Raw genomic sequence first — 56,159 nt, forward strand, 5'->3', positions numbered from 1 at the left:
GGACTTGGCTTCGGCTCACAAGGGTCTGGCTGTGGCTTCGGCTCACAGCGGTCTGGACTTGGCCTGGGCTCCTCAGGCTTTGGCTCCTTCGGTTTGGGCTCAGGCTTGGTTTTGGGCTCGTCGAATTGAGGCCGCGGCGCAGGCTTGGGGTCTTTCGGTTCAGGGTTTGGCGTAGGGGTATCGCCGTGTGCCACGACATCACCCGCGTTTATCCGGCCGATGCTTTTTACGAACAGGTCAGCCTTGCCGTTGCCCGTCAGGTCCAAGGCCAGACTTCCCTCATTACTGCCCTCGCTGTAACTCATCACAGCCTGGCCGGGTTGACCCGTTAAGCGATCAACGAATTTAAGCGCACTGAGATTGGCCCTTTTCAAAGCCCCGGAGACGTCAATTGTGTCTGCACCACTTTCAAAATCCAGAATTACATCGGGGTTATCCGGCGTGGAATCATTGGCATGGTCATAGATAAAAGTGTCTGCCCCCCCTCCCCCTGACAACCGGTCTGCTCCACCGCCCCCTTTGAGACGATTGGCGACCTGGTTACCTATGAGAGCGTCATCTCCCTTGCCGCCCACCGCGTTTTCCAGTGTGACGCCCTTGGCTATGGAGACATTACCCTTCAACGCACCGACATCCGAAAAAGACTCGGCATTGAGATTGATTTTCTGAGGCTGTGAATACCCAGAGAAATCCAACGTGTCTTTCCCACCACCATCCCACACACAAAAAACAGGGTTGTCATTTGGCGACTTCAAACTAAGCGCTTCACGGTTCGTATTGGAATTAAACCCATAGGTTGTATCGGTATTGCGCGTATTGGTATTCGGCCCATACAGTTTCTGGACAGCCGAGATGTCATCCATCATCGGCGCAGAAGGGTTCAACAATTTGAAGTCGTGGCCTGGCTGGTTTTTTTCTGAATAGTAACTCATCACCGAACGCGCTCGAGTATCCCCCGCATAGACTGCGTCACGCCCATAGTTACCAAAACCATCATAACGCCCCGGGTGTTCCAGGCCGATTGAATGACCTATTTCATGGATAAGCACTCCGCGAAAATAATGACCCAGTGGAGGGTTCGCCCCCGCATTCGCCGTTCCAATATTTACGAAGGTTCGAGTCATGAACTTATCAGGCAGTGAGGCCACTCCCCCCGGTGTTCCGGGCATTTCACTGATATCAACATGACCGTCTGAATGTTGCGGTTTTTCAGTAAATGTAACGTTAGCGACATCCTGCCAGGATTGCAGTGCCTGCCTGACCTGCTCTGCCTGCTGCGGGGTAAAGCCCTTGGAGACGCGAACGGACAAGGTAATTTTGCCGTCACCATTATTATCATGAACCTTGAAACCGTTGCGGGTGATGTGTTTTCCCGCCTGTTCCGTAGTAAACATCGGCTTTTTACTATTGCGTGTATAGGCCCCGGCAGGGCTTTCTGGGCTGATACTGCTATTAAGAGCTGGTTCCTTGGGTATAACAATATTAGGTGTGGATGGTCCTGGCACTCTCATAAACCAACGTCCTCATAAAAATCAGACTCGAGGCTGTAACATCAGCACGTTCGAGATACCGATTCCCGCCCACCAAGAGCAGCAGTAGTTATCGGCACAGCGTTAAATTCGCACACTCCCCTGCCGTACACCAGCGGTGAAATAATTCAACTCGACACACTCTAAAATTTAAAAACACTTTAATCTTATACTTGAAAACTTCCGAAACTCCAGAACAGATAGCACTTTAACCGCAAACATGATAACTCTTTGTTTTGCATGAACATTAAACCTCACAAACACACTTTACATAATTTTTATTGCAAAGCGTTATTCACAATCAGACAACACGCCAATCGCCCAAAAACCTATACCCGACTGGCAACTTTTAACCCGTCCTACACAACAACCCAATGCACAGACGAATAGCAGAGTTCGTATTGAAAGAAAAAACCTGCAGTGCTCATACAACGGCTTTAGTCTGGCCGAGGACGGTCATTGAATGTACTGCAACAACCGATCCGGCTGACGCTCCAAAACTGAAACATGAAAACACACTGCAATACGGCCAGTGTGTGCCTCAACGGGAGTGTTCGACGGTTGAGCAGAGCCTTGCAGGCGCCCTATGAAGCGACGAAGCAGAACGATCACCGAGCGCTGATAGCCCGCTGCAAAGGACACGGCTGAAGGGAGAAAACGTACGGCAGGCAGGCTTGAACGCGGTGATGCGCGCGTCCAAGCCTGGACAGAGGTAACCGGGAGAGCGGCGCTACGGCACAAAGGTGCAAGCGCAATCGTTGGGTTGCAGGGGCTGGCATTCCCAGGCAATCACCGTCAGGAAAAGCTGCAAGCTCAAGGCGGTGAAAGGTACGCGTGTTGTTGGTCAGACGCTGCGATGGCATGCTCTGGGCTGATCAAGGGACTAGCCAATAGCCACCGGACTCACCGGAATATCGACCGCACCTTATTTACAAACCCCTTGAACGATGAAAAAACTTTCTGGATAAACCTTCTCCCCGGCCGGGGCGCCGGGCCGGGGCTTGGCCTCGGCTCTGGCTGTGGGTCAGGGTCAGGGTCAGGGTCAGGGTCAGGCTTGGGATCAGGCTTGGAGTCAGTCGGCTCCGAAATGGGACTGGGAACGGGACTCGGAACGGGTTCCGACACAGGGACAACAGTGGGCCCAGGCGTCGGTGTGACAGTCGGCGCCTCACCGTTCCAGATCACATCCGTCTGCTTGATCTGGCTTTGGCTGGCGATCATCAGATCCGCCGTGCCGTTCCCCGTTGTATCCACAGCCAACGTGGAACGGCCAGTCTTCGAGTCATGACCGAGCACGGCATCTCCCGCTTTTGTGCCGAATTTATCAACGAAATTCAACGACTTGATCCCTGCCTCCTGGAGAACGCCGGTGAGGTCGATCTTGTCGAGCCCGCTTTGGAAGTCCTGAATAACGTCTGGGTTCTGCGGTGTCGAATCGCCGATGCGGTGATACACAAACGTGTCTGCCCCTGCACCGCCGTGCAACTTATCGGCACCCTTGCCGCCCGTAAGGCGATTGTTGCCCTCGTTTCCCGTCAAGGTATCGTTGCCGGCACCGCCGATGGCATTTTCGACAATGACGCCCTTGGCAATCGATACGTTCCCGCGCAAGCCTCCCACGTCCGAAAACGCCTCAGCCTTGAGGTTGATGGTTTGGTTCTGGGTAAACCCGGAGAAATCGAGCGTATCGTTACCGCCGCCATCCCAGACGGTAAAAATCGGCTTGTCACTCCCCTGCTTGAGGCTGTAGACCTCGCGACCGGCATTGGAATTGAAGCCATAGGTAGTGTCGGTATTGCGGGTCTTCGTATTGGCGCCATAGAGCCGCTGTGCTGCCGCGACATCGTCCATCATCGGTGCCGCCGGGCTGCGGCCGGCAAACTTGTGCCCCGGTTGATGGGTCTCGGCCCAATAGCTCATGACACTGCGTGCCTTGGTGTCCTGTGCATATTCGGCACTGCGCTCGTAGTTGAAGCCTTGGCCATTGTATTCACCTGGATGACTGAGCCCCAGGGTATGCCCCAGTTCATGGATCAACAAACCCAGAAAGTGGCTGCCCATGGTCGGGTTCTGCCCACCCGAAGTGCCTATATTGGCCTGGACTTTTGCATGCTGACCGAACGGAAAGGTTGCCCAGCCTCCCGATCCGCCAGTCCCCTTGATAGTGATCTTGCCATCGGTGTTTGAGCCATTTTCAACAAATTCGATATTGGCGATATCCGCCCAGTATTGAAGGGCTTGCCTGGCTCGCTCTTTCTGCGCCGCATTGAACCCCCCGAAAAAGTTAAACCCCACCACAACTTTTCCATCTCTATTACTGTCCTTAAACTTCGCATTACTGCGCGTAATATGTTTCGCCGCCTGGTCCGTGGTGAAAGATTTTTTATTATTGGCCCAACGAATAACTTGCTTTTCATCAGGTGAAAAATTGGAGTTCAATGTCTCAGGGGGATGCGACTGGAAAGACTGTCTAACTGGGATATGCATGGCATTTTACTACTCTGAACAGTGAAATGAATCGTCCATGTACAGGAGTTATCGATGCCGACTGTTCCGTAGTCAGCCCGATAAAGCTCCCATATTGAAAACGCCTTCACCATCGCTAATTCTTTGCAAGAAAACCCTATAAACACGACCGCAAAAAATCCGCACACAGTTTATTCAGCGCAGCACAGCCGCCCCTTATCAATCACGCTAAAACCCTGATACTACAGACGTAAAAACGCGCAAAGCGTTAATTTAATCGGGTCGACAGTTAAACTTCAAACATTCAGCAACCCACTCAAACACATCAGAAAAAAATAAGCTCAGTGCCAGGGTTTTATCTGAGACCTGGCCTCGTCAAGCACTACATGACGGGGTTGTCCTAACCTACCGGGACTTGGGTCAGGCTCATACGCAATGCCGGTGGTCCAGGCAGCACAGCAAGCGTTCAACGGTGTGCGCCAATGGGCCGGAATTATCCAACACGAATAAACCCGCGCCGTGACCTGCGATCAATTCGGCAGTGAACCGCGCATTGCGCGCCAGGCGTTGCTCGATATCCGCCAACGACTCCCGCCCACGCGCAATCAGACGTTGGCGCAACACCGCTTGGTCCACCGTCAGCAGCAATACCAGCAAGGTCGGATAACGCTCGCGGGTCTGCGCCAGGTGGGCACGGGAGCCGTTGACCAAAACATCGTCGCCGGCGGCCAGCCAATCGTCGATGTCCTTGGAGATGCCGTAGGACAAGCCATTAGCCTGCCAGCTCAAGGCAAATGCACCCTCGGCCTCCATCACCGCAAACTGCTCGGGGCTCACGCCTTGCGCCGCTTCGCCCACCGCCTCCGCTGAACGTGTGATTACCCGCCGCACCAGGCGACACCCACGCTCGACCAGGCGTGGGCGCGCGGCGTCCAGCAGGCTGTCCTTGCCCGACCCCGATGGCCCGATGAGATAGATCAACCTGCCCGCCATCAAAACACCCTCTTCGCTTGTCTCCAGACCTGTACCGGCGCCCCGGTGTCAGCATTCGGCGCGTCAAGCCATCGTCAGGGCTGGAAAGTATTTCCAGCCAACCTGCCCTTGCAGGCCGGCGGCGGCCACATTACCCGAGTGTGACCTACCGCGCACCACGCTCGGCACGTGCACCAGGCTTTCCGGGCTTACTTGAGTGAGTATGTAAATTTGTAACAACGATACAACATGAAACAAATGCTCGATGGTCGCCCCTACTCACAATCTATAGAAAGCTCAGCACGTTCCTACATGGGAATGTTTTTCATCCTACAGCTGACAGTTTAAACAAGGATCTAGAACATAGCGTTCGACGTAATTGTAGTAGGCGCGTGCCGTTCAGGGAGTGTGCATGTGCCGAATGAATTGATGGCCCTGTGTCAGGCATTGCCCCATGCAGCCATTCTCGGCTTCGGCATGGCCTTGGCCCAATCTTCGGTAGACCTGGACATCGTGGCGGAGGTCATGCCGCCGCCCATGCTGGCAGGATTGCTCATTTCCATGGGTAGCCTGGGGGATCGCAAAGGCCATCGCAAACTCCTGCTGATCGGCTCACTGGGGTTTACCCTGGTGTCGGTGATGACCGCTTATTCCAGCACCGCCACGCAGCTGGTCGTGGGACGCGCATGCATGGGGGTTTTCGGGGCGATGTTGATGCCGTCAACGCTGGCGCTGATTCGCTCAGTGTTCGAGGACCGGGAAGAGCGTCGCCTGGCCGTGGCGATCTGGGCAACCACCTTGACCGTCGGTTCTGCGCTTGGGCCGTTGGTCGGCGGCATATTGCTGGAGCTCTTCAGTTGGGGGTCGATTTTTCTCCTGGCCGTACCGGTGCTGGTGCCTCTGTTGATCCTCGGCCTCTGGCTGCTGCCTGAGTCCGAGCCGGACGCGTCGGGGCCGATGGATGTCATCAGCATTGCGCTCTCGATGGTCGCCCTCAGTGCGCTGGTGTACAGCATCAAGCATGTCGCCAGTGAAGGGCCGGACGCCTGGGCACTGGCGGTATTGGCCGTTGCAATCGTGAGCGGCTGGCAATTCGTACGCCGTCAGTTGCGCCTCCCTACCCCCTTGATGGACCTGAGCCTGTTTCGCAACAAGACGTTCAGCGGCTCGGTGACCATTAACCTGATGAGCCTGGCCTTCATGATCGGCTTCGTGTTCTTTGCCACTCAGTTGCTGCAAATCGTCCTGGGCATGTCGCCCTTGAACGCCAGCCTGGCGTTGATACCGGGCCAGCTCATGGCGATTGTGGTGGGGATCCTGATCGTCCCGGTCGCCCAGCGCGTCTCGGTCAATGTCCTGATTCCCATCCTGCTGGCCTTCACCGCCGGCGCGTTTTTGCTGGTGGCCAGCCTCGGTAGCAGTTTGACGGTGATCGTGGTTGCGTTTGCCTTGTTGAACATTGGCGTCGGCGCCCTTGCTACCGTCTCTAACGACGTGATCCTGTCGGCCGCCCCAGCCAACAAAGCCGGCGCCGCGTCAGCCATCAGCGAGACGGCCTATGAAGTCGGCGTAGTACTCGGCACCACCGTGCTCGGTGGCCTGGTAACGGCGTACTACCGTGGCACGCTGCACCTACCGGACTTCTTGAGCCCTATGCAAATGCACCTGGCAAGCGAAACCTTGGCAGGCGCCCACGCAATCTCGGCCACCCTGGCGCACGACCAGGCCAGTGAAGTCATGGGCAACGCTATACAGGCATTTGTAGGAGGGACTCAACTGATGGCCTGGGCCACCTTCAGCTTGGCGGTGCTGGCCATTGTCATCGCCAGGCGCATATTGAAAGCCCAGGAGACTGCGCCGGTGTGAAGTGGGTGCGGGCGGACGAACCAAGTACATCTTGAGTGCGGGGGGTAACCCGACAGGACGCCGGGTTAGATCCAACATCCCGATCGACTGTCAGGCCGCCTTCGCGAGCAAGCCCGCTCCCACACTTGGATTGCGGGGCGTCAGGTAGATAGGTATCGGCTGGCAGGCCGTCATCGCAGGCAAGCCAGCTCCCACAATTGGTCAGGTGTCGGCTGTCAGGCAAGCTGCCGCCCACCTATAGGGCGATGCGAGGGAGCTTGCTCCCGTGACGGCTTGACAGCCGACGCTGGGCCAACTGAAGCGCTGCGATCCAAATGTGGGAGCTGGCTTGCCTGCGAAGGCGGCTTGGCAGCCGACCAATATGTTGGATCCAGACCGAGTACATATCCGTTATTGAGGTAACAGCCACTTAGGGTTCCGCCCAACGGCGGCTACAATCTACAAAGTTGTGTAGATACCTATAGTCATCGCAGGCAAGCCCGCTCCCACAGTGGAGAGCATTTCAAATCGGAAATAAAAAAGGCGACCTGAACACGGTCGCCTTTTGTCATTGCGCGTACTGCTTGCTTAGCCCCGGCGGCACGCCCTGCACGTTGGTTTCTTCCCATGGCCCGTTGGGGCTGATGGACCGGCTCCAGCCGTTGCTCCACCGGTAGTAGGTGCGCTGGCGGTAGAAGGTGTCAGGCTGGTCATCCAGCACGTACACCTGCATCTTGCCGTCCCAGTGGCTGGCGGCGCCCGGCGGTGGGGCGAAGGTCGGCGATTTGCTTGGCAGAGGCTTGGGCGGCGGCGTCACCGGGCCAGATGGTTTGGTGCTCGGCTGGGTCGAGGGGCCAGACGGTGGAATAGTCGGGCCGGTCGGCGCCGCAGGTGGGCGGTGGACCGCACAGGCGCTCAGGCCCAGTACCAGGCTGAGCAGGGTGATGCGTGCAAATGCGGTCATGGGTGTGTCCTCAGAATTACTGGTCCGGAGTGTCGATAGTCAATTGCTGCAGCGCAGTGGTGCTGCTGGCCAACGGTTGGCTGCGGCCGATCCATTCGCCAGCGGTCGGTTGGCCGGCCCGGGATATGCGCGCAACCAGTTGGACTTCGGGGAAGTTGGACAGTTTCAACTGCGGCATCATCGCGTCGGCATCGCCCAGTTCGACGGTGACCGGCAATGCGTCGACGGTTACACGCTTGGCCGCCAAGGGCGCCGGGGGGCCGTTTACGGCACGGGCGAAGATGAACACGCTGTCGCCTGGCAGGGCCTTGGCTTTCACCTCGGCAGATACGTCCACCCGCACGGTCAGCAGCGCCTTGGGCGCCTGAGCCAGGCTGCCACCGCTCTCCTTGAGCTTCTCTGCTGCGCGGTCAATTCCGCCTTGCAAGGCGACACGGGAATTGTCCTCTGGCGGCAGTTGCGCGAGCAGGCGGTTCCAGTAGTCGATGGCTTCCTGATAACGCTGGCCCTCAAAGGCAGCGATACCCAACAGGCCAAGGCTGGTGACTTCCTTGGGGTCGAGCTTCAAGGCTTCGTCGGTCAGCGCCTGAACCTGAGGCGACCATTGTTTGTTGTCGGCAAAGTACTGCGCCTGGGCCCATTGGCCGAGCAGTTCCGGTTGGCGCCCGGCCAACGCAACCGTACGTTCAAAGACTTTGGCGGCATCGGCGGCACGGTCCTGGGCCATATAGGCGCGCCCAAGGAAGTACAAACCTTCTGCCGAATCCGGTTGTGCGGCGGCGGCGCGTTCCAGGCGGCGGGTCATGTCGGCCATGGACACCGGCGGTTGGGAAAACTCACGGGTCAGTTCAACCTTGTCGCTCGCCCCATAATGCAGGTACAGCGCCACGCCCAGCACAGGCACCAGAAACGCCGCCAAAAACGGCAGCGGTTTGCCTAACCGCGATTCGCGGGGTTTTTCCACACCTTCGGTGTCGGCCAGCAACTCGCGGGCCGCTTCGGCGCGGCCGGTGTCGAGTTGCGCGGTATTCAACACACCTTCGTCCTGCTGCGCTTGCAGCTCGGCGACGCGTTCCTGGTACAGCGCCACGTTCAACGCGGTGCGATCCTCTTCACGCTGGGCACGACGGCCACGCAACACAGGGATCAACAGGAAACTCAGGGCAATCAGTAGCAGCAAACCGGCTGCGAGCCAGAAATCAATCATCAGTCTTGGTGTCCAGCAATTGGTCGAGGCGTTTACGCTCTTCAGGGGACAGCGCATCGGCGCCATCAATCGGTGCGACACGGCGCCGACGCACGATCACGGCCATCACCACCACGCCGGCCAGCAGCAGCCCGGCCGGGCCAAACCACAGCAGCGCGGTCTTGCCGGTGAGTGCCGGTTTGTAGCGTACGAAATCACCGTAGCGGTCGACCATGAAGTCGATGATCTGCTGGTCGTCCTTGCCCTCCCCCAGCATGCGGAAAATCTCTCTGCGCAGGTCGGTGGCGATCGGGGCGTTGGAGTCGGCGATGTCCTGGTTCTGGCATTTGGGGCAGCGCAGTTCCTTGGTCAGGTCGCGGAAACGCTCGCGCTCGGCGTCGTTGGCAAATTCGTAGGTGTCGATGGCGGCGTGGGCCACGCCGGCCAGGCCCAGGGTTAAAACGGCAGCGGTCAACCAACGCTTCATGGCTTGGCCTCATCGACCAGGGCCTGGTACTTGGCGGCCAGTTGCTCGCGCCACACCGTTTCGTCGATCACGCCGACGAACTTGTCACGAATCACACCCTTGGCATCGATGAAGAAGGTTTCCGGCGCGCCGTACACGCCCAGGTTCAACCCCAGGTTGCCGTCTTCGTCGCGGATATCCAGCTGGTACGGGTTATGAAATTCCGCCAACCACTTCACGGCCGCCGCATTGTCGTCCTTGTAGTTGATGCCGTAGATCACCACGCCCTTCTCGGCCAGCTTGTTCAGCACCGGGTGTTCGACGCGGCAAGAGATGCACCAGGTGGCCCACACGTTGACCAGCGCCGGCTTGCCCTGCAAATCTGCCTGGGTCAGGGTCTTGTCACCCTGCACCGTTGGCAGGTTGAAGGCGGGGAACGGCTTGCCGATCATCGCCGAAGGCAGCTCGGCCGGGTCCAGGTACAACCCGCGATACAGGAACACCGCCACCAGCAGGAACATCGCCAGCGGCACAACCATCAACCAACGCTTCATACCGCAGCTCCCGAAAGGCCAAGCGCTTCACGCACCCGGCTCTTGACCTTGACCCGATAGCGCCGGTCCAGCGCTGCGAGCAACCCGCCGAACCCGGTGAGCAACCCGCCGAACCAGATCCAGCGCACGAACGGTTTGACATGCACGCGCACGGCCCAGGCGCCATCGCCCAGAGGTTCACCGAGGGCCACATACAGGTCACGGGTGAAACCTGCGTCAATGCCAGCCTCGGTCATCATCGAACTTTGCACGGTGTACAGGCGTTTCTCCGGGTGCAGCACGGCGATTTCCTTGCCCTTGCGCACCACGCGCACCGTGCCTTTGTCGGAGGTGAAGTTCGGCCCTTCAAAGTGCTTGGCACCTTCGAAGATGAAGTGGTAACCGGCCAGGTCCATGGACTCGCCCGGCGCCAGGCGCAGGTCGCGCTCGGCGCTGTTCTGGCTGGACAGCACCACCCCAAGGGCGCACACCGCAATACCAATGTGGGCGATCTGCATGCCCCAATAGCTGCGGGTCAGAGTGGGCAGGCCTTTGATCAGGCCTTTGTGGCGCGTCTTGTCGACGATGTCCCGCGCCCCCGCCAGCAACACCCAGGCCGCCAGCAGGAAGGTGGCGAGTACCGCCCAATTGAAGTCGCCGTAGGCAAACCCGGCGATCACCGCCAGGGCCACGCTGCCGAGCAGCACCGGCATCAGCATGCCCGCCAGCCATTTCACCGGGGTGTCTTTCCAGCGCACCAGCACGCCGACCGCCATCACTACCATCAACAGGCCCATCAACGGGATGAACAACGCATTGAAGTACGGCGGCCCCACGGACAGCTTGGCGCCGCTCAAGGCATCCAGTACCAGCGGGTAGAGGGTGCCGAGCAGGATCATCGATGCAGCCACCACCAGTACCAGGTTATTGCCCAGCAACAGGGTCTCCCGCGACCACAGGTTGAAACCGACGTGGCTCTTGACCACCGGAGCACGCAGGGCGAACAGGGTCAGGGAACCGCCGACCACAAACAGCAGGAAGATCAGGATGAACACGCCGCGCTCAGGGTCTGAGGCAAACGCATGCACCGAGGTCAGCACGCCCGAGCGCACCAGGAAAGTGCCGAGCAGGCTGAGGGAAAACGCCGCGATGGCGAGCAGTACCGTCCAGCTCTTGAACACGCCACGCTTTTCGGTGACGGCCAGGGAGTGAATCAGCGCGGTACCCACCAGCCACGGCATGAAGGAGGCGTTTTCCACTGGGTCCCAGAACCACCAGCCGCCCCAGCCGAGTTCGTAATAGGCCCACCACGAGCCCAGGGTGATACCGATACCGAGGAAGGCCCAGGCGACGATGGTCCATGGCCGTGACCAGCGCGCCCAGGCGGCGTCGAGACGCCCGCCGAGCAGGGCGGCGATGGCGAACGCGAAGGCCACAGAAAAGCCCACATAGCCCATGTAGAGCATCGGCGGGTGCACGATCAGGCCGATATCCTGCAGCAACGGGTTGAGGTCGTGACCGTCCACCGGGATCTGCGGCAGGATGCGGGTGAACGGGTTGGAGGTCATGATCAAAAACAGCAGGAAGCCGATGCTGATCATGCCCATCACCGCCAGCACCCGCGCCAGCATCACTTGCGGCAATTGGCGCGACAACACCGATACAGCGAAGGTCCAGCCGCCGAGGATCAAGGCCCACAACAGCAATGAACCTTCGTGGGCGCCCCACACGGCGCTGAACTTGTAGTACCAGGGCAAAGCGCTGTTGGAATTGTTGGCGACGTAGGCGACGGAAAAATCGTCGGTCATGAAGGCGTAGGTCAGGCAACCAAAGGCGAACAGCAAGAAGGCAAACTGGCCCCAGGCGGCAGGCTGCGCCAGGCTCATCCACAGGCGGTCGCCGCGCCAGGCACCGAGCAAGGGCACCACGGCCTGGACCACGGCAAAGCACAGCGCGAGGATCATCGCCAACTGGCCCAGCTCCGGAATAAACAGTGCGGACGTCATGGCTCAGCCCTCCTTGACTGGGGTGGCGGGCGCGGTTTGGCCGCTGTCTTTCAAGGCTTTGGTGACCTCGGGCGGCATGTATTTTTCATCGTGCTTGGCCAGCACTTCGTCAGCCACCACCACGCCGTCGGCGTTGAGCTTGCCCAGGGCGACAATGCCCTGGCCTTCACGGAACAGGTCCGGGAGGATGCCGCGATAGGTGATGGTCACGGCCTTGTTGAAATCGGTGACCACGAAGGTCACGTCCAACGAATCGCCGGAACGCTTCAACGAGCCCTGCTCCACCATGCCGCCAGCGCGGATGCGCGTATCGACCGGTGCCTCGCCATTGGCGATCTGGGTGGGCGTGTAGAACAGGTTGATGTTCTGCTGCAGGGCGCTCAGGGCCAGGGTCACGGCAATGCCGACGCCGGCCAGGATGGCAAGGATGATCAACAGACGCTTTCTACGCAGCGGATTCACTTTTCGGTCTCCCGGCGCAGACGTCGCGCCTCTTGTTGCAGGTAACGCTTGCGGGCCAGGATCGGCGCGGCGACGTTGAGGGCCAGCACCGCCAGGCAGATGCCATAGGCCGTCCAGACATACAGGCCGTGGTGGCCCATGGCGAGAAAATCACTGAAAGAAGCAAAACTCATCCACGTGCTCCCAGGCAGCTTTGCACTTCGGCCTTTACCCAACTGGTACGGGCTTCACGCTTGAGCACTTCAAGGCGCATGCGCAGCAGCAGTACGGCGCCGAAGAAACAGTAGAAACCCAGCACCATCAGCAGCAACGGCGCCCACATTTCCACGGGCATCGCCGGTTTCTCGGTGAGGGTGAAGGTGGCGCCCTGGTGCAGGGTGTTCCACCACTCCACCGAGTACTTGATGATCGGGATGTTGATCACGCCGACAATCGCCAGCACCGCGCAGGCCTTGGCGGCGCTGTCACGGTTGCTGATGGCGTTGCCCAGGGCAATCAGGCCGAAATACAGGAACAGCAGGATCAGCATCGAGGTCAGGCGCGCATCCCACACCCACCATGAGCCCCAGGTCGGCTTGCCCCAGATCGCACCGGTCACCAGCGCCACGGCGGTCATCCACGCACCGATGGGCGCGGCGCATTGCAGGGCTACATCGGCCAGCTTCATCTTCCATACCAGGCCGACGATGCCGCACACCGCCAGCATCACGTAGCAGGACTGGGCCAGCATCGCGGCAGGCACGTGGATATAGATGATGCGAAAGCTGTTGCCTTGCTGATAGTCCGGCGGCGCAAAGGCCAGGCCCCAGACCAGGCCGATGCCGATCAGCAGGATGGCTGCGATACTTAACCACGGCAGCAGCTTGCCGCTGATGCCATAAAACCATTTGGGCGAGCCGAGCTTGTGAAACAAGGTCCAGTTCATTGCTGTTTCCATCACGGTGCTTTTCGTCGTGGCGAAAAGCTCAGGGTCTTTACTGACTCAGCGTTATTGACGCCGGGTCAGACCTCATTATTCACCGACGCTGATTTTCAGGCCGGCGGCTATAGCAAAGGGTGTCAGGGTTACCGCCAGGGCGGTCAGGCTACCCAGCCACAAGAGGTAACCGGTCGCCGGCATCCCCATAAGCGCGGCTTGCAAAGCGCCGCTGCCCAGGATCAACACCGGGATATACAAAGGCAGAATCAACAGGGCCAGCAACAGGCCGCCCCGTTTCAAGCCGACGGTCAACGCTGCGCCCACCGCCCCCAACAGGCTGAGCACCGGCGTGCCGAGTAACAAGGACAGGAGCAACACCGGCAGGCATTCAACGGGCAACCCGAGCATCATGGCAAGCAGTGGCGAGAGCAAGACTAGCGCCAAGCCGGAAAAAACCCAGTGTGCCAGCACCTTGGCCAGTACCAGAAGTGGCAAAGGGTGCGACGAAAGGACCCACTGTTCCAGGGAACCGTCTTCGAAATCACTGCGAAACAGCCCGTCCAGCGAGAGCAGAACCGATAAAAGTGCGGCGACCCACACCAGTCCTGGGGACAAGGTTTGCAACAGTTTAGTCTCCGGGCCAACCGCCAGCGGGAACAGCGCGATCACGATGGCAAAGAACACCAGCGGGTTGGCCAGTTCGGCGGGGCGACGGCACAACAGCCGGGCTTCGCGGGCGACCAACAGGGCGAACACACTCATAGCGACCACCGCCCCAGGTCCAGCTCACGGTAACCAGCGGGCATACGCACCAAGGTGTGGTGGGTGGTGAGCACCACCAGGCCACCTTGCTCGCAGTGCTGGGCCAGATGTGCTTCGAGTTGAGCCACGCCTTGTTTGTCGAGGGCCGTGAAAGGTTCGTCGAGAATCCACAACGGCGGGCCGGGCAAGTACAAGCGGGCCAGGGCCACGCGGCGCTGCTGGCCGGCGGACAGGGTGTGGCAGGGGACGTCCTCAAAGCCCTTGAGGCCCACCGCGGCCAGGGCCTGCCAGATGGCGTCACGGGAAGCAGGATGATGCAGGGCGCTGAGCCAACTGAGGTTTTCTTCAGCGGTGAGTACGTCCTTGATGCCAGCGGCGTGGCCGATCCAGACCAGGTTGCGCGCAAGCTCGCTACGCTGCTCGTTCAACGGTTTGCCGTTGAGCTGCACCACGCCGGCCGTCGGCTGCATCAACCCGGCCAGCAGGCGCAGCAGGCTGGTCTTGCCGCTGCCATTGGGGCCACTGATTTGCACCATGTCGCCCCCCGAAAGCCGCAGGTCGAGTTGCTCGAACAGCAGGCGCAGGTCGCGTTCACAGGCAAGCGCTACGGCTTCAAGAAGAGGGCTGGTCAAGAGATCGCGGGCCTTTACGGTTCAAGTCGGCGGTGCAGCGGCCGTTATAGTGAGATGCACAATAACGGCTTTGGCGACCGATTTTAGAGAGCTGGATCAAATAGTTGTGAGGTTTTTACCGCTCTCTTTGCAGACGGACGGCATTATACATGCGATGTCCTACTCTAAAGAGGGCAATTTCCCCAGAGACGATGCGCACGATGACCGGCGAGATCAACCTTCCTCCACTGCCGCCAACCTCCGCACCCGGGCCCACTCCGCTGCCTGGGGCCGGCGCGTTGCTCAAACTGCTGGAGCCGCAGGCCGGGTTGATCGACCCGGGGAAAACCGTGAACGCCGAGGTCATCGCGCTTAAACAAGGCGGCGAGGCCTTTCAGTTATTGCTCAAACTGACCCTCGCCGGCGGTCGCCAGACGCTGGTGCAAGCCAGCAGCGCCCAGCCCTTGCCCCTGGGCAGCAATGTGGCGGTGAGCCAGACGCCTGCGGGCAACCTGGCCATTACCTTGCAGCAAGCCATAAGTGCCAACGTGGCCGCCCTCACCCGCCTCGACACTAACCAAATACCGGTGGGTACGTTATTGCAGGCCAAGGTGCTGACCACGCAGATGCTGCCCCAGGGCACGGCGCAACCGGCGATCTATCGCTCGCTGGTGAGTGTGCTCAATAACGCCCTGGCCGGTGCCACCCTCACCCTGGAAAGCCCTCAGCCGCTGAGGGTGGGCAGCTTGCTCAGCGCCGTGGTGCAGAACGCGCAGACCCTGAACTTCGTACCGCTAAGCGGCCTGAAGGACCAACTGGCCGTGACGCAGCAACTTGCCACTCAGCAAAGTCGCCAAGGCTCGCTGGATGCGGTGTTCACCGCCTTGCAAAACCTGCCCCGTGGCGACAGCACATCGGGCGAGCTGCGGGCCGCCGCCGAGCGCTTGCTGGCGGCGTTGCCCGATCTGGCACAGGTCAGCAATCCCAAGATACTGGCCCAGGTGGTGCAGAACAGCGGCGCCTTTCTGGAAGCCAAATTGCTTGCCGGGCAGAACCCGCAAATCCCACCGCTGGACATGAAAGGCGCGCTGTTACGCCTGGTCGCAGACCTTTTGCCCGCCTTGCCTGCCAGTACCAACCTGAATGCGATCCTCGCCGCCAATACCCTGGCCCAGGTGTTGCCGCACTTCGTGCGCAGCCCGTTGAACACCCTCGGCCAGGTCGGCGCCCGGCAGATACCCGCCGGCTTCCCGCTGCCCGAGCGGCTCATGGCAAAACTGGAAGGTGAAGGCGACTTGGAAAGCCTGCTACGCCTGGCCGCCGGGGCGATCTCGCGCTTGCAGAGCCATCAACTGTCGAGCCTGGAACAGACCGGCATCACCGCCGATGGCCGCCTGCAAACGACCTGGCAGTTGGAGATCCCCATGCGCACCCTGCAAGACATTGTGCCGTTGCAGGTCAAGTTCCAACGCGAGGAGCCCGCGCCAGACAAGGACCAGCCCGAGCGCAAGGATAAAAAAGACCCGAAACAGATGCTCTGGCGCGTCGAACTGGCCTTCGACATGGAGCCGCTGGGGCCACTGCAGGTTCAGGCGCAGTTGTCTCAAGGCAAACTGTCCAGCCAGCTGTGGGCCAGCCGCCCATTCACTGCCAGCCTGATCGAAAGCCATTTGGGCAGCCTGCGCGAGCGCCTGGTGTCATCCGGGCTTAACGTCGGCGACCTGGATTGCCATCTGGGCACCCCGCCCCGTGGGCCAAAAACCGGACTGGAGCAACGCTGGGTGGATGAAACCGCATGAAAAACGCCGCCCCACCCCGCCAGGCCATCGCCCTCAAGTACGACGGCCAACAGGCCCCCACCCTGACGGCCAAAGGCGACGACGCCCTGGCCGAAGCCATCCTCAAATTGGCACGGGAGAATGAAGTACCGATCTATGAAAACGCCGAGTTGGTGAAGCTGCTGGCGCGCATGGAACTGGGGGACAGCATTCCGGAAGAGTTGTACCGCACGATTGCCGAGATCATTGCGTTTGCCTGGACGTTGAAGGGCAAGTTCCCGGCCGGCTACGACCCGGAAGCAGGGCCAGTAGAGCGGGATGTCACTGAGCAGGGTGACGATTACTGATTGCTCATGAGCTCCCCACACATCCAACTGTGGGAGCTGGCTTGCCTGCTCCCACATTTTTGATCTGTGTTCAGTTCAGGACTTCGCTCAAAGGAATGAAGTTGACCCGGTCGCCGATGGCCAGCGTGGTGCCTTCCACTACCTCCACAAAGCCTTCAGCCCACGCCGCACTGCGCAGCACCCCGGAGCTTTGGTTGCGGTAGATGATCGCCTTGCCCTGTTCGATCCGCCCGCGCAGGTACTCGCGGCGGTTGCCGGGCTTGGGCCAGACGAACCCTGCCGACACTTCGAAGCGCAGCGGCTGCACCTGCAGCACACCTTGACGGCGCAGCAGATACGGGCGCGCCAGCAGCGCAAAAGTCACCAGGGTCGAGGCCGGGTTTCCCGGCAGGCCGATCACCGGCACGCCACGAAAATGCCCGAAGGTCAGCGGCTTGCCCGGTTTGATCGCCAGTTTCCACAGCGCCAGCTCACCCTCTTCCCGCAAGGCAATGCCAAGGAAGTCCGCTTCGCCCACCGACACACCGCCGGTCGAGAGGATCAGGTCAACGTTGCCCAGCCCCGCCAGACGCGCGCGGGTCTGTTCCAGATCATCCGGTAGAATCCCGGCATCAATCACTTCGCAGCCCATGCGCCCAAGCCAACTGCACAGCACGCGGCGGTTGCTGTTGTAGATCTGCCCAGGGCCGAGCGGCAACCCTGGCTCAATCAGTTCATCGCCGGTCGACAACACGGCCACGCGCACGCGCCGCACCACCTCGAGTCGATCACGTCCAAGAGACGCGGCCAAACCGAGTTCGATAGGGCCCAGGCGGGTACCGGCACTGAGTACGGTCTCGCCGACCGTGGTCTCTTGGCCCTGAGGCCGGATGTTGTCGCCCATCTGCAATGGCTCGGTGAAACTCACGCGCTGGTCGGCATGCACCACGGCGTTTTCCTGCATTTGCACGCAGTCAGCGCCTTGGGGCACCGGCGCGCCGGTAAAGATGCGTGCGCAGGTGCCGGCCGCCAAGGGTTCAGGGGCAGTGCCGGCGAAAATCCGCTGGCTCACCACCAAGGGTTCGCCGGTCCAGTCCGCCAGGCGCACGGCGTAGCCGTCCATGGCACTGTTGGGCCACGGTGGCAGGTCGAGTGTGGAGATCAGATCCTGGGCCAATACCCGGCCATCACACTCAGCCAGGGACAGTACTTCCTCCTCGCGGATCGGCGCGGCGGCGGCCATGTCGAGCAAACGTTGCAGGGCTGCCTCCACCGGCATCAGGGCGCCGGTCTTGCCGGGCTTATCCACGGGATTCACAAGGTTCTGCCTGCTTCAGATGCGGGACGAAATTGCACGGGCGGTGACGGTTATCCAACTGCTCGGCGAGGATGCCGTCCCAACCGGTGCGCACGGCATTGGTGGAGCCTGGCAGGCAGCACACCAGGGTGCCGTTGGCCAACCCCGCCAAGGCGCGCGATTGTACGGTGGAGGTGCCGATATCGGCCACGGAGATCTGGCGGAACAGCTCGCCAAAACCATCGACCTGCTTGTCGAGCAGGCAGCTCACTGCTTCAGGGGTACTGTCGCGACCGGTGAAGCCGGTGCCGCCGGTAATCAGCACCACCTGCACCACGTCTTCAGCGATCCAGTGGGCCACCTGGGCGCGAATCTTGTAGAGGTCGTCCTTGAGCAGCACGCGCTCGGCCAGGCGGTGGCCGGCGGCGGTGAGGCGGTCGACGAAGACCTGGCCGGAGGTGTCAGTCTCCAGGGTGCGGGTGTCGCTGACGGTCAATACAGCAATATTCAGGGGTACAAAGGGCGCATCGGCCTTGGCTTTCATGGCACGGTCCGGTTGTCGAAGGAACAGCCCGGTGTTATATCACAGGCCCCTGTTTCCCTGCCGCAGCGCAACCACCATGACGTTTGAATTTTCCTCACTGCCGTGTTCGATCCTATTGCTCGCCGGTGGTCGCGGCCAACGCATGGGCGGCCAGGACAAAGGGCTGCTGGAATGGCAAGGCCAGCCCTTGATCGCCCACCTGCACCAGTTGGCCCGGCCGCTCACCGATGACCTGATCATCTCGTGCAACCGCAACCATGAACGCTACGCGCCCTATGCCGACCAGCAGGTGAGTGACGACAACCCGGACTTCCCCGGTCCGCTGGCCGGTATCCGTGCGGGACTCTTCGCCGCACGCCATGCGCATCTGCTGATATTGCCTTGCGATGTGCCGCAGGTCGATGCGCGACTGCTGGCCGACCTGCGTGCGACCGCACGACGCAACCCGCAGATACCGGTGATGGTGCGCCAGGGTGAATGCTGGGAACCCTTGCTGTGCATCATTCCCACAAGCCTGAAAAACCAGGTGGAACAGGCATGGCAAGCGGGTGAGCGCAGCCCGCGCAAGCTCTGGCTGCAACTGGGCGCGGTGGCCGTGGAATGCCCGGCCGATGACCCACGCCTGGCCAATCTTAATACGCCCGAGCTGTTGCACCCCGGGGCTGGCATGTCAGAATGAACCCTGCACAAGGAACTTTGCCGGCGTCCCGTACGTCACAAGGTCAGCAATTTAAAAGTATTCTCTCGGAGACAAACTCATGACTCAACGGACCATCGCCGCTCTCATGCTTGCACTGGGCCTCGCCACCCTCGCCGGTTGCGCCTCGCCAACAGTGATCACCCTGAATGACGGTCGCGAAATCCAGGCCGTCGACACCCCGAAATACGATGAAGATTCGGGCTTCTACGAATTCGAACAACTGGACGGCAAGCACACCCGTATCAACAAAGATCAGGTTCGCACCGTTAAAGACCTGTAAGCCTCAGCGCTTGCACACAAGGCCCGCCTAGCGCGGGCCTTGTTGTTCCTGGGGTTTACCAGTCCAGGGTGATCTGGCTGCGGAAGCTGCGTTGTTCACCGCTCACCGGGTCGATAAAGCGCACGCCCTGGGCCAGCAGCTTAAGTGGCTTGGCGTAATCGTCCTCGGCATCCTTGATTACTTCGGGGTAAAACGGGTCATTACAGATGCTTGCCCCCAGCGCCGTCATATGCACGCGCAGCTGGTGCTTCTTACCGGTCACCGGGAACAGGCCGTAGCGCCATAGATCAGCGTTTTTCTCGCGCACTTCTACCGCCGTCTCGGTGTTGCTGGCCCCCGGCCCTTCCTGCATGCGAAAGAAAGGCTCGCCATCCACCAAACGGCTTTTGTGCACCAACGGGAAACTGAGGTGCGGCAAGGCCGGTGCGATGGCTTCGTAGAATTTGTCGATACGTCGTGTGGGAAACAATTGCTGATAGGCCGAACGGCTGTGCGGGTTGGCGGAGAACAGCACCAACCCCGCCGTATGCCGGTCGATGCGGTGCAGAGGCACCAGGGCGGGATTGTCCAGGCGCCGGATCAAGCGTCGCAACAAGGTGTGTTCGACGTACTCGCCAGCGGGTGTCACTGGCAGGAAATGCGGTTTGTCCGCCACCACCAGGTGTTCATCGGCGTACAGGATGTTTTCCTGCACCGGAATCACTTTCTCGTTGAGCACTTCGCGAAAGTAATAGATGCACAGGCCTTCCTTGTAGCCCAGGCCCAGGCTGATCGGGTTGCCATTGACATCCAGCACCCGGCCGCGGGCAATGCGGTCCAGCCACTGTTCGCGGCCAATGGCCGGGAAGTGTGCGCACAGGCAATCGAGCACCGTCACCCAGGAGCCCGGCGGCAAGTACAGGGTGCTGGCTTGGTGCTGGGAGGGGGAAAAAACCAAAGTGGACATGCCGACGCTCAAAGCCTGGAAAACAGGCGGGCATTATCGCCCATGGCGCGCGATTGCCTAGGGCCTATCTCAGGCCTTGGCCAGTTGAGCCCGCAGCACCGGCGAGGCGCTCGCCGCCTCGGTGAATTCCTTGAGCCAGCGCAGCACGTCCACCGCTTCCCAACGGCCTGGGTCATACAGCGCGTAGAGCAAGCCCTGATAACCCACCACATCCAGCTGCTTGTGATAACCGGCGCGCTGGAACAGCGCCTCGATTTCCGCGAAGCAGGTGTTGAAATGCACTTTGTTAAACGGCGTCTTGCCTTCCGTGACCAAGCCATCGAGGCGCAGTTCGTTCACCGCGTCACGCACCACATCGGCGGACATGCGATTGACGCTGCTTTTAAGTTGTTCAACATTCACCACGGGCGTTCCCTCTATTCAATCGCTGTACGAATATACAGTAACTGAATATTTGAAAAGCCGCCATCGCATAAATCTCAGCGCAGGAAGGCAACCACCTGCTCGGTGTCGAACGGCCAGTCCAGTTCCGCCCCGGTGTCCGTGCGGCGAAGCACCGGAATCCGCAGGCCGTAGACGTCTGTCAGGTCCTGCGGATCGGTGATATCCACCAACTCCACCAACAGCCCGTGTTCGACGAGCGGCATGACTTCGGCTTCGGCGATCTCACACAAATGGCAACCCAGGGTGCCGAACAGCTGGCATTCAGGAAGCATGATGAAAGGACTCGGTCACAAAACGAATCTCCATTCTAAGCCCAACAAGCCCCTTGTAGGAGCGAGCTTGCTCGCTCCTACGGTGCAAAAAGCCTGACCCAGATCACCATGGCCTATAACTGATTCAGCGATTCTCGCGGCTTTTTGCCGCTCACCCTGCAACGGAGATGCCTGTGTTCGCCAACCTGCTGATTATTCTGGCTTCATCCCTGGTGGTGATTGCGTTGTTTCGCCGGCTGCAGTTGCCTCCCGTGCTGGGCTACCTGTGCGTGGGCCTGGCAGTGGGGCCCACCGCGCTGGACTGGGTCAATGACAACGAAGACCTGCCGGACCTGGCCGAGATGGGCGTGGTGTTCCTGCTGTTTTCCCTGGGGCTTGAGTTTTCCCTGTCGAAAATGTTGGCGCTGCGCAGCGTGGTATTTGGCCTGGGCAGCCTGCAGGTGCTGGGGTGCGGGGCATTGCTGGGCGCTTTGTTGATGAGCTTTGGCCTCGCGCCTGGCATCGCGTTATTGCTGGGCGCAGGGCTGGCGTTATCGTCCACGGCCATTGTCAGCAAGGAATTGACCAGCCTCGGGGAAATCTTCAGCAGTCATGGCCAGAATGCGATAGGCGTGTTGCTGTTCCAGGATGTCGTGGCGGTGTTGCTGCTGACACTGGTGCCGGTGTTTGCCGGCAGCAGCGACCACGCCTGGTACTGGGCGCTGCCGTTGACGCTGGCTAAGACCGTGGTGCTGTTCGTGGGCCTGTTGTTCGCCAGCCGCTGGTTGCTGCCGCGCCTGTTCCGTGAAGTCGCCGCGTCTCATTCGGCGGAGCTGTTTGTGCTGCTGGCGCTGGTGATTGTCTTGCTCACCGCCTGGCTCACCCACCTGCTGGGCCTGTCCCCTGCCCTCGGCGCGTTCCTGGCCGGCATGCTGCTGGGCGAGAGCCATTACCGACACCAGATCGAAGCCGATATCCGCCCGTTTCGCGACATCCTGCTGGGGCTGTTTTTTGTCAGCATCGGCATGCTCATCGATCTGCAGTTGTTCGTCAGCCACAGCCTGTTGATCCTCGGCCTGACGCTCACGTTGATGCTGGTCAAAGGCCTGGTCGTCGCGGCGCTGGTCAAGTGGCGTGACAGCGACACCGAAACGGCCTGGCGCAGCGGCCTGGCACTGGCCCAGGGCGGCGAATTCTGTTTTGCGCTGATGGCGCAAATGCAGCAGAGCCGGTTGATTCCCGATGAGTTCAACGGCCTGCTACTGGCTGCCACCTTCTGCTCAATGCTGCTGACACCACTGCTGTTACGTGCGGCACCGGCCATCGCCCTGCGCCTGCATCGCAAGCCCAACCAGCAAGTGCAACTGGAACACATCACCGCGCTCAACGCCCAACTGCATAGGCACGTGGTGATTTGCGGGTATGGCCGGGTAGGCCAGTCCATCGGGCGCTTTATGCGCCGCGAACAACAGGCGTTTATCGCCCTGGATGATGACCCCGAACGGGTGCAGGAAGCCGCCACCGAGGACAGCAGCGTGCATTACGGCGACTGCCGCCGTGGCGCTTTGCTCAGCGCCGTCGGCCTGGAACGGTCGCGGTTGGTGGTGATCGCGGTGGACAACAGCGATGTCGCGCTGGTGGTGCTCAAGGAGGCACGGCAGATCAACCCTGACGTGCCGATTTTGGTGCGCACCCGCGATGACAGCCAGTTGGCTGAGCTCAAGGCCGCGGGCGCCAGCGAAGTGGTGCCCGAGCTGTTGGAGTCGAGCCTGATGCTCGCCTCCCATGCCCTGATCCTGCTGGGTCTGCCGGACCAACAGGTGCAGGCGCGAGTGAACGAAGTACGGCGCAACCACTATCGCCTGCTGCACGGTTTCTACCCACCGGAACACACTGACGAAGACGCGCCGATCAGTCCTGACTGACCGCGCCGATTTTGTGAATCGACAGGTCTGCGCCGTAATACTCCTGCTCCTGGCTCAAGCGCAGCCCTTGCACACGCTTGATCACACCGTACACCAGCAAGCCGCCGCCAAACGCCACGGCCACGCCCAACCCGGTGCCGATCAACTGGCTGATCAGGCTCACGCCGCCCAGCCCACCGAGGGCGGCCTGCCCGAAAATACCGCAGGCAATGCCGCCCCACACACCGCACAAGCCATGCAATGGCCACACGCCCAGCACGTCATCGATCTTCCAGCGCGACTGGGCAGCGATAAAACACCATACGAACAAGCCACCAGCCACCACGCCCGTGACCAGCGCGCCCACCGGGTGCATCAGGTCGGAACCGGCGCAGATTGCCACCAACCCGGCCAAAGGACCGTTGTGCAGAAACCCAGGATCGTTACGGCCAATTACCAGAGCAGCCACGGTGCCACCGACCATGGCCATCAGCGAATTGACGGCCACCAGGCCACTGACGCCATTGAGGGTTTGGGCGCTCATCACGTTAAAGCCGAACCAGCCCACGATCAAAATCCACGAGCCCAGCGCCAGGAAAGGAATGCTCGACGGCGCAAACGCCACCAGACGCCCTTCACGATAACGCCCATTGCGCGGGCCCAGCAGCAACACCGCCGCCAGCGCCAGCCAGCCGCCCATGGCGTGAACCACCACGGAACCGGCAAAGTCGTGGAAGCTGGCGCCAAAGGTTGCGAGCAGCCAGGCTTGCAGGCCAAGGTTGCCGTTCCACACCAGACCTTCGAAGAACGGGTAGATAAACGCCACGATCAACGCGGTGGCACACAGCTGCGGCGCAAACTTGGCACGCTCGGCAATCCCACCGGAAATAATCGCCGGAATCGCCGCGGCAAACGTCAGCAGGAAGAAAAACTTCACCAGGCCGTAGCCATGATCGGCGCTGATCACGGCGGCCGGTTGCAGGAAGCTCACACCGTAGGAGATCCAATAGCCTATAAAGAAATAGGCCAGCGTTGAAATCGCAAAATCACTGAGGATTTTCGACAAGGCGTTGACCTGGTTTTTCTGGCGCACCGTGCCAACCTCAAGGAAGGCAAAGCCGGCGTGCATGGCCAGCACCATGACCGCGCCAATCAGAATGAACAAGGTGTTGGAACTGTGGACGAGGGTGTCCACCGCGCTTTGCAAGTTTTCCATGGAGGTTGGCAGGCCTGCATCAAGGCAAAAAGCACCAAAGCGGTTCAAGCCAGGGTTTCGCGCACTAAATTGGCACCGCCGGCCTCGCCCTTCTTCAGAGGGCGTGAACCGCTTTAGCGCAGCGATCAACACAACAGGCCGTTGCCGACAGGGTTTTTCCGCGAAGTTAAGTGATTTAGGGTAAGGTTTTTCAAGGTTTTCACCTCGACCGCCCGGATTCAGCGCAGGCTCCAGGGCCTGCGCACCAAGGCAAAGCAAAAGCTGTACCACACAATTGCAGTGAACCTTCAGCGAACGCCGCGACTCGAAACCACACGTACAGATCAGCTACCCACGGAGATAACCATGGCCGGTAAAACAGCAAAGACTGCTCAAGAGATACTGATGGAGGATTTTCAAACCCTGGTCAGCGATACCGAAAAGCTGCTGGACGACACTGCCGTGCTGGCCGGTGACCAGGCTGACGAGCTGCGCACCAAGATCCACGAGAGCCTGCTCAAGGCCCGCCAGACCCTGCAACTGACCGAAGACTCATTGCGCGAGCGCGGCCAGGCGGCGATCACTGCCACTGAAGACTACGTGCAAGCCAACCCATGGCAGTCAGTCGGCATTGCTGCCGGCGTAGGCTTTTTGATCGGTCTATTGGCTACAAGGCGCTAACCATGTCTATCGGCGAATCCAGCTCATCCACGAGCGCACATTCCTCAGCAAGCGGTTCAACTTCCCGACGCCTGGGCGCAGCTGTGCTGGGCTTGCTGCACAGTCATGTCGAGTTGTTCGGCATTGAATTACAAGAGCAAAAGGCCCGTACCGTCAGCCTGTTGTTGTTTGCCGGCCTGGCATTGGTGTTTGCCCTGCTGTTGCTGGTGGGCTTGTCGACGCTGGTGATGATCCTGGTGTGGGACACGGGCTATCGCCTGACCGGCATCATCTGCCTCTGCGTGTTCTATAGCCTGGCCGCTGCGTTCTGCGGCGTGCGCTTGAAGGCGGCCGTATTCGATGAGTCCACGCCCTTCCATGCCACGCTCGAAGAACTGGCCAATGACCGGGAGCGCCTGCTGCCATGAGCATGACTGAGATCCCGCAAAATACGTCACGCCGGGAAATGCGCAAAGCCTTGATCCGCCTGCGCATGGAAATGCACCGCCAGGAAATCCGGCATGAGTCCCAACAACTCATGGCCCCCCTGCACAAAATGCGCAATATGCGCCACAACTGGCAGGACAGCCTGGGCATCAAGCACGCGCCGTTGTGGGGCGTGGCGGCGGTTACGCTGATGGGCTTCTTTACCGGCAAGGGCGCCAAGGGCGGCAGTATCAGCAGCATCACGCGCCTGGTGCGGCTGGGTGCCGGGTTGATCCCACTGATCAAGTTGGCCATGCAAGGCGCTTCGCGCAAAAGCTGACCTTCGAAAGCCAATGACCGCAACGACCAGACAACTGCTGGTCATTGCGGTTTTTTGCGCTGCCTGTTAATTGATACTGACGCGGCCGACCGCTGGATTCGCTTGCCCCATAAAGGCCGAACCGGGAAGCTGGCGCTGTCATTCACCCTACGGAGAGCCTCTGCCTTGGATTGGCCCACCCTGTTGACCCGCGAACGTCTTGGAAAACCCCTGCACAGCCCTGAAGAACTGGGCCGCAGTCCCTTTCACAAAGATCACGACCGCATTATTTTCTCTGGCGCGTTCCGGCGCCTGGGGCGCAAGACCCAAGTACACCCGGTGACGAGCAACGACCATATCCACACACGCTTGACCCACTCGCTGGAAGTCAGCTGCGTGGGGCGCTCCTTGGGCATGCGCGTAGGCGAAACCCTGCGCGGCGCCCTGCCCGACTGGTGCGACCCGAGCGACCTGGGCATGGTGGTGCAATCGGCCTGCCTGGCCCATGACATCGGCAACCCACCGTTCGGGCACTCTGGCGAAGACGCCATTCGCCACTGGTTCCAACAGGCCGCCGGGCGCGGCTGGCTGGATGACATGAGCAGCGCCGAACGCAATGACTTCCTTAACTTCGAAGGCAATGCCCAGGGTTTTCGGGTGCTCACCCAACTTGAATACCATCAGTTCGACGGCGGTACGCGGCTGACCTACGCCACCTTGGGCACTTACCTTAAATACCCCTGGACCGCCCGCCACGCCGACTCGCTGGGCTACAAGAAACACAAGTTTGGCTGTTACCAGAGCGAGCTGCCGATTCTTGAGCAAATCGCCCACAAGCTGGGGTTGCCTCAGTTGGAGGAACAACGTTGGGCGCGTCACCCGCTCGTGTATCTGATGGAGGCCGCCGACGACATCTGCTATGCGTTGATCGACCTGGAAGACGGCCTGGAAATGGAGTTGCTGGAGTACGCCGAAGTCGAGTCATTGCTGCTGGACCTGGTCGGCGATGATCTGCCACAAACCTATCGCCAACTGGGGCCAATGGACTCGCGCCGCCGCAAGCTGGCGATCCTGCGCGGCAAAGCCATCGAGCACCTGACCAACGCAGCGGCGCAGGCGTTCGTCGAACAACAGGACGCCCTGTTGGCCGGCACGCTGCCGGGGGATCTGGTGGAGCACATGCACGGCCCGGCAAAGCGCTGCGTGCTGGATGCCAAGGACATGGCGCGCAAGAAAATCTTCCAGGACAAGCGCAAGACGTTGCATGAAATCGGGGCCTACACCACCCTGGAAATCCTGCTGAACGCCTTCTGCGGCGCGGCCCTTGAACAACATGGCGGGCGCACCCCGTCGTTCAAGAACCGGCGCATTCTCGACCTGCTAGGCAATAGCGCGCCAGACCCCGCCTGGTCACTGCACGCCTCGTTCCTGCGGATGATCGACTTCATCGCCGGTATGACCGACAGCTACGCCACCGAAATGGCACGAGAAATGACCGGGCGCTCCGGCCCCCAATAACGACTTCATCAGGCAACCTGTTCCCTGAAGCGAATTGCCCTACGACGGGAACAGAGCGGCCTGATCGAATTCGTACAGACACTCGAAGAATAATCACGCGCGCTCCCAACGGACCAGCCGAGTCATTCCTACTGCCCCCATCGACGCTTGCCTTACTGTGTGCTCTTTATGCCCAGCTATTCTCTCCGTATTCTTTTGGTGGAGGATCACCCCTTTCAACTCCTGGCCACCCAATGCCTGCTCAGAAGTTTCGGCTTCGACCAACTGACCGCGGTGGAAAATGCCGAGCAGGCCATACGCGCGATGAGCCAGTCCGAACACCCTTTCGACCTGATGTTATGCGACCAATGCCTGCCAGACCTGCCTGGGCTTGAACTGGTGGAAATCGCCAGCCGCCGACGCTTCATCAGCAGTGCCATCCTGTTGAGCGGCTTACCTACGCCAGAACTGGTCAACCTGACGACACAAGCCGCGCAACGAAATCTCCCCCTCCTTGGCTATTTGCCAAAACCTTTGAACAAAGATGATCTTGAAATATTAATCGGCTTAACTTTTGACCCCCTCATGTAGGATTTTAAACATTCCTTTCAACGAAAATAGATACGAGGCCCGCCGTAAATTCCCCAGCCTTGCGTCTTGTCATGATCGACCTCGAAACGCTCACATACCCTGTCACGATTACCTAACAACTTGTAGGTCTATACCTTTTTAAATGTAGGAACTTTCCTGTTCTGCATCTACTCCTTGCGAGCTTCATACTGCGGACTCACCTTCTGAGCTAATGTGCCCGCTTTATCTGCACCTGCATGGAATGTGACTATGAACTCAGTTTTTATTATCGACGACCATCCCGTTATCCGGCTTGCCATTCGAATGTTGCTGGAACATGAAGGTTACAAAGTCGTCGGCGAAACAGATAACGGGTGCGATGCCATACAGATGGTGCGTGAATGCCTTCCAGACTTGGTGATTCTCGACATCAGCATCCCGAAACTTGATGGCCTTGAGGTGCTCTGCCGGTTCAACGCCATGAACACCTCGATGAAAACCCTGGTCCTCACGGCTCAATGTCCGACGTTGTTTGCCACGCGGTGCATGCGCTCGGGGGCAGAGGGCTATGTGTGCAAGGAGGGTGACCTGAGCGAGTTGCTGAGCGCCATCCGCGCGGTGCTATCCGGCTACAACTACTTCCCCAGCCAGGCCTTGAATGGCCCCGGAACGGAAGGCATGGATGCTCAGGAGCTGGAACTGTTCAAGACCGTCAACGACCGGGAGCTGATGGTGCTGCAACTGTTTGCACAAGGTCGCACTAACAAGGAAATCGCCAAAGGTATGTTCCTGAGTAACAAGACCGTCAGTACTTATAAGAAAAGATTAATGCAAAAACTCCAAGCCAAATCCTTGGTCGACCTCATCGAGTTGGCAAAACGAAACGCGCTAGTGTGAGAAAGCGGATGCCCAGGCGTATAAAGGACTATCTGATTATATTAAGTGCCGGTTTGTACTTCAGCACAACTGTGCTGGCAGAGCACCAAACCAGCCCGGAACGCTTCACCCTCTTGAGTCGTGCGGGAGCTGTACAACTGGACACTCATTTTGACAAGGCCCAGCGCCAGTGGCTGCATAACAAACGTGAACTAACGCTGGGTACATCCAGTCCTGACTACCCACCCTTTGACCTCACGTCCAGCGGACATGATTATGAAGGCCTTACCGCCGATTACGCGGGATTGCTGGCCAAGGCACTCTCCCTGCCCATCACTGTGATGCGCTACCCGTCCCGGGCGGCTGCCATTCGCGCCCTGGAAGCCGGGGAAATCGACTTGTTGGGCTCCTCCAACGGCTTTGAGGCTGCAACGCCGAATCTGATCCTCTCCGAACCCTATGCGGTAGACCAGCCAGTCCTGGTCACACGCGAGGGAGAAACCCGCAGCCTCAGTGAAGGCCTCGACGGGCTGCGCCTGAGCCTTGTCTATCACTACCTGCCGCTTAATGAGGTGGAAAAGCTGTACCCCAAGGCGATCATCCGCGCCTACCCCTCTTATCAGAATGCCTTGAATGCAGTGGCCTTCGACCAGGCGGATGTGTTTCTCGGTGACACCATTTCCACCCATTACATGATCAACAAGGGCTACCTCAAAAACATTCGCATGGCCAACTTCGGCAAGCATGAAGCTTATGGTTTCAGCTTTGCCACGCGTCAGGACAACCGGATGCTCTTGAGCATTGTCGATTCAGCACTGGCTTCGGTGCCCATCAATGAACGGGAGAGCATCGCCAAGCGTTGGAGCGCCGGCAGCGATATCCTGCTGACCGACAAGAAACTGCAACTGACCCAGCGCGAAGAGCGTTGGCTCAAAGACCACCCGGTGGTGACGGTCATCGTCAACGAAACCTTCGCGCCACTGACATTTTTCGATGCGGACGGCAACTTTCGCGGGATCACCGCGGACCTGCTGGAATTGATCCGCCTGCGCACCGGCCTGCGTTTTTCGGTACAACGTGGGCGCGACGTCAACGCGATGATCGACCAGGTCGCGACCCAGAAAGTCGATATGATCGGGGCCATCGTTCCCAGCAACGAGCGAGACCCACAACTTAATTTCAGCCGCCCTTACCTCGAAAACTCCTATGTGCTGTTGACGCGCAAAGAGCCAGGAGCGCCGTCGAACATGGAGCAAATGGCCGGAAAGCGCCTGGCGATAACCCAGGGTAACCCCTTGGCCGCAACCTTGACCAAGGACTTTCCTGAGATTCACCTGGTGGAAACCAGTGATACATTCAGAGCATCCGAGCTGCTCGCACAGGGACAAGTAGATGGGGCCGTGAACACCCTGGTGATCGCCAACTACTTCCTGTCTTCCCAGGTTTTCCAGGACCGCCTGCAAATCAGCGCCAGCATCGGCACCACCCCCGCAACATTCACCCTGGCCACCTCGCGCCAAGCCACGGAGTTGAGCTCGATCCTCGACAAGGCCCTGCTCAGCATTGCCCCGGATGAAATGGGCGTGATCAACAGCCGCTGGCGGGGCTACACCGCCGCGTCCGACAGTTACTGGCGAAACTATCATCAGTTGATCGCGCGCATCATCATCGGCACCGGCCTGTTGCTGTTGATTTCCTTGGCCTGGAACGCCTACATGCGGCGCCAGATCAAGCATCGAAAAATGGCCGAACGCGCCCTCAACGATCAGTTCGAGTTCATGCGCGCGCTGGTCAATGAGACGCCGCATCCGATCTACGTGCGCGACCGCAATGGCCTGCTGCAGACCTGCAACGACAGCTACCTGCAGGTGTTCGACGTCAAGCGTGAAGACGTGATCGGCAAAAGCGTGACCCAGATGAGCATGGCCCTGGAGTCGGAGGCGGCCCAGTACCATGCTGACTATCTGCGCGTGGTGGCCGAGGGCAACCCGCTGATCCTCGATCGCAGCCTGCATATCCACGACAGGAAACTGACCATCTACCACTGGATCCTGCCTTACCGCGACTCCACGGGTGAAGTCCAAGGCATCATCGGTGGCTGGATCGATATCAGTGACCGACGCCAGCTATTCGATGAACTGCGCGCCGCCAAGGAGCGTGCCGACGAGGCCAATCGCGCCAAGAGCACGTTCCTGGCCACCATGAGCCACGAGATTCGCACCCCGATGAACGCCGTGATCGGCATGCTCGAACTGACGCTCAAGCGCGCCGATCAAGGGCATCTTGACCGTCCGGCAATCGAAGTGGCGTACAACTCGGCCAGAGACCTGCTGGAACTGATCGGTGACATCCTCGACATCGCGCGTATCGAGTCGGGCCGCCTCAGCCTGGCGCCGGAGCGCGTGAACCTGCGGGAGGTCATTGAATCAGTGGTGCGCGTGTTCGACGGTCTTGCACGGCAAAAAACCCTCAGCCTGCTGCTGGAGTTCAAGCCCGACCTTAACGATATCGAGGTGCTGATAGACCCGCTGCGCTTCAAGCAGGTGCTCTCGAACCTTGTGAGCAACGCGATCAAGTTCACCGAACAGGGGCAGGTCAAGATCAAGGTTGAACTGCAGCCTACCCAGGCACCGGAGCAGATCGAGCTGAAACTGGTGGTGGAAGACACCGGCATCGGCATCAGTCGGGAGGACCAACTGCGCCTGTTCGAACCCTTTGCGCAAGCAGACAATTCCGGGCAACTGGCCCGTAGTGGTGCGGGCCTGGGACTGGTGATCTGCCGCAGCCTGTGCGCGATGATGGGCGGCCAACTGAGCCTGAGCAGCGTGCCCATGGTGGGCACCCAGGTGCACGTCAACCTGAGCATGCCCCGCTTGCAAGCGGTCCAGCCGGTAGGTGACCAAACGCCGCAAAAGCCGGCTACCGCACTGATGCTTAATGTACTGGTGGTCGACGATCACCCGGCGAACCGCCTGCTGATGTGCCAGCAGTTGGGCTACCTGGGCCATAAATTCACCGCTGCCGAGCACGGTGCGGCGGGGTTCCAGGCCTGGCGTAAAGAGCATTTCGACTTAGTGATTGCCGACTGCAATATGCCCATCATGAATGGCTATGAACTGAGTCGCTCAATCCGTGAGTATGAGCAGCGCGAGCAATTGGTGCCCTGCGTGGTACTGGGCTTTACCGCCAACGCCCAGCCAGAGGAAAGGCAACGGTGCGTGCAAGCCGGCATGGATGACTGCCTGTTCAAGCCCATCAGCCTTACCGTGCTGGAGCGCCAACTGACACACATTGTCCCTAAAGCCGTGCACCCACGGCTGGACCTCGAATGCCTGGAAGCGCTGACCGGCGGTGATCCCCACTTGAGTCGACGCTTGCTGGAGGAACTGCTGAGCAGCAGCCTTCACGACCGCCAGCTGCTTATCGAACTGCTGGATCGACACGCGCCCCTCTCAGACATCATTGAGCAAGCTCACAAGATCAAAGGCGCGGCCCGTATCGTGCAAGCCCACTCATTGGCGGGGCAATGCGAAGCCTTGGAGCAAACCTGCTCTCGCAATGAGGAGTGGGCGGTGATCGAAAGCGGCATCAAGGCACTGGAACAACTCATGCTGGAATTGGAAAAGATGTTGCAGGTTCAGCTGGATGAGCTGCCAGGCCAATAAGTGCAACAGCCGGTAGCCCAAGGAACGAGCAAACGCGCTCCTTGCGCTACCGGCATAAACACCCGCCGCTTCAGCAGTCGGTCAATCGCAGGAAAATCGCCGCCAAGCGCTCGATCCCCACCTGGTCCTGGGGGGTAAACCGGGCCAAGGACGGGCTGTCGAGGTCAAGGACGCCAATCAATTGACCGTCCTTGACCAAGGGCACCACCAATTCACTGTTCGAAGCGCTGTCGCAGGCAATATGGCCTGGGAATGCGTGCACATCTTCCACGCGCTGGGTTTGCCGCGTTGCCGCAGCCGCACCACACACGCCACGACCGAACGGAATGCGCACACAGGCGATTTGCCCCTGAAATGGCCCAAGCACCAGCTCTTCATTGCGATTAAGGTAAAAACCCGCCCAGTTCAAGTCATCCAGCTGGTTGAACAGGAACGCGGAAAACTGCGCACTGTTGGCAATAAAATCGCGTTCATCAGCCAACAGCGACTCCAGTTGCGCGCACAGCATGGCATAGCCATCAAGGCCGCTGCCGGCCTGTTGTAGATCGATCATGGTTGACGTTCCAGCAATTTGAGACCTACCCAGTAACGGGCGAATTGATAGGCACACCGACCATTGCGGTTGCCGCGCCCAGTGGCCCAGCGTACCGCGAGGACATCAAGCTGTTCATCGCGCTGCCACTGCAAGCCGGCCTTGCTGGCCAGCTCACCGATCCAGTGCTCCACCACATCCAGGAAATGCTCCTGGCTAAACGGGTAGAAAGACAACCACAAACCAAAACGATCCGACAAGGCAATCTTGTCTTCAACCGCCTCGCTCGGGTGCAACTCGCCATCCACGCGTTTCCAGTTGTCATTGTCGCGCTGGTTTTCCGGCACCAGATGGCGACGGTTGGACGTGGCATACAGCAGCACGTTTTCCGGCGCCTGCTCCAGGGAGCCATCCAGCACGCTCTTGAGCACCCGATAGTCACCTTCGCCGGCCTCGAACGACAGGTCATCGCAAAACAAAATAAAGCGTTGTGGTAGCTTGATCAGTTGCTCGACCACCCGCGGCAGGTCCGCCAGGTGGTCACGCTCGATCTCGATCAAGCGCAGGCCCGCGTTGGCGTGCTGGGCGAGCAAGGCACGGACCATGGAAGACTTGCCGGTGCCACGCGAACCCCACAACAGCGCATGGTTGGCGGGCAAACCGTCGAGGAACTGTTGGGTGTTGCGCGCCAGTTGTTCACGTTGCTTGTCGACACCTATCAGGTCCGACAAGCGCATGTCCAGGCTGACCTCCAGCGGCAACAGGAAGCCATTGCGGCCTTCGCGCTGCCAACGGGCGGCGAGGCATTGGTTCCAGTCGATCGCTTGGCGCGGTGCGGGTAACAACGGTTCCAGGCGAGCCAGCACCGCATCGGCACGCTCAAGAAAGGCATTCAATCGAGAATCCACAGCTATTCCTCTGGCAAGTTCTTGCAAAAGATGGCGTATTGGCAACCCTGCGGCACACTGCATGGGCTGCATCAAACAAACGATTCATGCCGGGCAAGCCAAAGCTTGTGGATGTTCAGCTATGCTTGCCGGGCGAAGGGAAACGCTAAGTGGTTCAACACTCGATGGATATCAAGTTCGCCCACCGCTTGTCTTATAAACAAGCCAGATTGACTGTGCTGGTCGGTTTCGTGTTGGGAACCTTGCTCAGCCTGATCCAAATCGGCATTGATTATGCCAGCGAAGACGCATCCATCAACCGTGAAATACGCTCACTGATTGAAATCAGCCATAACCCGGCGTCACGCATCGCCTACAACATCGATGCCGAACTCGCCCAGGAACTGACCCTGGGCCTGCTGCACTCCCCTGCCATCATCCGCGCGCAGTTGATCGACAACAATGGCGTGGTGCTGGCCGACGTCAACCGCCCGCGCAAAGAAAGCAACTATCGGCCCGTCAGCGATTTTCTGTTTGGGGCCAATCGCCAGTTTGAAGACCGGCTGTTTCTCAGCCATATGCCCAACGACTCCCTGGGTGTGCTACGCCTGGACGTCGATACCTATGCCTTTGGCAGCCGTTTCCTGCATCGCGCCGAGATCACCCTGCTCAACGGCTTCGCCCGCAGCCTGCTGCTCACCGGGATTTTGCTGGGCCTGTTCTATGTGATGCTCACCCAACCGCTGGTGCGCATTATTCGCGAACTGAGCACACGCAAACAGGCGCGACTGGATTGCCCCGCGGGGCATGAACACGATGAAATCGGCGTGCTGGTCAATGTCGCTAACCAGCAATTTGAAAACATGGAAACCGAGATCCAGCAACGGCGCCACGCCGAAGACCGCCTCACGGAGTACCTGGGGCAGCTGGAAAATATCGTTTCGGCGCGCACCCTTGAACTCAAGGCCAGCAACCAACGCTTGAGCCAGTCCAACGATGAGCTGGAAGCAGCGAAAATGACGGCGTTGGGCATGGCCCAGGCGCGGGCGGCATTCCTGGCCAATATGAGCCATGAAATCCGCACGCCACTCAATGGGCTGCTGGGCATGATTGCCCTGTCACTGGACAGCCCGCTGACTGCCGAACAGCGCCAGCAACTGTCCATTGCCCATGACTCAGGTAAAGTGCTGGTGGAGTTGCTCAACGATATCCTCGATCTGTCCAAATTCGACGCTGGGCAACTGGAGCTGGAGCATATTCCGTTCGACCTGGGCTCCCTGGTGGAGGACACCGCCAACCTGCTGTCGCAAAACGCGGCGCCGAGTGTTGAGTTGACCTGCCTGATCGACCCGCGATTTCCCGCCCAGGTGATCGGCGACCCAACCCGTGTGCGGCAAATCGTCAGCAACTTGCTCTCCAATGCCTTGAAGTTCACCCGCTTTGGCCGCGTCGACGTGCGCCTGCGCGCCTCGGCAGGCAGGGTCAGCATCGAAGTGTGCGATACCGGCATTGGTATCGCTCAGGAAGCCCAAGTGAAAATTTTCCAACCATTCACCCAGGCCGGCGCTGGCATCACCCGCCAGTTTGGTGGAACGGGATTGGGCCTGGCGTTGACCCATAACCTGTGCGAAGCCATGCAAGGTCGTTTGAGTATCAGCTCGGAGGTGGGCTTTGGCAGCCAGTTCTGCGCCGACCTCCCGCTGCCCGCGCATCTGCCTGCCACACGCTATGCACCGCTCACCGGCGAGGTGATCGCCATCACCAACGCCGGCGGCGGGCTGACGGAGCTGCTCACCACCCTGCTACCCTCTTGGGGGCTGACGCCGCGCTGCTACTCCCAGGACGATGATCTGAGCGGGCTGGCGCCCGACCTGTTGATCACCGACTGCCCTGAATGCCTGTTCCGCTTGCGCCCGGGCATCAGCGCGCCGATTCTGCTGGTCACCGCCTACGGCAACTTTTTGCCCAGCGCTGAAGTCGCGGCCCTGGCGCCGCTGCAGCAACAAGCCCGCCCGTTGAGCCGCAACGCGCTGTACCAGATCCTGCAACGCAACCTGCGCAGCGACGCGCAACTGGTCCTCGATCCGGTGCAGATAGAAGCCGCACCGCTTGCGCACCGCGCGCGCATCCTGCTGGTGGAGGACAACGCGGTCAACCAACTGGTGGCCAAGGGCATGCTCAGCAAGCTCGGGTGCGAGGTGATCGTCGCGGCCCACGGTGGCGAAGCCCTCAAGCTGCTGGAGGATCAGCGCTTCGATATGGTGTTGATGGACTGCAACATGCCCGTGATGGATGGCTATGAGGCCAGCCGACAGATTCGTCGCAGCGGGCGGTGGCCGGACTTGCCCATCGTGGCCTTGACCGCCAACGCGATGGCCGAAGAACGCGAGCGTTGCCGGGCCGCGGGAATGAACGATTACCTGGCCAAGCCGTTTCGCCGGGAAGAACTCAACGCCTTGCTGGAGCTGTGGGTACCGAAGACCATCAGCCTCTGAGGGGTACCCGCAATGCTTAGGTCATTTGAGCAGGGCTTCGATCTCCTGGGTCAAGTCCTGGGGCTTGGTGGTTGGCGCAAAGCGCTTGACCTGCTGGCCATCACGGCCGATGAGGAACTTGGTGAAGTTCCACTTGATGTTCTTGGAACCCAGTAGTCCCGGGGCCTGTTTTTTCAACTGCACGAACAGCGGGTGGGCATCGCTGCCATTGACGTCGATTTTCTTGAACAGCGGAAAACTGACGCCGAAATTCAGCTCGCAGAACTCGGATATCGCGCCTTCGTTGCCCGGTTCCTGCTTGCCGAACTGGTTGCAGGGAAAGCCGAGCACCACCAGGCCCTGGTCCTTGTATTGCTGCCAAAGCTGCTCAAGGCCCTTGTACTGCGGGGTGAAGCCGCATTTGCTGGCGGTGTTGACCACCAAAATGGCCTTGCCGGCAAAATCGGCCAAGGTCTTTTGTTCACCCTTTATGGTGGTGCAAGGGATGCTCAGCAGGGAGTCGCTCATGGCAATGCCTCAGTCAGGAAAAAAGAGCCTTATTTTAGGAGCGAGCTTGCTCGCGAAAAACTATCAGGCGCCGCGTTCATTCAGAAAAACCCGCGTTATCGTTGACGTTCTTCGCGAGCACGCTCGCTCCTGCAGGGACCATGCAAGCCTAGCGCGGCACCAGCTCCAGGCATACCGAGTTGATGCAGTAGCGCAGCCCCGTCGGCGGTGGACCGTCCGGGAACACATGCCCCAGGTGTGCGTCACACTTGGCGCAAGTGACTTCGGTGCGAATCATGCCGTGGCTGACGTCGCGGATCTCGACCATTGCGCTATCGGCAATCGGCTCATAGAAGCTGGGCCAACCGCAGCCGGAATCAAACTTGGCCTTGGAATCGAACAGCGGCTCGTTGCAGCAGATGCAGTGGTAGACGCCGTCGGTCTTGGTGGCGTTGTACTTGCCGCTGAACGGTCGCTCGGTACCCTTGAGACGGCACACGTTGTACTGCTCCGGATCGAGCATCGCCTTCCATTCATCTACAGTTTTCTGCAACTTTTCCATCGGTACACCTCGGCAACTGAAAAACCCTGATCTGTGTCTTTTCCATGGATCAGACGGCACGTATGATTGCGCCTCTTCAAAACGCCAGTCTGGCACCCGCGCCATCGGCATTCAAACGTATTTATGGGTGCGGGCCGTGCAGGCTTCACCCTACGGTAGTGCCTACGCCGTCGGGATCGTTCATTTTCAGGATCACATCGCCATGCAGGTCAGCAAATCGAACAAGCTCGCCAACGTCTGCTATGACATTCGCGGCCCGGTGCTCAAGCACGCCAAACGCCTGGAAGAGGAAGGCCATCGCATCCTCAAGCTGAACATTGGCAACCCGGCGCCGTTTGGTTTCGAAGCGCCGGACGAAATCCTCCAGGATGTGATCCGCAACCTGCCGACCGCCCAGGGCTACAGCGACTCCAAGGGCCTGTTCAGCGCGCGCAAGGCGGTGATGCAGTACTACCAGCAGAAGCAGGTCGAAGGTGTCGGCATCGAGGACATCTACCTGGGCAACGGCGTGTCCGAGCTGATCGTGATGTCCATGCAGGCATTGCTCAACAACGGCGATGAAGTCCTGGTGCCAGCCCCGGATTACCCGCTGTGGACCGCCGCCGTGACCTTGGCGGGCGGGCACCCGGTGCATTACCTGTGTGATGAGGGCGCCGACTGGTTCCCGGACCTGGCCGACATCAAGGCCAAGATCACTCCCAACACCAAGGCTCTGGTGATCATCAACCCGAACAACCCCACCGGCGCCGTGTACTCCAGGGAAGTATTGCTGGGCATGCTGGAACTGGCGCGTCAGCACAACCTGGTGGTGTTCTCCGACGAGATCTACGACAAGATCCTCTATGATGACGCCGTGCATATCTGCACCGCCTCCCTGGCCCCGGACCTGCTGTGCCTGACCTTCAATGGCCTGTCCAAGTCCTACCGCGTGGCGGGTTTCCGCTCCGGCTGGATCGCCATCTCCGGGCCCAAGCACAATGCGCAAAGCTATATAGAAGGCATCGACATGCTGGCCAACATGCGCCTGTGCGCCAACGTACCGAGCCAGCACGCGATCCAGACCGCCCTCGGCGGCTACCAGAGCATCAATGACCTGGTCTTGCCTCAAGGCCGCCTGCTGGAGCAGCGTAACCGCACCTGGGAGTTGCTCAACGCTATCCCCGGCGTGAGCTGTGTGAAGCCCATGGGTGCGCTCTATGCGTTCCCGCGGATCGACCCGAAAGTCTGCCCGATCCTCAACGATGAGAAGTTCGTGCTCGACCTGCTGCTGTCGGAAAAACTGCTGGTCGTGCAAGGTACCGCCTTCAACTGGCCATGGCCGGATCACTTCCGCGTAGTGACCTTGCCACGCGTGGATGACCTGGAAATGGCCATTGGTCGCATCGGCAACTTCCTGAAGTCCTATCGCCAGTAAGGCCATTGACGCTGTACGACTCACAAAGGGTCGTACAGCGATTATCTGGCAACACTTCTGTGTCACTTACTTGCGGTTGTACTTCATTTGGCCTCTGCCGATGACGTACCCCCTATAATCACGGGGCGACGGGGTAGCATCGGGTCGATCACGGCTGACAATACAGGTGGGAAAATCCCTTCAAGGCCCTACGCCCGAGGTGTAGGACACAGTTTGAAATAGTCCCCCGGTTGAATCACCCCATGCCGCACCTTATATACCCCGCAGTGAGCGACATATTAAGCATGAGGAGAATTCTACAACCATGATGCGCATCCTGCTGTTCTTGGCCACTAACCTGGCGGTCGTACTGATTGCCAGCGTCACCCTGAGCCTTTTTGGCTTCAACGGGTTCATGGCGGCCAATGGGGTTGATCTGAACCTCAATCAGCTGCTGATTTTCTGTGCGGTCTTTGGTTTTGCCGGTTCGCTGTTTTCGCTGTTCATCTCCAAGTGGATGGCGAAGATGAGCACCAGCACCCAGATCATCACTCAACCCCGCACTCGCCATGAACAATGGCTGATGCAAACCGTGGAACAGTTGTCTCAAGAAGCCGGCATCAAAATGCCCGAAGTGGGGATCTTTCCGGCTTATGAGGCCAACGCCTTTGCGACCGGCTGGAACAAGAACGACGCGCTGGTGGCCGTGAGCCAGGGCCTGCTGGAGCGGTTTTCGCCCGATGAAGTCAAGGCGGTGCTGGCCCACGAGATCGGTCACGTGGCCAACGGCGACATGGTCACCCTGGCGCTGGTACAGGGCGTGGTGAACACCTTCGTGATGTTCTTCGCGCGGATCATCGGCAACTTCGTCGACAAGGTCATCTTCAAGAACGAAGAAGGCCGCGGCATTGCCTACTTCGTGGCGACCATTTTCGCCGAGTTGGTCCTGGGCTTCCTGGCCAGCGCCATCGTGATGTGGTTCTCGCGCAAACGCGAGTTCCGCGCAGATGAAGCCGGCGCACGCCTGGCGGGCACCAGCGCAATGATCGGCGCGCTGCAACGCTTGCGCTCTGAACAGGGCCTGCCGGTGCATATGCCCGACAGCCTGACCGCCTTCGGCATCAACGGCGGCATCAAGCAGGGCCTGGCTCGCCTGTTCATGAGCCACCCGCCGCTGGAAGAGCGGATTGACGCATTGCGTCGCCGCGGCTGATAGCCGGATGACTCGACAAGGGGCGATCTAATCGCCCCTTTTTTGTGCCTGCTGATTTCCCCGCTCGCGCCTACAAAAGGAAAAGGCCTTTTAGAGCCTGGTCAGCCGATAAGCACGCTCTTCAAGGCGAGTCACTCCGTCCTGCACGAACTTCCAGCTCTCCCCCAGGATGTCTCGCTCCTCCAGCCGCTCCAACGCCCAATGCGGTGCTAGCAGCACCTGCACTTCCTCGTCCGAGACAGCAAAGGGTGGGCCGGCTTTCTGCGCCTGGTCGTAATCGAGGGTAACCAGCAACCCCTGGCAGCCTGACGGCAGCAAGGCATTCAGGTGCTCGGCGTATTGCGCACGCATCAGCGGAGGCAATGCAATCAACGCGGCGCGATCATATACGCCGCGGCAACCGACCAGCGCCTGCGTATCCAGGCTGAAGAAATCGCCACACCACAGTTCGATCTGGCCCGCCTGGTAGACCTTGAAGACGCCCTTATGACTGACGTGCGGCACCAGCCCCTGCTCGCTGAAGAACGCCTCAACCGCCTGCTCCGACAGCTCCACGCCCATTACCGGGTACCCCTGGCTCTCGAGCCATACCAAGTCCAGGCTTTTGCCACACAACGGCACCAGCACCTTTGCCCCCTCGGGCAACCCCAACACGGGCCAGTGCCGTTGCAAGTAGGGATTGACCTCGCGCTGATGGAAACCGATCTGATTGCTCGCCCAGCGGTCCTGCCAAAATTCAGGCTGCATGAATCACTCCGAAAATTCGATCAAAAGGCGCTAAAACTTATATTAGATTTAGATCAATGATCTGATTGAAGATGGCGTTATCTTAACCCTCAGGACCCGCTCATGCTCCCCAGCCTGTTTATCTCCCACGGTTCGCCCATGCTGGCCTTGCAACCCGGCGCCAGTGGCCCCGCGCTACAGCGCCTGGCTGCCGAGCTACCCCGCCCCAAAGCCATTGTGGTGGTGTCGGCGCATTGGGAAAGCCCGGAACTGCTGGTCAGCGGCGGTGCTGCACCGGAAACCTGGCACGACTTTGGCGGCTTTGCGCGCGAGTTGTTTGCGGTGCAATACCCCGCGCCGGGTGACCCACAGCTGGCCAGTGAGATCGTCGAGCTGCTGCACGCCGACGGTCTGGCTGCACGTATTGACGAGCAACGTCCCTTCGACCACGGCACCTGGGTCCCGCTGTCGCTGATGTATCCGGCAGCAGACCTTCCAGTGGTACAAGTTTCCTTGCCCAGCCGCCTGGGCCCCGCCCTGCAAACCCAGGTCGGGCATGCGCTCGCCAGCCTGCGCGAACAGGGCGTGCTGTTGATCGGCTCCGGCAGCATCACTCATAACCTGGGCGAACTGGATTGGCGCGCCGGGCCGGAAACGATCACCCCGTGGGCGCGGGAGTTTCGCGACTGGGTGGTCGACAAACTGGCGACCAATGACGACGCCGCCTTGCATGACTATCGGCGCCAGGCGCCACATGCCGTGCGCAACCATCCTAGCGATGAGCATTTGCTGCCGCTGTACTTTGCGCGGGGTGCCGGGGGTGATTTCAGTGTGGCGCATCAGGGCTTCACTCTGGGCGCCCTTGGCATGGATATCTATCGTTTTGGCTGACACCGCCACATCTGTGGGAGCTGGCTTGCCTGCGATAACGGTGTATCAGTCACACACTGGCTTGCTGACTCACCGTTATCGCAGGCAAGCCAGCTCCCACAGTTGATCGCCTCGGAGACTAAAACATGAGGCAAAAAAAAATCCCCGAACCAGTCGGGGATTTTTTATGTGCGATCAATCAGCCCAAGGGCAGATCAATCTTCGCGGTAGCGACGCAGCTTGAGCTGCTTACCGGCAACGCGAGTGTCTTTGAGCTTGGCCAGCAGTTTTTCCAGGCCGTCTTCCGGCAGCTCCACCAGGGAGAAGCTGTCACGCACCTGGATGCGACCGATGGCTTCACGTGCCAGGCCACCCTCGTTGAGGATAGCGCCCAGCAGGTTCTTGGCCGCGATACCATCACGCGCACCCAGCGCGGTACGGCAACGAGCACGGCCTTCGGCCAATGGCACTGGAGCGCGACGCTCGCGATCACCACGGTCTGGACGGTCGCCGGAACGCTCTGGACGATCACCGCGTGGCGCGCTGTTCGGAACCAGTGGACGTTCTTTTTCGATGGCTGCCAGGGTCAGGGCCTGACCATTGGTAGCTTTGCGCAGCAGAGCTGCAGCCAGGGCACGCGGGGTGCAACCGATATCGGCAGTCAGGCGGTCCAGCAGGTCGCCGTGGGTCGATTCAGCGTCTGCCACCAGTGGCGCCAGGCTGTTGGTCAGTTTCTTGATGCGCGCATCGAGAACGGCCTGGGCATCCGGCAGGCGGACTTCGGCAACTTTCTGGCCGGTAACACGCTCGATCACTTGCAGCATGCGACGCTCACGTGGAGTCACCAGCAGCAATGCACGGCCTTCGCGACCGGCACGGCCGGTACGGCCGATACGGTGAACGTAGGACTCTGGATCGTAAGGCATGTCAACGTTGAACACGTGGGTGATACGTGGAACGTCGAGGCCACGGGCGGCAACGTCGGTCGCCACAACGATGTCCAGACGGCCATCCTTGAGGGAGTCGATCACGCGCTCACGCTGGTTCTGGGCAATGTCACCGTTCAGCGCAGCGGCTTTGTAGCCTTTGGCTTCCAGGGCGCTGGCCAGGTCCAGGGTCGCTTGCTTGGTGCGCACGAACATGATCAGCGCGTCGAAGTCTTCGACTTCCAGCAGGCTCAATACAGCCGAGGTCTTCTGGTCAGCGTGAACCAACAGGTGAGCCTGTTCGATCGCGGTAACGGTCTGGGTCTTGGTCTGGATCTTCACGTGCTCCGGATCGCGCAGGTGGCGTTCGGCAATGGCACGGATGGACTGCGGCAGGGTAGCCGAGAACAGTACGGTCTGACGGGTCGCTGGCAGCGCCTTGAAGATGACTTCCAGGTCATCCATGAAGCCCAGCTTCAACATTTCGTCAGCTTCGTCCAGAACCAGGTGGTTCACGGTCGACAGGACTTTTTCGTCACGACGCAGGTGGTCGCACAGACGGCCCGGAGTGGCGACAACGATCTGTGCGCCATTACGGATTGCCTTGAGTTGTGGGCCCATAGGCGCGCCGCCGTAAACGGCCACAACAGTTACACCTGGCATTTGCTTGGCGTAGGTTTCAAAGGCGGTTGCTACTTGCAGCGCCAACTCACGGGTTGGCGCCAGGATCAGGGCTTGCGGCTCGCGCTTGGCAGGATCGATGCAGTGCAGGATTGGCAAAGCGAACGCGGCAGTTTTGCCGGTACCGGTTTGCGCCTGGCCAATCATGTCCTTACCGGCCATGATGATCGGGATCGATTGCTGCTGAATCGCCGAAGGTTCTTCGTAGCCGGTCGCTGCGACGGCTGCAAGAATATTCGGGTTAAGATTAAAAGCGGCGAAGCCGCCGGTTTCCTGGGTCATGGGTCTGCCTCTAAGTGCATCCGCAAAGACCCATGCTCCAAAGCTGCGCATGCCGTGTTGAGACTCAAGAGTCGCCCTGGCTGCTTTGTCGGCGGGGATTTGCGAAAACGAATGAATGAAAAAGATTCGTCAAGGAAGAGTCCGCTGTGCGGACGTGCAGCCGAAGCTGACTTCGGGGAATTGCGCTACCTAAACGCGGCCCGGTTAAAGGCCGGCGCGCACTATACCGGAAATAGCTGAAAAAGGGAGCTTTTTTTATCGCCAGGCACCGATAAACCGCACTGCGTCACGCGCTTTGCAGATCCGTGCGCCAGGGTCTATTTTTCAAAGGCCCGGCCCTGTTGGTCATCGAGCTTAAACGGTTCACCCACCCGCTGAGACCCTTTGGTCTGAAACCTTACCCGCGCCCCGAGGGCACACCCCATGAATCAAGCCAGCAGTAGCCGTGTCAGCCGCGCACTTGAGGGTCATGTTCTATTGCTGGGCCTGGACCGTGTGGCCAAGCGCAACGCCTTCGACCTGGATTTGCTCAATGCGCTGAGCCTGGCCTATGGCGAATTTGATCGAAACGATGACGCACGGGTGGCCGTGGTGTTTGCCCATGGCGACCACTTCACGGCCGGGCTGGACCTGGCCAATGTCAGCAGCGTGATGGCGGGTGGCTGGCAACCGCCGCTGGGAGGGTGCGACCCGTGGGGGGTGTTTGCAGGCCCGCGCGTGAGCAAGCCGGTGATCGTCGCCGTCCAAGGTTACTGCCTGACCATTGGTATCGAGTTGATGCTGGCGGCGGATATCAACCTCTGCGCCAGCAATACCCGCTTTGCCCAGATGGAGGTGCAACGCGGCATCTTTCCGTTTGGCGGCGCGACATTGCGCTTTCATCAGATTGCCGGCTGGGGCAATGCGATGCGCTGGCTGCTCACCGGCGACGAGTTCGACGCCCATGAAGCCCTGCGCCTGGGGTTGGTGCAGGAAGTGATGGCCAGTGAAGACCTGTTGCCCCGCGCCATCGAGTTGGCCAACCGCATTGCGCGCCAGGCACCGCTGGGTGTACAGGCCACGTTGATGTCGGCACGGCTGGCGCGTATGGAGGGTGAGGCTGTGGCAGCCGCCGCGCTGCCGCCCATGGTGGATAAACTGCTCAACAGTGAGGATGCCAAGGAGGGTGTTCGGGCGATGGTCGAGAAGCGGCCGGGGGTGTTCAAGGGGATTTGAACGAACTGAATTAGCGGTCGGCAGTGAAGGCCTCTTCGCGGGCAAGCCCGCTCCCACAGTTGAATTGCATGCTCTGTTGAAATGCAATCCCCTGTGGGAGCGGGCCTGCCCGCGAAAGCGTCCGAACTGGCAACTAAGTTGCCGGCCGAATCGCCTTGATCAACGGCTGCAACGAGTACCCCAAGCGCGGCGCCAAAGCTTCGGCGCGGGCTGACAGCGCCTCCAGGTCCAGCACCTGATCCAGCTCCGAAGGCACCAACAGAATCACATTGCCCTCCTTCACCGGCAGCTCCCAGTAATGCCGGTGGTACAACCCACGCAACAACGCCGCCCCCAACGGCTTGCCATCATCGGTGGCCCATTGGTTGATCACCAGCCAGCCGCCGGGGTTGAGTTTCTTCTGACAGTTTTCCAGGAAGGTCCAGGCCAGATGCCCCACGCCCGGGCCGACATCGGTGTAGAGGTCGACGAAAATCAGATCGGCCGATTCGGCACTGTCGAGCAATTGCAACGCGTCGCCAATGCGGATGTACAAGCGCGGGTCGTCATCCAGCCCCAGATATTCGATGGCCAGCCGCGGCACATCAGGGCGCAGCTCAATGGCTTCGACATCTTCCAGCGCCAGGAACTTGAGGCACGCCTGGGTCAATGTGCCCGCGCCCAGGCCGAGAAACAATGCACTCTCCGGCTGTTCATGGCACAACGCGCCGATCAGCATGGCGCGGGTGTAGTCGTACTCCAGCCAGCTCGGGTCAGCAGTGAACACACAGCTTTGCTCGATGGCGTCGCCAAATTCGAGAAAGCGGTAATCAGCCACTTCAAGCACACGGATCATGCCGAATTCATCATGGACTTCGGCCAGCAGGTGCTCGACACGCTCCTCGCTCATCACTACTCCTAAAAGGGTCTGCTGCACGGCAAAGGCGCGATTGTCGGCCAAGCGGCAGCAACAGGTCACGCACTAATTGCTGCTAACATTGACGCCCGAACATCCACCCGCAAACGAGTTCATGATGAGCCAACCCTGGAGCCCCGATAGCTGGCGAGCCCTGCCGATCCAGCAGCAACCCCAATACCCGGACGCTGCACACTTGCTGCAAGTGGAGCAGAGCCTGGCGAGCTACCCGCCCCTGGTGTTTGCCGGGGAAGCCCGCGAATTGCGCCGTCAGTTTGCCGAAGTGACCCAAGGTCGTGCGTTCCTGCTGCAAGGCGGTGATTGCGCCGAGAGCTTTGCCGAGTTTTCCGCCGCGAAGATTCGCGACACCTTCAAGGTGCTGCTGCAGATGGCCATTGTCATGACCTTCGCTGCCGGTTGCCCGGTGGTGAAAGTCGGGCGCATGGCCGGCCAGTTCGCCAAGCCACGCTCGGCCAACGATGAAACCATCGACGGCATCACCCTCCCCGCCTACCGGGGCGATATCGTCAACGGCATCGGCTTCGACGAAAAAAGCCGCGTGCCAGATCCGGACCGCCTGTTGCAGTCCTACCACCAGTCCACCGCCACCCTCAACCTGCTGCGCGCCTTTGCCCAGGGCGGTTTCGCTGACCTGCACCAGGTGCACAAGTGGAACCTGGATTTCATCGCCAACTCCGCGCTCGCCGAGAAGTACAGCCAACTGGCCGACCGCATCGACGAAACCCTGGCCTTCATGCGCGCTTGTGGCATGGACAGCTCGCCGCAATTGCGCGAAACCAGCTTCTTCACCGCCCACGAAGCATTGCTGCTCAACTATGAACAGGCCTTCGTGCGCCGCGATAGCCTGACCAACGACTACTACGACTGCTCGGCGCATATGTTGTGGATCGGCGACCGCACCCGTCAGTTGGACGGCGCCCATGTCGAGTTCCTGCGCGGAGTGAACAACCCGATCGGCGTGAAAGTCGGACCTAGCATGAACCCGGACGACCTGACCCGCCTGATCGACATCCTCAACCCGGATAACGACCCTGGCCGCCTCAACCTCATCGCCCGTATGGGGGCAGGCAAGGTCGGCGACCATTTGCCCAACCTGATCCGCGCCGTGCAGCGCGAGGGCAAGCAAGTGCTGTGGAGCTGCGACCCGATGCACGGCAATACCATCAAGGCCAGCAGCGGCTACAAGACCCGCGACTTTGCGCAGATCCTTGGCGAAGTGAAGGATTTCTTCCAAGTGCACCAGGCAGAAGGCACCTATGCTGGCGGGATCCATATCGAGATGACCGGGCAGAACGTCACCGAATGCATCGGCGGCGCACGGCCGATCACCGAAGATGGCCTGTCGGACCGTTATCACACCCATTGCGACCCACGGATGAATGCCGATCAATCGCTGGAGTTGGCGTTTCTGATTGCAGAGACCTTGAAACAGGTAAAGCGCTGACGTTTTAGCGACGGGGATGACGCCATCGCGGGCAAGCCCGGCTCCCACATTTGAACGCGTTTCTCTGTGGGAGCCGGGCTTGCCCGCGATAGAGGTTTAAAGGTTGGTATCCCGGTTCGGCATCGCTGCCCTTAACCGAGCAGCACTGGGCCGCTGGCAATTGAGCTGGACCTGTTCCAGCCCTAGCCAGTCGGCCATTTTGCGCAGGTTCAGCGCCAGCGCCAGCATGCCTTCCTCATCCAGCCCCGGCTCTTCCTCATGCACGGCATGCACGGCCAGGCGCCCATGAGCACGCTCGGCTCGCAGGTCGACGCGCGCGGCAATGCGTTCGTTGTGGAGAAACGGCAACACGTAGTAGCCATACACGCGCTTTTCTTGCGGGGTGTAAATCTCCAGCCGATAGCGAAAGTCGAACAGGCGCTCGGTGCGGCTGCGCTCCCATATCAGCGAATCGAACGGCGACAACAATGCACTGGCCGGCACTGTGCGAGGCAGTTTCGGCGCCGACGGGCAGTACGCTGGTTGTTTCCAGCCCCGCACCCGGCACGCCAGCAGTTGCCCATCCTCAACCAGCTCGGCCAAGCGGTTGCGGCTGTCGGCGGGGTCGAGGCGGAAATAATCGCGCAGGTCTTTTTCGGTGGCGACACCCAATGCAGTCGCGCTGTGCAACAGCAAGCCACGCTGCGCTTCACCTTCACTCATGGAGACCCTGAGCACCTCTGCGGGAATAACACGCTCGGGCAGATCATAAAGCCGCTCAAACCCTCGACGACCGGCAACCGTGACCAGGCCAGCGGCGAACAGCCATTCCAGCGCGTGCTTTTCATCACTCCAATCCCACCAGGGCCCGGCACGCTCCTCGCGGGTCGACAAGCTACCCGCCCCCAAGGCGCCCTGCTGTTCGACGGTGCGCAACACGCGTTGGATCGTCGCCTGCTGTTCACGGCCAAAACGTGCCATTTGCGCATAAATCCCCCGCCCTTGCCGGGCGCGCTCCATGCGCCAACCCATCAACGGGTACAGCGCCAAGGGCAGCAGTGACGCCTCATGCCCCCAGTATTCAAACAGAGAACGCCGCCGCCCCTGGCTCCAGGCCGCCTGTTCAAGAATCGATGGGGAATAAGAACCAAGGCGGGAAAACACGGGCAGGTAGTGGGAACGCACCAGCGCATTGACCGAGTCGATCTGTAAAACGCCCAGGCGTTCGATCAAGCGGTTGAGGTGCGCAGCCTTTATCTGTGCAGGCGCCTGGCGCCCGGAAAATCCCTGGGCAGCCAGCGCCATGCGTCGAGCTTGCTTGAGTGAAAAACACAGGTCGGCGGGCATGGCAATCTCCATAGAAGCTCGCCCCCTACCCTACTGCATCCGCGCTTATTTTCGCAGCGGGTCTTCCCAGAAATGCCGATGGCTTTCCTGCGCGACGTCGGCGCGATTGAGCCCGATGTCCTTGAGGGCGTCATCGCTCAGGGTCGCCAGCATCTGGCGCTCCTGATGCAACAGCTGCCAACGCGCGAATGTGTGAAACAGCCCGGCAAACGGCCATTTATCCGTCGATATGAAACCTTTTTGACCTTTCATCTTCTCGCCCTCCAGTGGGGATGACGACAGTGTGTGCCGGGCATTATGATCAATCCAACGAATGTTTCTTATGCATTACATCTCGGAGATTGATCAATTGTCCGCCTATCCCAGCATCGACACTGATGTGCTGCGCACCTTCGTCGCCATTGCCGACCAGGGCGGTTTCACCCGCGCCGGCGAGCAGGTCAACCGCACTCAATCGGCGGTGAGCATGCAGATGAAGCGCCTGGAAGAAGACGTGTTGCAGCGCAAACTGTTCGAGCGCGATGGCCGCCAGGTACGGCTCACGCCCGAAGGCCAGGTGCTGTTGGGTTATGCGCGGCGCATCCTGAAATTGCACAGCGAAGTGTTCAATACCCTGCGCGAGCCGCATATGGTGGGGTTGGTGCGTATCGGCACGCCGGATGACTACGTGATGCGCTTTCTGCCAGGCATCCTCAAGCAATTTTCCAAAGCCTACCCACTGATCCAGATCGAAATGCACTGCGAAGCATCGACCGTATTGATGCAACGGCGGGACCTGGCGTTGACCGTAATCAGCCGCGAGCCCGGCAATGATCTGGGTGAGTTATTGCGTACCGAGCGCATGGTGTGGGCAGCATCACCGTGCTTTTGTGTGGAGGAGCACGATGCCCTGCCCCTGGCGGTGTCCGGCGACGAGTGCCTGTACACCCATTGGGCACGGGCCGCACTGGAGGCGGCCGGGCGAGATTATCGCCTGGCCTATCACAGCTCTAACGGAGCAGCGATCCTGGCAGTGGTCAGTGCAGGCCTGGCGGCGATGGTCAGCATGGAAAGCCTGGTCACCGACGACCTGCGAGTGCTCGGCAGCGACGAAGGCTTCCCGCCTTTACCGTCGATGAACCTGCGCTTGCTGCGTAACCCGCAGATGACCTCGCCGATCACCGAATGCCTGGCGGACTACATCGTCGAAGGCTTCAAACTTTAAAGGTCAGCATCACCGCGCACACCACCAAGAAGCCACAGAAGAGGCCGCGCAACAGACGTTCCGGCAAGGCATGCGCCACTTTCACGCCCCAACTGATACTCAGCAGGCCCCCCACCGCCAGTGGCAGGCCGATCATCCAGTCCACCTCGTGGTGCCAGGCATAGGTGACCAGGGTCACACCGGTGCTGGGCAACGCCAAGGCCAACGACAAGCCTTGGGCGACCACTTGAGTAGTGCCGAAGACACTGGTGAGTACCGGCGTGGCGACCACCGCGCCGCCGACCCCGAACAGCCCGCCCATGGAACCGGATGCCGCGCCCAAGACGCCAAGCCAGGGCCAGGAATAACGCATTTGTGCGGTGGGCGGCGCGTTGCGAGTGAACATGCGCAGCAGGTTGTAGGCAGACAACGCCACCAAGAACGCAATAAAACCGATGCGCATGGCGCCCGCATCCAGGCCCACCGCCCAGATCGATCCCAGCCAGGCAAAGCAAAAGCCGGTCACACCCAGGGGTAAAGCGTGACGCAACTCGATGCGGTTACGCTGATGATAGCGCCACAGCGCAAGCATCACATTCGGCACGACCATCACCAAGGCGGTGCCTTGGGCAATCTGCTGATCCAGGCCGAACAACACGCCCAGCACCGGGATGGCAATCAGCCCACCACCAATGCCAAACAGCCCACCTACAGTGCCCAACGCCGCACCCAATGCCAGGTACATCACTAAATCCCACACCGCTCGGTACTCCGCAATTTCATGCTTGGCATGCTACGCAGTCGACCCTGGCGCGGAAACGCACAGCAACGCACAATGGCTGTGCCAATCTCGCATAAGCGTTGAGCTATGAACCCCAACACCCTGACCGACCAACTGAGCCTGTTTCTCGACGTAATGGAAGCCGGCAGTTTTTCCGCCGCCGCGCGCCTCCATCCGCTGACACCTTCAGCCGTGGCCCGGCGCATCGACAGCCTGGAAAGCTCCGTGGGTAGCCGCCTGTTCCAACGCAGCACCCATGCGGTGGTGCCCACCTCCGCAGGCCTGGCCTTTGCCGAGCGGGCGCGACGAATTGTCAGCGAGTTGCAGCTGGCACGGGCAGAGGCGGTCTCGCTGAGCCATGCGCCGGAGGGGTTGATCCGGGTCGATGCGCCCGCAGCATTCGGCCGCCGGCACCTGGCGCCGGTCATTGCGGACTTTTTGAGCCTGTATCCAGGCCTGGACGTGCACCTGCACTTGATCGACAGCTTTGTCGATATGCAGGGCGCGCATCTGGGCAAGGTCGACCTGGTTCTGCGCGCAGGGCATATTGTCGACACCCGACTGGTCGCTACGCCGCTGGCGAGTATCGTGCGTATCGCCTGTGCCAGCCCCGCGTACCTGAAAAGCCGTGGCACGCCGGCCCATCCTCGAGAGCTGAGTGAACATGACGGCCTGGACTGGGACGGGCTGGCGCCAATGTTCGCCTGGCGCTTCGAACTGGACGGGCGCCGCACCACCTATCGCCCGCGACGCATCCGCATGAGTGCCAACAACGCCGAAGCCCTGCTCTCGGGCGCACTGGCCGGGCTGGGCATCGCTCACTTGCCGACCTGGTTGGCCAGTGAATACCTGGTGCGCGGCGAATTGTTGCCGCTGTTTTGTGAAGACGGTTTGCCCAGTCCGGAAACCGCAGGCATTTATGCGCTGCGCCTGGAGCAACAGCCCAATGCACGCAGCCGATTGTTGCTTGAATACCTCAAATCCCGTTTCAGCCCGGTGCCGCCCTGGGATCTGGCATTGCAAAGTGGCTTGGTCTGACGCCTACGGCAAGAATTACCTGGCGCATTAAAGATTTGCCCGCTAGATTCCAGCCCAGACATGCTTTTTCGAGACGCCACCATGAGCAAAAACCCTGATCCTTGCGAATCGCTGTTGCTGGACAACCAGCTGTGCTTCGCCCTGCACTCCACCTCACTGCTAATGACCAAGGTCTATAAGCCCCTGCTCCAGGCCATCGGCCTGACCTACCCGCAGTACCTGGCCATGATGGTGCTGTGGGAAGAGGATGAGTTGACCGTCAGTGAAATTAGCAGCCGCCTGCTGACGGACCCAGGCTCTATGACGCCACTGCTCAAGCGCCTGGAAGCCGAGGGCCTGCTCAGCCGCACGCGCAGCCGCGAAGACGAGCGGGTGGTGGTGGTGAAACTGACCGACGCCGGGCGCGCCTTGCAGGAGAAGGCCAAGGATGTTCCGCAATGCATCCTGGGCGCCAGCGGGATGGCGCTGGAACAATTGCGCAAGCTGCAAGGCGACCTGATCGCGTTGCGCACCAATCTGCAAACCAGCATCTGACACGCTAGGCCCCAGCACTAAACATACTCAAAAGTGGGAGCTGGCTTGCCTGCGATTGCGATTCATCAGTCAACCATGCAGTGACTGATACACCGTCATCGCAGGCAAGCCAGCTCCCACTTTTTGTTCTGCGACACCCTTAAATTCTTCAACGCTGAAAAATTAACTTGCGCACTAAACATTAGCGCTATACATTCACCTCACCAACTACTTAGCGCACAAATGTTTAGCGCTAAACACACAGAGGAACGCCCCATGCAAACGCTCTATACCGCAGTAGCCACCGCCACTGGCGGCCGTGATGGTCGCGCCGTTTCCAGCGACAATATTCTCGACGTCAAACTGTCGACTCCAAAGGAGTTGGGCGGCGCCGGTGGCCAGGCCACTAACCCAGAGCAATTGTTTGCTGCCGGCTACTCCGCTTGCTTTATCGGCGCACTGAAGTTCGTGGCCAGCCAGACCAAACGCAAAATCCCGGATGACGCCTCGATCACCGCCCACGTGGGCATCGGCCAGATCCCGGGCGGCTTCGGCCTGGATATCGACCTGCATATCAGCCTGCCGGGCCTGGCCCAAGATGAGGCGCAAAGCCTGGTCGACGCTGCGCACCAAGTGTGCCCGTACTCCAATGCCACCCGTGGCAACGTTGAGGTGCGCTTGCATGTAACGGTCTGAAAAACAGACGCCCATGAAAAAGCCCGACTCAAGGTCGGGCTTTTTTCGTATCGCCGGGGCCAGAATTACTTCTTGGCGCGGCCTTTGTACGAACCACCTTCACGGGTGTCGATCTCGATCAGGTCGTCGATTTCGATGAAATCGGCCACTTGCAGTTCGGTACCGTTGCTCAGTTTGGCAGGCTTCATCACCTTGCCGGAAGTGTCGCCGCGAGCGGAGCCTTCGGTGTAAGCAACCTTACGCACGATGGTAGTCGGCAGCTCTACGGAAACCAGGCGCTCTTCGAAGAAGATAGCTTCGCAGACGTCTTCCATGCCTTCTTCAATGAACGGCAGAACGGCTTCGATATCTTCAGCGTTCAGCTCGTACATGGTGTAGTCAGTGGTGTCCATGAACGTGTAGGTGTCGCCGCTGATGAAGGACAGGGTCGCTTCTTTGCGGTCGAGGATCACGTCGTCCAGTTTGTCATCGGCGCTGTAGACGATTTCGGTCTTGTAACCGGTCAGCAGGTTCTTCAGCTTGGTCTTCATGATTGCGCTGTTACGACCAGACTTGGTGAACTCAGCTTTCTGAACCAGCCAAGGGTCGTTTTCGAGACGGATCACTGTACCGGGTTTCAGTTCTTTACCAGTTTTCATTGCGTATATCCGAAATTTGGATGGGATTGACAAAAATCAAGGTGGCGTATCATATCCAACTTTCATAAAACTGTACCAGCGCCGTCGCAAGATCGGCCTGCAAGCCTTGTTCCAGACACCAGTTCTCAGCATGCTGGCTGACCTCGGGCCAATGTTCCAGCAGCATTTTCCAGGACTGTGCCATATCGCCATCAGCGTTCCAGGCTTGCCAGAGCGTGACGACGGCAGCTTTGGCGGCCGGTGAAAGTGCGGCTGTGTACAGTTCCAGGAAGGCATCGAGCTTGTCCAGGTGGATGTCTTCGTCCTGGCGGTAGATGTGCCACAGCAATGGCCTCCCCGCCCACTGGGCACGCACGAACGAGTCTTCGCCACGTACGGCGTTAAATTCGCAGCACCATAGCAATCGGTCATATTGCTCCTGACGTACGAATGCAATGACCTGTACGGTCAGCGCACCACGTACTTGGATGTCTCCCGCCGACAAGCTGTTCACCCCCAGCCAGCGTTGCACGTCCCCCAGAATGCGCCCTTCCGGCACCAGCAAGTGCGTCCCCCGTCCATCGGCCGCCAATACGTCCAGCCAGCCGGCCAACCCGTCATTCTCATAGGCAAACAGCGACATCAAACGCGCGCCGGCCGTCGGAGCAACGCCCAGGCTTTGCAGGAACCGTTGTTGCGCGGCCGCGTCCTGCTGAAACGCCCGGCGTCGCTCCAACAAGCCGGCTTCGCGCAACAGGCCGCCAGTACCAGGGCGAAACCCGGGGAAGAAAAAGTACTTCTGCACGCCCTTGTACTTCACCGAAGGCAAGCGATGGCAGCCCACCACCCAGTCTTCAGCGCTGAGGTAATCCAGGTTCATCCACAACGGCGCACGTTCACACTCGGCCATGCGGTCCATGTACTCAGGCGGTAGCTGGCACGCGAACGCAGCAATCACCACATTCGCCGGGTGTGCGCCTGGCCATTCGGCCGGCCAGTGGCGCACTTGGACGCCCTCTTGCCATTGCTGGCCCACCTGCACATCAATGTCCGGGCACATGCGTTCGAAGGCGCGCAGGTCATCGACCCACAAGCGCACGTCACAGCCATGCTCCACCACCAACTGCCGGGCCAGGCGCCAGGTCACGCCGATGTCGCCGTAGTTGTCGACGACACTGCAAAAAATATCCCAGCGGGCTTTCATTCCGGGCTCCATCGATCAAAGGTTCGATTGTCCGCATAAATGCGTGGATGCAGAAGGCTTGATCGCGATTATTCTGCACGGAGGCTGTGCGACAATCACCGTCATGCCGTCAATGCCTGCCAGGAGGCCCTTATGTCTGACCGTCCGTTATCGCTGTTCAAGCTCTGCATCGCGATTGCCGCCGGCGTGTGGCTAGGGTTTATCGCCATTGCGCTGACCGCCTGGCTGGCGTCTCGCTACCTGTTCCCCCAGAGCCTGGCGCCGGTGGCACAGGCGGTTGAGCAATTGGGCAAACCGGCGATGGTTGAGCCGCAGCCACCGAACCGTCTGTTCGAACAGTACCAACAGAACCTGCAAAAACAGGAACAACAACAGGCCCTGGACCAGGCCCGAAGCAACGCGCGTAACCTGTCCAACCCCAAATGCCAGTTCTGGCTGCAACAAGACCAGAACGCCCCCAATGAAAAGACGCGGGCCAATGTCCTGCAATTCTGCGATTGATGCCAGATACCGCCATGAATAAACACGCCGTGCTCCAGCTGATCCTGGAAAAGCTCACCGTCGACATCGACGTCGTCCAACGCGCCGCGCAGACCGCCTACGAAACCGCGACCCACGAAGAAAACATTGCCGAGAACAAATACGACACCCTCGGCCTGGAGGCTTCGTACCTGGCCACCGGGCAGGCCCGACGAGTGGAGGAGATCAAGCAATCACTGGTGCTGTGCCAGCAACTGCAGCTACGTGCGTACGATGATCAACGCGGGATAGAGATAGGCACGCTGGTGGGCCTGGAAGACGAGGACGGTCGCCAGCAATGGCTGTTCCTGGCGCCGGATGCGGCGGGTTTGAAAGTGGATGTGGTGGGGCAACCGGTGACGGTCATCACGCCACGCTCGCCCCTGGGCAAAGGCCTGCTGGGCAAGCGTATCGATGAAGAGGTAGAGATTCTGGTGGCCAGCGCTCGGCAGCACTTTACGGTTACCGAGGCCAGATAACCTGCAGCCCTCTGTAGGAGCGAGCTTGCTCGCGAAGGAACGCAAGGGCGCTGCATTCTACCTGGCGCCCCGCGTTAACGTTGGCGATCTTCGCGAGCAAGCTCGCTCCTACAGGGTAATCGCGGTCAGTGGACGGGCAATTCAACGCCGTCAAACAACTCTTCCAGCTCTTGCTTGTTGTGGCACTGGATCGCCTTGGCCATCACCTCACGGGTCAGGTGCGGTGCGAACTTCTCGATGAAGTCGCACATGAAGCCGCGCAGGAAGGTACCGCGACGGAAACCGATCTTGGTCACGCTGGACTCGAACAATTCGCTGGCATCCAGCACCATCAGGTCTTTGTCGAGGTTGGTGTCGACCGCCATCTTGGCGACGATCCCGACGCCCAGGCCCAGGCGCACGTAGGTCTTGATCACGTCGGCATCGGCAGCAGTGAACACCACCTTGGGCGTGAGGCCGCGATGGCTGAACGCTTCGTCGAGCTTGGAACGGCCGGTAAAGCCGAACACGTAGGTCACGATCGGGTATTCAGCCAAGGCTTCCAGGGTGAGCTTCGGCAGCTTGGCCAAAGGGTGCCCCTGGGGCACAACCACGCAGCGGTTCCAACGGTAGCAGGGCATCATTACCAGGTCGCCGAACAATTCCAGGGCCTCGGTGGCGATGGCAAAATCGACGGTGCCGTCAGCGGCCATCTCGGCAATCTGCATCGGCGAACCCTGGTGCATGTGCAGGGCTACGTCCGGGTATTGCTTGATGAAATCACGGATCACCGGCGG

At 59.9% G+C, this 56,159-nt stretch carries 57 protein-coding genes and 2 pseudogenes (1 of these 59 only partly in view); 27 read left to right on the top strand and 32 right to left on the bottom strand.

The window, feature by feature from the left end; genetic code table 11:
• From BT199_RS24015 to phnN, 3 genes are all read right to left on the bottom strand, one after another.
• Positions 1–1,511: M10 family metallopeptidase C-terminal domain-containing protein (locus BT199_RS24015; protein ID WP_256576031.1), on the bottom strand; the 1,511-nt coding region annotated here is incomplete at its 3' end.
• A gap of 921 nt (positions 1,512–2,432) precedes the next feature.
• Positions 2,433–4,016, bottom strand: coding sequence for a M57 family metalloprotease (locus BT199_RS24020; RefSeq protein ID WP_072435580.1), 1,584 nt, complete (start codon positions 4,014–4,016; stop codon positions 2,433–2,435).
• Between the two features lie 405 nt (positions 4,017–4,421).
• Entirely contained in the window at positions 4,422–4,988 is a 567-nt protein-coding gene (gene phnN / locus BT199_RS24025) for a phosphonate metabolism protein/1,5-bisphosphokinase (PRPP-forming) PhnN (RefSeq protein WP_072435581.1), read from the bottom strand.
• Positions 4,989–5,381: 393 nt separating this feature from the next.
• On the opposite strand from phnN, the gene BT199_RS24030 reads away from it, so the two are divergent.
• A complete protein-coding gene (locus BT199_RS24030) occupies positions 5,382–6,833 on the top strand; it encodes an MFS transporter (RefSeq protein ID WP_072435582.1) in 1,452 nt (483 codons plus the stop codon).
• 547 nt (positions 6,834–7,380) lie between these two features.
• Here BT199_RS24030 and BT199_RS24035 read toward each other — a convergent pair.
• From BT199_RS24035 to ccmA, 10 genes are all read right to left on the bottom strand, one after another.
• Positions 7,381–7,776, bottom strand: coding sequence for a hypothetical protein (locus tag BT199_RS24035; protein WP_005786516.1), 396 nt, complete (start codon positions 7,774–7,776; stop codon positions 7,381–7,383).
• A gap of 16 nt (positions 7,777–7,792) precedes the next feature.
• A complete protein-coding gene (gene ccmI / locus BT199_RS24040; RefSeq protein WP_019820372.1) occupies positions 7,793–8,983 on the bottom strand; it encodes a c-type cytochrome biogenesis protein CcmI in 1,191 nt (396 codons plus the stop codon).
• The gene (locus tag BT199_RS24045) at positions 8,976–9,449 is read right to left on the bottom strand and encodes a cytochrome c-type biogenesis protein (RefSeq protein ID WP_014717706.1); all 474 of its coding nucleotides are present in this window, start codon (positions 9,447–9,449) and stop codon (positions 8,976–8,978) included. The genes ccmI and BT199_RS24045 overlap by 8 nt, the downstream gene beginning before the upstream one ends.
• Complete coding sequence (locus BT199_RS24050) at positions 9,446–9,982, bottom strand: DsbE family thiol:disulfide interchange protein (protein ID WP_014717705.1); 537 nt, start codon at positions 9,980–9,982, stop codon at positions 9,446–9,448. The genes BT199_RS24045 and BT199_RS24050 overlap by 4 nt, the downstream gene beginning before the upstream one ends.
• Complete coding sequence (locus BT199_RS24055) at positions 9,979–11,967, bottom strand: heme lyase CcmF/NrfE family subunit (protein WP_072435583.1); 1,989 nt, start codon at positions 11,965–11,967, stop codon at positions 9,979–9,981. Before BT199_RS24055 ends, BT199_RS24050 begins: the two co-directional genes overlap by 4 nt.
• Before the next feature lie 3 nt (positions 11,968–11,970).
• Positions 11,971–12,429, bottom strand: coding sequence for a cytochrome c maturation protein CcmE (gene ccmE, locus BT199_RS24060; protein WP_014717703.1), 459 nt, complete (start codon positions 12,427–12,429; stop codon positions 11,971–11,973).
• A complete protein-coding gene (gene ccmD, locus BT199_RS24065; protein ID WP_003172771.1) occupies positions 12,426–12,602 on the bottom strand; it encodes a heme exporter protein CcmD in 177 nt (58 codons plus the stop codon). Before ccmD ends, ccmE begins: the two co-directional genes overlap by 4 nt.
• Positions 12,599–13,354 carry a heme ABC transporter permease gene (locus BT199_RS24070; protein WP_072435584.1) on the bottom strand — a complete coding sequence of 252 codons (756 nt, stop codon included), beginning with the start codon at positions 13,352–13,354 and terminating at the stop codon, positions 12,599–12,601. The genes ccmD and BT199_RS24070 overlap by 4 nt, the downstream gene beginning before the upstream one ends.
• 87 nt (positions 13,355–13,441) lie before the next feature.
• Complete coding sequence (ccmB, locus tag BT199_RS24075) at positions 13,442–14,110, bottom strand: heme exporter protein CcmB (RefSeq protein WP_014717701.1); 669 nt, start codon at positions 14,108–14,110, stop codon at positions 13,442–13,444.
• Positions 14,107–14,742, bottom strand: coding sequence for a cytochrome c biogenesis heme-transporting ATPase CcmA (gene ccmA / locus BT199_RS24080; RefSeq protein WP_072435585.1), 636 nt, complete (start codon positions 14,740–14,742; stop codon positions 14,107–14,109). Before ccmA ends, ccmB begins: the two co-directional genes overlap by 4 nt.
• A gap of 200 nt (positions 14,743–14,942) precedes the next feature.
• Here ccmA and BT199_RS24085 point away from each other — a divergent pair, with 200 nt between their 5' ends.
• Together BT199_RS24085 and BT199_RS24090 are read left to right on the top strand one after the other, a co-directional pair.
• Positions 14,943–16,520, top strand: a complete 1,578-nt coding sequence (locus BT199_RS24085; RefSeq protein ID WP_072435602.1) for a flagellar hook-length control protein FliK — start codon at positions 14,943–14,945, stop codon at positions 16,518–16,520.
• Positions 16,517–16,846 (top strand): EscU/YscU/HrcU family type III secretion system export apparatus switch protein, encoded by a 330-nt coding sequence (locus BT199_RS24090; protein ID WP_014717698.1) that lies wholly within the window; start codon positions 16,517–16,519, stop codon positions 16,844–16,846. Before BT199_RS24085 ends, BT199_RS24090 begins: the two co-directional genes overlap by 4 nt.
• A gap of 70 nt (positions 16,847–16,916) precedes the next feature.
• Here BT199_RS24090 and glp read toward each other — a convergent pair whose 3' ends face one another.
• Positions 16,917–18,143, bottom strand: coding sequence for a molybdopterin molybdotransferase MoeA (glp, locus tag BT199_RS24095; RefSeq protein ID WP_032874106.1), 1,227 nt, complete (start codon positions 18,141–18,143; stop codon positions 16,917–16,919).
• Positions 18,127–18,666: a molybdenum cofactor biosynthesis protein B gene (gene moaB / locus BT199_RS24100; RefSeq protein WP_014717696.1), complete on the bottom strand. Its 540-nt coding sequence runs from the start codon at positions 18,664–18,666 to the stop codon at positions 18,127–18,129. Before moaB ends, glp begins: the two co-directional genes overlap by 17 nt.
• Before the next feature lie 76 nt (positions 18,667–18,742).
• Here moaB and mobA point away from each other — a divergent pair, with 76 nt between their 5' ends.
• Both mobA and BT199_RS24110 read left to right on the top strand, forming a co-directional pair.
• A complete protein-coding gene (gene mobA / locus BT199_RS24105; RefSeq protein ID WP_038452116.1) occupies positions 18,743–19,345 on the top strand; it encodes a molybdenum cofactor guanylyltransferase MobA in 603 nt (200 codons plus the stop codon).
• Positions 19,346–19,424: 79 nt separating this feature from the next.
• Positions 19,425–19,646 (top strand): YgdI/YgdR family lipoprotein, encoded by a 222-nt coding sequence (locus BT199_RS24110; RefSeq protein WP_003189935.1) that lies wholly within the window; start codon positions 19,425–19,427, stop codon positions 19,644–19,646.
• Positions 19,647–19,701: 55 nt separating this feature from the next.
• Here the strand turns inward: BT199_RS24110 and BT199_RS24115 are convergent, their stop codons facing one another.
• The 3 genes from BT199_RS24115 to BT199_RS24125 form a co-directional block, all read right to left on the bottom strand.
• Positions 19,702–20,592: a pseudouridine synthase gene (locus tag BT199_RS24115; RefSeq protein ID WP_014717693.1), complete on the bottom strand. Its 891-nt coding sequence runs from the start codon at positions 20,590–20,592 to the stop codon at positions 19,702–19,704.
• A gap of 69 nt (positions 20,593–20,661) precedes the next feature.
• Positions 20,662–20,997 carry a hypothetical protein gene (locus tag BT199_RS24120; RefSeq protein WP_003189932.1) on the bottom strand — a complete coding sequence of 112 codons (336 nt, stop codon included), beginning with the start codon at positions 20,995–20,997 and terminating at the stop codon, positions 20,662–20,664.
• Positions 20,998–21,071: 74 nt separating this feature from the next.
• Positions 21,072–21,308, bottom strand: a complete 237-nt coding sequence (locus tag BT199_RS24125) for a glutaredoxin family protein (protein WP_014717692.1) — start codon at positions 21,306–21,308, stop codon at positions 21,072–21,074.
• Between the two features lie 173 nt (positions 21,309–21,481).
• Here BT199_RS24125 and BT199_RS24130 point away from each other — a divergent pair, with 173 nt between their 5' ends.
• A complete protein-coding gene (locus BT199_RS24130; protein ID WP_072435586.1) occupies positions 21,482–23,212 on the top strand; it encodes a cation:proton antiporter in 1,731 nt (576 codons plus the stop codon).
• Here BT199_RS24130 and BT199_RS24135 read toward each other — a convergent pair.
• On the bottom strand, positions 23,199–24,407 hold the full coding sequence (locus BT199_RS24135; protein WP_014717690.1) for an ammonium transporter: 1,209 nt from the start codon (positions 24,405–24,407) through the stop codon (positions 23,199–23,201). The genes BT199_RS24130 and BT199_RS24135 overlap by 14 nt on opposite strands.
• Positions 24,408–24,752: 345 nt before the next feature.
• Here BT199_RS24135 and BT199_RS24140 point away from each other — a divergent pair, with 345 nt between their 5' ends.
• The 7 genes from BT199_RS24140 to BT199_RS24170 all read left to right on the top strand — a co-directional run bounded on the left by BT199_RS24140 (position 24,753) and on the right by BT199_RS24170 (position 32,399).
• Positions 24,753–25,067, top strand: coding sequence for an ElaB/YgaM/YqjD family protein (locus BT199_RS24140; protein WP_019820355.1), 315 nt, complete (start codon positions 24,753–24,755; stop codon positions 25,065–25,067).
• Positions 25,068–25,069: 2 nt separating this feature from the next.
• A complete protein-coding gene (locus BT199_RS24145) occupies positions 25,070–25,474 on the top strand; it encodes a phage holin family protein (RefSeq protein WP_005786473.1) in 405 nt (134 codons plus the stop codon).
• Complete coding sequence (locus BT199_RS24150) at positions 25,471–25,812, top strand: hypothetical protein (RefSeq protein ID WP_014717689.1); 342 nt, start codon at positions 25,471–25,473, stop codon at positions 25,810–25,812. The genes BT199_RS24145 and BT199_RS24150 overlap by 4 nt, the downstream gene beginning before the upstream one ends.
• Positions 25,813–25,977: 165 nt before the next feature.
• The gene (locus tag BT199_RS24155) at positions 25,978–27,309 is read left to right on the top strand and encodes a deoxyguanosinetriphosphate triphosphohydrolase (RefSeq protein WP_014717688.1); all 1,332 of its coding nucleotides are present in this window, start codon (positions 25,978–25,980) and stop codon (positions 27,307–27,309) included.
• A 168-nt stretch (positions 27,310–27,477) separates the two neighbouring features.
• Positions 27,478–27,879 carry a response regulator gene (locus tag BT199_RS24160; protein WP_014717687.1) on the top strand — a complete coding sequence of 134 codons (402 nt, stop codon included), beginning with the start codon at positions 27,478–27,480 and terminating at the stop codon, positions 27,877–27,879.
• 249 nt (positions 27,880–28,128) lie between these two features.
• A complete protein-coding gene (locus BT199_RS24165) occupies positions 28,129–28,755 on the top strand; it encodes a response regulator transcription factor (RefSeq protein WP_014717686.1) in 627 nt (208 codons plus the stop codon).
• 8 nt (positions 28,756–28,763) lie between these two features.
• Positions 28,764–32,399, top strand: coding sequence for a transporter substrate-binding domain-containing protein (locus tag BT199_RS24170; RefSeq protein ID WP_032874100.1), 3,636 nt, complete (start codon positions 28,764–28,766; stop codon positions 32,397–32,399).
• A gap of 70 nt (positions 32,400–32,469) precedes the next feature.
• Here the strand turns inward: BT199_RS24170 and BT199_RS24175 are convergent, their stop codons facing one another.
• Both BT199_RS24175 and BT199_RS24180 read right to left on the bottom strand, forming a co-directional pair.
• Positions 32,470–32,952: a GAF domain-containing protein gene (locus BT199_RS24175; RefSeq protein WP_014717684.1), complete on the bottom strand. Its 483-nt coding sequence runs from the start codon at positions 32,950–32,952 to the stop codon at positions 32,470–32,472.
• The gene (locus BT199_RS24180) at positions 32,949–33,839 is read right to left on the bottom strand and encodes an ATP-binding protein (protein WP_072435587.1); all 891 of its coding nucleotides are present in this window, start codon (positions 33,837–33,839) and stop codon (positions 32,949–32,951) included. The genes BT199_RS24175 and BT199_RS24180 overlap by 4 nt, the downstream gene beginning before the upstream one ends.
• A 1,010-nt stretch (positions 33,840–34,849) precedes the next feature.
• Here BT199_RS24180 and BT199_RS27765 point away from each other — a divergent pair.
• The 3 genes and pseudogenes from BT199_RS27765 to BT199_RS27775 form a co-directional block, all read left to right on the top strand.
• A pseudogene (locus tag BT199_RS27765) lies at positions 34,850–35,512 on the top strand (ATP-binding protein); the annotation flags it as partial.
• The gene (locus tag BT199_RS27770) at positions 35,443–35,667 is read left to right on the top strand and encodes a DUF2486 family protein (RefSeq protein ID WP_370706063.1); all 225 of its coding nucleotides are present in this window, start codon (positions 35,443–35,445) and stop codon (positions 35,665–35,667) included. The pseudogene BT199_RS27765 and the gene BT199_RS27770, both read left to right, overlap by 70 nt.
• A 289-nt stretch (positions 35,668–35,956) precedes the next feature.
• Positions 35,957–36,313: pseudogene (locus BT199_RS27775) on the top strand (response regulator); the annotation flags it as partial.
• A 21-nt stretch (positions 36,314–36,334) separates the two neighbouring features.
• On the opposite strand, the gene BT199_RS24190 reads toward BT199_RS27775, so the two are convergent.
• On the bottom strand, positions 36,335–36,820 hold the full coding sequence (locus tag BT199_RS24190) for a glutathione peroxidase (RefSeq protein WP_014717681.1): 486 nt from the start codon (positions 36,818–36,820) through the stop codon (positions 36,335–36,337).
• A gap of 148 nt (positions 36,821–36,968) precedes the next feature.
• Positions 36,969–37,361, bottom strand: a complete 393-nt coding sequence (gene msrB, locus BT199_RS24195; protein WP_014717680.1) for a peptide-methionine (R)-S-oxide reductase MsrB — start codon at positions 37,359–37,361, stop codon at positions 36,969–36,971.
• Positions 37,362–37,563: 202 nt separating this feature from the next.
• On the opposite strand from msrB, the gene BT199_RS24200 reads away from it, so the two are divergent.
• Together BT199_RS24200 and htpX are read left to right on the top strand one after the other, a co-directional pair.
• Positions 37,564–38,775 carry a pyridoxal phosphate-dependent aminotransferase gene (locus tag BT199_RS24200; RefSeq protein ID WP_003209058.1) on the top strand — a complete coding sequence of 404 codons (1,212 nt, stop codon included), beginning with the start codon at positions 37,564–37,566 and terminating at the stop codon, positions 38,773–38,775.
• 304 nt (positions 38,776–39,079) lie between these two features.
• Positions 39,080–39,967, top strand: coding sequence for a protease HtpX (gene htpX, locus BT199_RS24205; protein WP_003189904.1), 888 nt, complete (start codon positions 39,080–39,082; stop codon positions 39,965–39,967).
• A 90-nt stretch (positions 39,968–40,057) separates the two neighbouring features.
• Here htpX and BT199_RS24210 read toward each other — a convergent pair whose 3' ends face one another.
• Entirely contained in the window at positions 40,058–40,714 is a 657-nt protein-coding gene (locus BT199_RS24210) for a thiopurine S-methyltransferase (RefSeq protein ID WP_020302797.1), read from the bottom strand.
• Positions 40,715–40,816: 102 nt separating this feature from the next.
• On the opposite strand from BT199_RS24210, the gene BT199_RS24215 reads away from it, so the two are divergent.
• On the top strand, positions 40,817–41,584 hold the full coding sequence (locus BT199_RS24215) for a DODA-type extradiol aromatic ring-opening family dioxygenase (RefSeq protein ID WP_014717678.1): 768 nt from the start codon (positions 40,817–40,819) through the stop codon (positions 41,582–41,584).
• A 194-nt stretch (positions 41,585–41,778) separates the two neighbouring features.
• On the opposite strand, the gene BT199_RS24220 is transcribed toward BT199_RS24215, so the two are convergent.
• Entirely contained in the window at positions 41,779–43,452 is a 1,674-nt protein-coding gene (locus BT199_RS24220; protein ID WP_014717677.1) for a DEAD/DEAH box helicase, read from the bottom strand.
• Between the two features lie 423 nt (positions 43,453–43,875).
• On the opposite strand from BT199_RS24220, the gene BT199_RS24225 reads away from it, so the two are divergent.
• Positions 43,876–44,667 (top strand): crotonase/enoyl-CoA hydratase family protein, encoded by a 792-nt coding sequence (locus BT199_RS24225; protein ID WP_072435588.1) that lies wholly within the window; start codon positions 43,876–43,878, stop codon positions 44,665–44,667.
• 133 nt (positions 44,668–44,800) lie between these two features.
• Here BT199_RS24225 and BT199_RS24230 read toward each other — a convergent pair whose 3' ends face one another.
• Positions 44,801–45,556: a spermidine synthase gene (locus BT199_RS24230; RefSeq protein ID WP_014717675.1), complete on the bottom strand. Its 756-nt coding sequence runs from the start codon at positions 45,554–45,556 to the stop codon at positions 44,801–44,803.
• A 124-nt stretch (positions 45,557–45,680) separates the two neighbouring features.
• On the opposite strand from BT199_RS24230, the gene BT199_RS24235 reads away from it, so the two are divergent.
• Positions 45,681–47,027, top strand: a complete 1,347-nt coding sequence (locus tag BT199_RS24235) for a class II 3-deoxy-7-phosphoheptulonate synthase (RefSeq protein WP_019820346.1) — start codon at positions 45,681–45,683, stop codon at positions 47,025–47,027.
• Positions 47,028–47,123: 96 nt separating this feature from the next.
• Here the strand turns inward: BT199_RS24235 and BT199_RS24240 are convergent, their stop codons facing one another.
• Together BT199_RS24240 and BT199_RS24245 are read right to left on the bottom strand one after the other, a co-directional pair.
• Positions 47,124–48,353, bottom strand: a complete 1,230-nt coding sequence (locus BT199_RS24240) for a winged helix-turn-helix domain-containing protein (RefSeq protein WP_072435589.1) — start codon at positions 48,351–48,353, stop codon at positions 47,124–47,126.
• A gap of 45 nt (positions 48,354–48,398) precedes the next feature.
• Positions 48,399–48,605, bottom strand: coding sequence for a DUF1127 domain-containing protein (locus BT199_RS24245; RefSeq protein ID WP_014717673.1), 207 nt, complete (start codon positions 48,603–48,605; stop codon positions 48,399–48,401).
• 70 nt (positions 48,606–48,675) lie between these two features.
• On the opposite strand from BT199_RS24245, the gene BT199_RS24250 reads away from it, so the two are divergent.
• Positions 48,676–49,557: a LysR family transcriptional regulator gene (locus BT199_RS24250; protein WP_014717672.1), complete on the top strand. Its 882-nt coding sequence runs from the start codon at positions 48,676–48,678 to the stop codon at positions 49,555–49,557.
• Here the strand turns inward: BT199_RS24250 and BT199_RS24255 are convergent.
• Entirely contained in the window at positions 49,547–50,296 is a 750-nt protein-coding gene (locus BT199_RS24255) for a sulfite exporter TauE/SafE family protein (protein WP_014717671.1), read from the bottom strand. The two genes, BT199_RS24250 and BT199_RS24255, sit on opposite strands and share 11 nt — an antisense overlap.
• A gap of 108 nt (positions 50,297–50,404) precedes the next feature.
• Between BT199_RS24255 and BT199_RS24260 the strand changes: the two genes are divergently transcribed.
• The 3 genes from BT199_RS24260 to BT199_RS24270 all read left to right on the top strand — a co-directional run bounded on the left by BT199_RS24260 (position 50,405) and on the right by BT199_RS24270 (position 52,564).
• Positions 50,405–51,355, top strand: coding sequence for a LysR family transcriptional regulator (locus BT199_RS24260; RefSeq protein WP_014717670.1), 951 nt, complete (start codon positions 50,405–50,407; stop codon positions 51,353–51,355).
• A gap of 81 nt (positions 51,356–51,436) precedes the next feature.
• Entirely contained in the window at positions 51,437–51,889 is a 453-nt protein-coding gene (locus BT199_RS24265; RefSeq protein ID WP_072435590.1) for a MarR family winged helix-turn-helix transcriptional regulator, read from the top strand.
• A 255-nt stretch (positions 51,890–52,144) separates the two neighbouring features.
• The gene (locus BT199_RS24270; protein WP_014717668.1) at positions 52,145–52,564 is read left to right on the top strand and encodes an organic hydroperoxide resistance protein; all 420 of its coding nucleotides are present in this window, start codon (positions 52,145–52,147) and stop codon (positions 52,562–52,564) included.
• A gap of 65 nt (positions 52,565–52,629) precedes the next feature.
• Here the strand turns inward: BT199_RS24270 and BT199_RS24275 are convergent, their stop codons facing one another.
• Both BT199_RS24275 and earP read right to left on the bottom strand, forming a co-directional pair.
• The gene (locus BT199_RS24275; RefSeq protein WP_003172723.1) at positions 52,630–53,202 is read right to left on the bottom strand and encodes an elongation factor P; all 573 of its coding nucleotides are present in this window, start codon (positions 53,200–53,202) and stop codon (positions 52,630–52,632) included.
• Between the two features lie 49 nt (positions 53,203–53,251).
• Positions 53,252–54,385: an elongation factor P maturation arginine rhamnosyltransferase EarP gene (gene earP / locus BT199_RS24280; RefSeq protein ID WP_072435591.1), complete on the bottom strand. Its 1,134-nt coding sequence runs from the start codon at positions 54,383–54,385 to the stop codon at positions 53,252–53,254.
• Between the two features lie 132 nt (positions 54,386–54,517).
• On the opposite strand from earP, the gene BT199_RS24285 reads away from it, so the two are divergent.
• A complete protein-coding gene (locus BT199_RS24285) occupies positions 54,518–54,886 on the top strand; it encodes a hypothetical protein (RefSeq protein WP_019820337.1) in 369 nt (122 codons plus the stop codon).
• A gap of 14 nt (positions 54,887–54,900) precedes the next feature.
• Complete coding sequence (locus BT199_RS24290; protein WP_072435603.1) at positions 54,901–55,383, top strand: GreA/GreB family elongation factor; 483 nt, start codon at positions 54,901–54,903, stop codon at positions 55,381–55,383.
• 125 nt (positions 55,384–55,508) lie between these two features.
• On the opposite strand, the gene cysB is transcribed toward BT199_RS24290, so the two are convergent.
• Positions 55,509–56,159, bottom strand: the 3' portion of a protein-coding gene (gene cysB / locus BT199_RS24295) for an HTH-type transcriptional regulator CysB (protein ID WP_072435592.1). Its footprint extends 324 nt past the window's final position; 651 of the gene's 975 nt are visible here — the last part of the coding sequence; the start codon falls outside the window, past its right edge; it ends in the stop codon at positions 55,509–55,511.

The organism is Pseudomonas sp. NFR02 (genome assembly GCF_900119375.1).
GTDB classification, from domain to species: Bacteria; Pseudomonadota; Gammaproteobacteria; order Pseudomonadales; family Pseudomonadaceae; genus Aquipseudomonas; species Aquipseudomonas paracarnis.

Bases quoted from the DNA above. Each gene is read 5' to 3' on its own strand.
- BT199_RS24020 (WP_072435580.1), bottom strand. From the start codon at position 4,016: ATGCATATCCCAGTTAGACAGTCTTTCCAGTCGCATCCCCCTGAGACA.
- phnN (WP_072435581.1), bottom strand. From the start codon at position 4,988: ATGGCGGGCAGGTTGATCTATCTCATCGGGCCATCGGGGTCGGGCAAG.
- BT199_RS24035 (WP_005786516.1), bottom strand. From the start codon at position 7,776: ATGACCGCATTTGCACGCATCACCCTGCTCAGCCTGGTACTGGGCCTG.
- ccmI (WP_019820372.1), bottom strand. From the start codon at position 8,983: ATGATTGATTTCTGGCTCGCAGCCGGTTTGCTGCTACTGATTGCCCTG.
- BT199_RS24045 (WP_014717706.1), bottom strand. From the start codon at position 9,449: ATGAAGCGTTGGTTGACCGCTGCCGTTTTAACCCTGGGCCTGGCCGGC.
- BT199_RS24050 (WP_014717705.1), bottom strand. From the start codon at position 9,982: ATGAAGCGTTGGTTGATGGTTGTGCCGCTGGCGATGTTCCTGCTGGTG.
- BT199_RS24055 (WP_072435583.1), bottom strand. From the start codon at position 11,967: ATGACGTCCGCACTGTTTATTCCGGAGCTGGGCCAGTTGGCGATGATC.
- ccmD (WP_003172771.1), bottom strand. From the start codon at position 12,602: ATGAGTTTTGCTTCTTTCAGTGATTTTCTCGCCATGGGCCACCACGGC.
- BT199_RS24070 (WP_072435584.1), bottom strand. From the start codon at position 13,354: ATGAACTGGACCTTGTTTCACAAGCTCGGCTCGCCCAAATGGTTTTAT.
- ccmB (WP_014717701.1), bottom strand. From the start codon at position 14,110: ATGAGTGTGTTCGCCCTGTTGGTCGCCCGCGAAGCCCGGCTGTTGTGC.
- BT199_RS24085 (WP_072435602.1), top strand. From the start codon at position 14,943: ATGACCGGCGAGATCAACCTTCCTCCACTGCCGCCAACCTCCGCACCC.
- BT199_RS24090 (WP_014717698.1), top strand. From the start codon at position 16,517: ATGAAAAACGCCGCCCCACCCCGCCAGGCCATCGCCCTCAAGTACGAC.
- moaB (WP_014717696.1), bottom strand. From the start codon at position 18,666: ATGAAAGCCAAGGCCGATGCGCCCTTTGTACCCCTGAATATTGCTGTA.
- mobA (WP_038452116.1), top strand. From the start codon at position 18,743: ATGACGTTTGAATTTTCCTCACTGCCGTGTTCGATCCTATTGCTCGCC.
- BT199_RS24110 (WP_003189935.1), top strand. From the start codon at position 19,425: ATGACTCAACGGACCATCGCCGCTCTCATGCTTGCACTGGGCCTCGCC.
- BT199_RS24115 (WP_014717693.1), bottom strand. From the start codon at position 20,592: ATGTCCACTTTGGTTTTTTCCCCCTCCCAGCACCAAGCCAGCACCCTG.
- BT199_RS24125 (WP_014717692.1), bottom strand. From the start codon at position 21,308: ATGCTTCCTGAATGCCAGCTGTTCGGCACCCTGGGTTGCCATTTGTGT.
- BT199_RS24135 (WP_014717690.1), bottom strand. From the start codon at position 24,407: ATGGAAAACTTGCAAAGCGCGGTGGACACCCTCGTCCACAGTTCCAAC.
- BT199_RS24140 (WP_019820355.1), top strand. From the start codon at position 24,753: ATGGCCGGTAAAACAGCAAAGACTGCTCAAGAGATACTGATGGAGGAT.
- BT199_RS24145 (WP_005786473.1), top strand. From the start codon at position 25,070: ATGTCTATCGGCGAATCCAGCTCATCCACGAGCGCACATTCCTCAGCA.
- BT199_RS24150 (WP_014717689.1), top strand. From the start codon at position 25,471: ATGAGCATGACTGAGATCCCGCAAAATACGTCACGCCGGGAAATGCGC.
- BT199_RS24160 (WP_014717687.1), top strand. From the start codon at position 27,478: ATGCCCAGCTATTCTCTCCGTATTCTTTTGGTGGAGGATCACCCCTTT.
- BT199_RS24165 (WP_014717686.1), top strand. From the start codon at position 28,129: ATGAACTCAGTTTTTATTATCGACGACCATCCCGTTATCCGGCTTGCC.
- BT199_RS24170 (WP_032874100.1), top strand. From the start codon at position 28,764: ATGCCCAGGCGTATAAAGGACTATCTGATTATATTAAGTGCCGGTTTG.
- BT199_RS24175 (WP_014717684.1), bottom strand. From the start codon at position 32,952: ATGATCGATCTACAACAGGCCGGCAGCGGCCTTGATGGCTATGCCATG.
- BT199_RS24190 (WP_014717681.1), bottom strand. From the start codon at position 36,820: ATGAGCGACTCCCTGCTGAGCATCCCTTGCACCACCATAAAGGGTGAA.
- msrB (WP_014717680.1), bottom strand. From the start codon at position 37,361: ATGGAAAAGTTGCAGAAAACTGTAGATGAATGGAAGGCGATGCTCGAT.
- BT199_RS24200 (WP_003209058.1), top strand. From the start codon at position 37,564: ATGCAGGTCAGCAAATCGAACAAGCTCGCCAACGTCTGCTATGACATT.
- htpX (WP_003189904.1), top strand. From the start codon at position 39,080: ATGATGCGCATCCTGCTGTTCTTGGCCACTAACCTGGCGGTCGTACTG.
- BT199_RS24210 (WP_020302797.1), bottom strand. From the start codon at position 40,714: ATGCAGCCTGAATTTTGGCAGGACCGCTGGGCGAGCAATCAGATCGGT.
- BT199_RS24215 (WP_014717678.1), top strand. From the start codon at position 40,817: ATGCTCCCCAGCCTGTTTATCTCCCACGGTTCGCCCATGCTGGCCTTG.
- BT199_RS24220 (WP_014717677.1), bottom strand. From the start codon at position 43,452: ATGACCCAGGAAACCGGCGGCTTCGCCGCTTTTAATCTTAACCCGAAT.
- BT199_RS24225 (WP_072435588.1), top strand. From the start codon at position 43,876: ATGAATCAAGCCAGCAGTAGCCGTGTCAGCCGCGCACTTGAGGGTCAT.
- BT199_RS24230 (WP_014717675.1), bottom strand. From the start codon at position 45,556: ATGAGCGAGGAGCGTGTCGAGCACCTGCTGGCCGAAGTCCATGATGAA.
- BT199_RS24235 (WP_019820346.1), top strand. From the start codon at position 45,681: ATGAGCCAACCCTGGAGCCCCGATAGCTGGCGAGCCCTGCCGATCCAG.
- BT199_RS24240 (WP_072435589.1), bottom strand. From the start codon at position 48,353: ATGCCCGCCGACCTGTGTTTTTCACTCAAGCAAGCTCGACGCATGGCG.
- BT199_RS24245 (WP_014717673.1), bottom strand. From the start codon at position 48,605: ATGAAAGGTCAAAAAGGTTTCATATCGACGGATAAATGGCCGTTTGCC.
- BT199_RS24250 (WP_014717672.1), top strand. From the start codon at position 48,676: ATGCATTACATCTCGGAGATTGATCAATTGTCCGCCTATCCCAGCATC.
- BT199_RS24260 (WP_014717670.1), top strand. From the start codon at position 50,405: ATGAACCCCAACACCCTGACCGACCAACTGAGCCTGTTTCTCGACGTA.
- BT199_RS24265 (WP_072435590.1), top strand. From the start codon at position 51,437: ATGAGCAAAAACCCTGATCCTTGCGAATCGCTGTTGCTGGACAACCAG.
- BT199_RS24270 (WP_014717668.1), top strand. From the start codon at position 52,145: ATGCAAACGCTCTATACCGCAGTAGCCACCGCCACTGGCGGCCGTGAT.
- BT199_RS24275 (WP_003172723.1), bottom strand. From the start codon at position 53,202: ATGAAAACTGGTAAAGAACTGAAACCCGGTACAGTGATCCGTCTCGAA.
- earP (WP_072435591.1), bottom strand. From the start codon at position 54,385: ATGAAAGCCCGCTGGGATATTTTTTGCAGTGTCGTCGACAACTACGGC.
- BT199_RS24285 (WP_019820337.1), top strand. From the start codon at position 54,518: ATGTCTGACCGTCCGTTATCGCTGTTCAAGCTCTGCATCGCGATTGCC.
- BT199_RS24290 (WP_072435603.1), top strand. From the start codon at position 54,901: ATGAATAAACACGCCGTGCTCCAGCTGATCCTGGAAAAGCTCACCGTC.